This is a genomic window from Cupriavidus basilensis (genome assembly GCF_029335485.1).
GTDB lineage: Bacteria > Pseudomonadota > Gammaproteobacteria > Burkholderiales > Burkholderiaceae > Cupriavidus > Cupriavidus basilensis_E.
In genome coordinates this window covers 1-43,138 of sequence record NZ_JARJLM010000430.1, presented here as the reverse complement: position 1 = coordinate 43,138, position 43,138 = coordinate 1, and the positions used below count along the sequence as shown (strand labels likewise).

Sequence of the window (43,138 nt, the reverse complement as noted above, 5' to 3'; positions counted from 1 at the left end):
CGCCGAGGCATTCACGCCTCAACGCAGGGTGTGGCTCCGGGCAATAAAAAAGCACCTCGGAGAGGTGCTTTTCTTTCCATCTGCCGCCAGGCCGGCCAACCGGCAAACGCGGCAAGGGGTCCGAACCGGGTCGGCAAACGCACTGGGATCCGGTTCGGACTTGCATGCCATTACGGCATGCTCGATCTCACTGGCATGCTGGCCAGAGGATCTCCTGCCGGCTTACCTTCGCCTTGCTACGGCGTGTCTCGGTCGGCAGGCTTTTAGTATAGGTCGGCAGCAGGGCGGGTCAACAAGAGTTTCCATCGTTTCCGTTCGGCGCCGGCGTGCCCGGCTGTCCCCGGCACGAATATGCGCGCGGGTTCGCGGCCCGGCGCGGCGAACCCGCCGTGCTACGATTCCTAAAAGATCAGGATGAGACAAACCAGTGAGCCATGATATTGCAGCGCGCTTCGACGCGGAATTTGCCCCGCGCATCGCCGAGGCGATCGCCAGCCTGTTCAAGCACCGGATTCGCGTCGAGGTCATCGCGGACGACAAGCCTGGCCGGCCAGCCAGGCTGCGCATTTCCGGCGAACCCTTCGACGAGTCGCGGCGATTTTCGCATCCGTTGAACGTCTACCTGTCGTGGGACGGCCTGGAAGTCGAGGCGCTGTTCGCCACCGGCGGCGATGCGAAGTTCGAGCACTATCTGGCGGCGCTTGCCGGCAAGATTCACGCGTGGCAGATACCGCGCCAGATCGATTTCGGGTCGCGCTCGCAAGCGGATCCTACGGTACTGATCGGCGGGCTCGATTTCGAGCATTGAGCGGGTGAGTATGCCATCGGGCGATTCCGCGGGCGCCTTGCATCGCCAGGCGCCCGATGGCGATGGCGAGCGTTGGCAGTCCGGCCTCATCCGCAACTCGTGCTAAAGTGCCCTGATGCGATCCTCCGGAGGAGCATCATGGCAAACGATTCCACGCAGCATCTGCAGGCCATTGTCCAGACGGCGCCCCAGGCGGGGCGCTATGTGTGGGTGATCACCCTGGTCGATTTCGCCGCGCGGCAGGTCAGGCGCACGATCGTCTCCGACGATACATTCACGACATCGGATGCCGCGCGCGTGGCTGGCGACGCCCAGCTCAAGGCGATGGCGGCTGACAGGTAGCCGCCCCGTGGCGCCAGGCGCGGGAGCAACGATGAGCATGTGCGAGGCCTGCGCGCAGATCCGTCCGGGCTCGACTGGCGGTACAGGACATCCCCGGCTGCTATTGACGGATACGCAGCGCATCAAGCGGCGCGGCGAGCCCGCGATCACCTTTGCCACGTACACCTGCGCCGACTGCGGATGCCGCTGGCGGCACGAGAGCGACAAGAACGGCAAGGGCCCCGGCTGGTCCGTGCAGGCTGAAGGCTGAACGCAATTCCCGTTATTGCCCGGCAACAGGGCAAGGCGAAACCCGCGGAGGTGCGGCGCCACGAACGGCTGTACCTGCAAACCAACCATCATCTCGGGAGCGCACGTTGGACACTGGACCTTTCACCCGCTACAAGGGTTTCGATCTCTACCCGCTGATCTATCGCCACCAGGCTGAACGCACCTGGCCGGAGCGCAGGCCGGACCGCAGCTTCAATGCCTCCGTTGTGATCTGCCGCGAGGGCCATGAGCCGGGTACCGAGCGCTCGCGCGTGTTTCGCCTCACCGCGGCGCCCTGGGACAATATCGGCACCGCCCGTCGCGGCGCGGTGAAGTTCGGCGAGGACATCATCAACGGGCTGGTGCCGGGGGAATCGGTTACTGCGCTCTAGTTTTCATGCGGCCAGTGACCACCGGGCGTATCACGGCGTCATGGCGGCGTACACCGCGTTCCTGAACCAGGCGCGGTAGTGCTCGCGCTGGCCGGGGGCCTGCATCATCCAGATCGCCACGGTCTTCTCGCGCGGGCCGACCCAGAAGTAGGTGCCGCCGACTCCGCCCCAGTAGTAGTCGCCGACGGAGCCCGGCGTGGCCGATTCGCCGGCGCTGGTGCGTGTACCGAATCCCAGCCCGAAACCGTAGCCCGGTCCCGGCAGATAGGCAGGCCCGCGCTGTTGCGAATCGGCGCGGATGGGGCCGAGGTGGTCGGCGGTCATATAGGCCACGGTCTTCGGCGAGAGCAGGCGCACGAGACGGGCGATGAATTCAACATTGCTTTGCTCGGCAGCGTCCACGTCCGGGCGCTTGTACTCATCCTTGACCAGCGATCTGCCGAACACGCCGTAGGTCAGTCCCGAGGTGTGGCGCAGCAGGTCCTGCACGGTCATTTCGCGCTGCGCGGGCCAAGAAGGCGCTTCTTATCGTTTGTCTCTTCCTTTGCCTTATCGTTGTCTTGGCCATGTCTTATCGACGCGGCCGCGATCCGGCATCGATCCGGGCCGGCCGGGCTCGATTCCGGCAAGGCGTCGCGATCGTCGCATGCGCGATGTCCGCGCGTGAATCAAGGCTCACCCGGCCTGGAGGCCGCGTCATGCTACGATCGCGACAAATTATTGGAGGTGGTGATGTCAAAGCACGTATTCACTCGGAGCCAGTATCTGGCCATCCTCAATGAAAGCCTGAAGAACGATCCGAGGTGGCAGCCTGGCATGGCCTTTGTTTTCCATCCCCCTGGTGCTGACGAAGCCGGCGCGACCGGGGTGGGATGCACCGGTCCTGATGACGCGCTTTTCGTCTACGCGGAAATAGAGCGCGTGGCGGCGGACCTGATCGAGGTGCGGGACCCGGAGTAGGGCAGCGGTACCCGGCGCCGGGATGGCGTGCTCGCGTCCGCAGTGCGAGATACAGGGACAGCCCCGCCGCCGACCTGCGTACAATACCGCCCCAGACTGACTCTAGCGGAACATGCCGTGAAAAAGACCGACCTCGAAAAGAACAAAGCGCTGAAACTCGCCAACAGCCTGAAGCTGTCAGCGGCCGTCCGTGCCGGGCGCGATACCGGCCCGGCCAAGGTCGATCGCCGCGAACAGCGTCGCCTCGATCAGGAACAGGGCCTGGTGCCGTTCGCCTGCAAGCTCGACGGCGAACTGGTCAAGCGCCTGCAGGCCCTGGCGCCGGCGCATGCCGGCGGCATGAGCGGCCTGCTCAAGGAAGCGCTGGAACGCGGCCTGCCGGCGGAAGACGCGGCAGGCTGATACCGGTCGGCCTGAGCCCGGGCCGTGGACGTGGGGGTATGTGATTTTTCGATCTCATGCATCTGCGGACGGCGGGACCTGGGGAGTTGAACACAAAACGCCCGCTGGATCTCAGCGGGCGTTTTGCATGATAGCGACGGCCCGCAAGGGCGCCGCCACCGGGGGGATGCAGGGCAAACGAGGCTCGGCCAAATGCCGCTCAGTCCTCTTCGCCTTCTTCCGAGTCGAGGAAGTCCCGGCGCAGCAGCCAGTTCTCGATGGCCTCGTCGCAGACTTTCTTGAGCTTGTTCTTGTCCGGCAGGTTGTCGAACAATTCAAAGTTCACCAGCGCCAGGCCGGCGTCGGTGATGTAGAAAAGGCGGCCTGGCTCATCGTAATGCACGATGCGCCCGTCGATGCCGCTTTCCTCGCTGTCGGCCGGCATATCCTCCAGCTCCACGACCCGGCATGTGAAGCGCGGGCTGCGGGTGTGGGTCAGATATTCAAACTCGTCATGCATCACCTCCCCGCCCTTGGGCGTGAAGATGGCGAAGCCCCAGATAAAGCGGGGCATCGGCAGATCGGACAGATCATCAATCTCGTCCATGGTGTTCTCCCTGATTCGATAACCCGCATTATCGCTCGGCCGGGCGCCAGCACCCAAATTGTTCTGATGCGGGCGGTCAGGGGCGGCCTCGCGGGCCGTGGCCGGCCTACCTGGCGGCGCGGCAGTTGGCGGTAGGCCGGCGGTGCGTTCTCGCCCTGCGTCAGGTCTTCGAGCATGGCCTCGCTGCCCCTGGGGACCCACAAGTGGGCGCCGGGCGCGCAGCCTTCGTTCCCCGCGGTGACCGGCAGCGACCCGTCCCGGCCCGGGCCCCGGTGCCTCAGGCCAGCAGATAGCCGTTTGCCAGGGTCCGGAAGCTTTCCACCTCGGCGGCCTGCCAGGCCGCATCGTGGCCGTGTTCCTCGGCCAGGATTGCCGCCACCCGGGGCGCGGCGGCGCTGGCGGCGCCGGCCTCCAGGAACAGCGCTCGATTGCGCCGCGCCAGCACGTCCTCCACCCGCCGCGCCAGTTCATAGCGCGCGGCAAAGCGGACATGGGCGGCAGTCAGCCCGGAGCCCGGCACCAGCAACTCGTCGTTGCCGGGCAGGGCGCGCAGCATGCCGAGTTCGTTGCCGTAGTAGCGGTCGGGCGAGCCGCTGCCGGCTGGCGGCAGGTCGACCGGCAGCCCCTGCGCGCCATGGAGCGGCAGTTCGGCGGTCACGCACGGCGCGGCCCGCAGCATCTGGCGCTCGATGGCGGTCCCCACCACATCCTCGGCCATCTTGCGATAGGTGGTCCATTTGCCGCCGGTGACGGTGATCAGGCCGGCCTTGGAGACCAGGATGGTGTGTTCGCGCGAGAGCGAGGCGGTGGAGGCTTCGCCGGTGGCCTTGACCAGCGGGCGCAGGCCGGCCCAGACGCTGGTCACATCGGCGCGGGTGGGCGTGCGCGACAGGTAGCGGGCGGCGGTCTCCAGGATGAAATCGACGTCATCGGCACCGGCGCGCGGCTCCAGCGGCAGGTCCTGGCGCGGCGTGTCGGTGGTGCCGACGATGGTGTGGCCGTTCCAGGGCACGACGAAGAGCACGCGGCCGTCGTCGGTCTTGGGAATCAGGATGGCGCGGTCGCCGGGCAGGAAGCTGCGCGGCAGGGTCAGGTGCACGCCCTGGCTGGGCGCCACCATGCTGCGCGCGTGGCCGTCTTCCATCTGGCGGATGGCGTCGACCCACACACCGGTGGCGTTGATCACGCAGGATGCCTTCAGCTCGAAGCTGGCGTCGCCCAGCACGTCCTTCACCGTCACGCCGTCGATCACGCCGTTGCGCTGCGATAAGCCGCTCACGCGCAGGTAATTGATGGCCGTGCCGCCCACATCGAACAGCGTGCGCATCAGCGCGATGGCCAGGCGGGCGTCATCGAACTGCCCGTCGAAGTACAGGTTGCCGCCGCGCAGGGGCCGTCCGCCCACATGCTCGGCCAGGGTCGGTGCCGCCGCCAGCGTTTCGCGGTGGTTGAGCCAGCGGCTGCCGGACAGGTTGAGCCCGCCGGCCAGCATGTCGTAGAGTTTCAGGCCGATGCCGTAGAAGGGCTGGTCGAACAGCTGGTAGGCCGGCACCACGAAACCGAGCGGCCATACCAGGTGGGGCGCGTTGCGCGCCAGCAGGCCGCGCTCGTGCAGCGCCTCGCGCACCAGGCTGATATTGCCCTGGGCCAGGTAGCGCACGCCGCCGTGGACCAGCTTGGTGGCCTTGCTGGAGGTGCCCTTGGCGAAGTCCGCGGCTTCCACCAGCAGCGTGCGGTAGCCGCGCGAAGCGGCGTCCACCGCGGTGCCGAGACCGGTGGCGCCGCCGCCGATGACGATCACGTCCCACTTCGTCTCGCGCTCGAGGGTAGCGAGCAGGGCGGCGCGCTGCGGCGGCAGGGTGGGGATTGACTGTGTCTGCATGATTCCTTGTCTGATGCGAGTGCCCGGGGCGGGCGCTGATTGCGTGGCGCCGGTCGCGCGGTGACGGTCAGGCCGCGCTCAATGCGCCGGATGCGGCGGCGCGCCGTCTTCGCGCGCCCAGTCGCGGGCGCGGTCCACCGCGCGATGCCAGCGCCATAGCCGATACGCGCGCGCATCGGCCGAGAGATTGGGTTCGAAGCGATGCTCCACCTGCCACTGGCTGGCGATTTCGTCCTCGCCGCTCCAGAAGCCGGTGGCGAGCCCCGCCAGGTAGGCGGCGCCGAGCGCGGTGGTTTCGGTCACGCGCGGGCGCACCACGACGGTGCCGAGCAGGTCGGCCTGCATCTGCATCAGCAGGTCGCTGCGCGAGGCGCCGCCGTCGACGCGCAGTTCGGCCAGCGAGATGCCGGCGTCTTTCTGCATGGCGTCCAGCACGTCCACGCTCTGCAGCGCGATCGATTCCAGCGCGGCGCGGGCAATATGCGGGCGGCCGGTGCCGCGCGTGAGGCCCACCAGCGTGCCGCGCGCGAACGGGTCCCAGTGCGGGGCGCCCAGGCCGGCGAAAGCCGGCACCAGCACCACGCCGTCGGTATCGTCGCACTGGCGTGCCAGCGGCTCCACCTCGGGCGCGCTGTTGATGATCTGCAGGCCGTCGCGCAGCCACTGGATGGTGGCGCCGCCCATGAACACGCCGCCTTCCAGGCAGTACTGGGTGCGGCTGGCGGCCGGCGCCGTGCCGCCCAGCTGCCAGCCGATGGTGGTCAGCAGGCGGTTATGCGAGCTCACCGGCTGCGAGCCGGTATTCATCAGCAGGAAGCAGCCGGTGCCGTAGGTATTCTTGGCCATGCCGGGCGCAAGGCAGGCCTGGCCATAGGTGGCGGCCTGCTGGTCGCCCGCGATACCGGCAATCGGGATTTCCGCGCCGAACAGCCGCAGCGCCGTGCGCGCCACCTCGCCGCTGGAGGGCACCACCTCGGGCAGCAGGCTGCGGGGGATGTCGAGCAGGCCGAGCAGGGCGTCGTCCCACTGGAAGGTGTGGATGTTGAACAGCATGGTCCGCGAGGCGTTCGACACATCGGTGACGTGGCGCTGGCCGTCGGTGAGTTGCCAGATCAGCCAGCTGTCGACCGTGCCGAAGGCCAGCTCGCCGCGCGCGGCGCGCTCGCGCGCGCCCTCGGTGTTGTCCAGCATCCAGCGCAGCTTGGTGCCGGAGAAATAGGCGTCGATGATCAGGCCGGTCCTGTCGCGGAACAGGTCGCCGTGGCCCTCGGCCTGCAGCGCCTCGCACATCGGCGCGGTGCGGCGGTCCTGCCAGACCAGCGCGCGCCCGATCGGCTCGCCGGTCTGCCGGTCCCACAGCACGGTGGTCTCGCGCTGGTTGGTGATACCGATGGCGCGCACCTGGCTGGCCGAGACGCCGGCATCGTTCAGCACCTCGTGCGCCACCGCCAGCTGCGATTGCCAGATCTCGTAGGGATCGTGCTCGACATGGCCGGGGTGCGGGTAATATTGCCGGAATTCGCGCTGGGCGACCCGCACCACGTTGCCGGCGTGGTCGAACAGGATGGCGCGCGAGCTGCTGGTGCCCTGGTCGAGCGCGAGCACGAACTGGGGCTGGCCTTGCGATGGTCCCTGCGACTGCGACTGCGGCTGATTTTGCGTCATGCGTTTTGTCCTGGATTCACTTTACTCTTGCCACTCTCGCGGGCGTGCCTTGCCGGCCGCCGCGGTCATTCATGTCCGATACCTTGCCCGTTAGCCATGGCCACGATGCCTCTGCCCTGTCCCACATCGCCGCGTCGGTCGCGGCACGCAGCCCGTTCGATGGCGCCGCCCACCTGCGGCTGACGGTGGCGGGGCGCCAGGTGGGCTGGCTGCCGCGTGCGCATGCGCAGATCCTGCGCACGCAGGATGCCGTGCCGGCCATGCTGGGCGAGCCGCATGACGGCAGCGTGGCGCTGCTGCCGCGTTGCGCGGATTTCGCCACGCGCAGCGAAGCGCTGGCGGGGCTGGCGCGCTGGCTGGCCGGCGCCGGCCACGTGCGCGGCTGGCGCGACGAGCTGTTCGCGGTGACGCCGGCGCTGGATGCGCCGGCCTTCGCCACGATCGAGCGCGCGGCAGCGCGTTTTCTCGGGCTATTGACCTTTGCCTCGCACATGAACGGCATCATTGCCGGGGAGCGCGCATTGTGGATTTCGCGGCGCAGCGCGGCCAAGGCGGTCGATCCCGGCATGTGGGACAACCTGGTCGCGGGCGGGATGCCGCACGGGAGCGATCCGCTCGCCACGCTGGTGCGCGAATGCGACGAAGAGTCCGGCATTCCCCCGGCGCTGGCGCAGTGCGCCGAAGCGCACGGCGTGATCGAAGTGCTGCGCGAAATTCCTGAAGGCGTGCAATGGGAAGCCGTGTATGCGTACGACCTGTTGCTGCCGCCGGATTTCGTGCCGCATAACCGCGACGGCGAGGTGGCGGAGCACCGCCGTATCGAGCCGGACGCATTGCTTGCTATCATGGCGGATGGCGCCATGACGGTCGACGCGACCCTGGTGACGCTGGATGCGCTCAACCGCCGCGGCTGGAGCGCGCCCGGCGCACCCCGCGCGTGATCGCGCACTCCACACAACAACACACGATGAGCAATACCGGATTCATTCTCACCATCTCCTGCCCGGACCAGCCTGGCATCGTCCACGCCGTCTCGGGCCTGCTGTTCCAGCACGGCTGCAATATCGTCGATTCCGACCAGTACGGCGATGAGTTCACCGGCCGCTTCTTCATGCGGGTGCATTTCACGCCGGCCGCCGGCGGTCCCGACCTGGCTACGCTGAAGGCGGCATTTGCGCCGGTCGGCGAGCAGTTCGCCATGCAGTGGGACCTGTTCGACGCCAGCGTCAAGCCGCGCGTGATGATCATGGTGTCGAAGATCGGCCATTGCCTGAACGACCTGCTGTTTCGCGCCAAGGCCAGCGGCCTGCCGGTGGAGATCGCCGCGATCGTGTCGAACCACCGCGATTTCTACCAGCTGGCGGCCTCGTACGATATTCCGTTCTTCCACCTGCCGATGATGAACGCCTCTGCCGAGCAGAAGGCCGCGCAGGAGAACAAGGTGTTCGAGATCGTGCGCGAGCAGAACATCGACCTGGTGGTGCTGGCGCGCTATATGCAGGTGCTGTCCGACGACCTGTGCCGCAAGCTGGCTGGCCGCGCCATCAACATCCATCACTCCTTCCTGCCCAGCTTCAAGGGCGCCAAGCCGTACTACCAGGCGCATGACCGCGGCGTGAAGCTGATCGGCGCCACTGCGCACTACGTGACCGCGGCGCTCGACGAAGGTCCGATCATCGAGCAGGAAATCGAGCGCGTGGATCACAGCATGGATCCCGAACAGCTCACCGCGGTGGGGCGCGACGTGGAATGCGTGGCGCTGGCGCGTGCCGTCAAATGGCATGCCGAGCACCGCATCCTGCTCAACGGCCACAAGACCGTCGTCTTCAAGTAAGGCCTTCACCGGGTGCCGGGCGCCAGCCGCGCCGGCACCGCCTCGCCCGCGGGGCAGCGGGCCCGCCCGCCTGCCTTGCTCACGCCTCGGCGACCACACAGCTCACTCCGCTTTCTTCCAGCATGCGTTCGAACGGCGGCTTGGGCGGCTCGTCGGTGAACAGCCGGTCGATTTCCGAAAAGCGTGCCAGTTCCACCATGGCCTGCCGGTTGAACTTGCTGGCATCGGCCGCCAGCCAGACCTCGCGCGAATGCTCGATGATGGTCCGCGCCACCTTGACTTCGCGGAAGTCGTAGTCGCGCAGCGTGCCGTCGGCCTCGATGCCCGAGATGCCGATCAGGCCGATATCCACCTTGAACTGGCTGATGAACTCCACCGTGGCCTCGCCCACGATGCCGCGGTCGCGCGAGCGCAGCACGCCGCCGGCCACGATGACCTCGCAATCGGGGTTGTCGGCCAGGATGCTGGCCACGTTCAGGTTGTTGGTGATCACGCGCAGGCCACGGTGATGCATCAGCGCACGGGCGATTTCCTCGACCGTGGTGCCGATATTCAGGATCAGTGAACACCCCTCCGGCACGGCGCTGGCCACCGCGCGCGCAATGCGCGCCTTGCCCTCGGCATTGAGCACCTGGCGCTGGCGGTAGGCGATGTTCTCCACCGTCGAGCCCTCCACCCGCACGCCGCCGTGAAAGCGCGCCAGCATGCCGTTTTCGGCCAGCAGGTTGACGTCGCGCCGCACGGTCTGCAGGGTCACGCCGAACTTGCGCGCGAGTTCGTCGATGGAAGCGAAGCCCTGGGTGCGTACCTCTTCGAGCAGGGCGGTCTGGCGGGGATTTAGGGTCATGTCGGCATTCTAGTTCAAACAGAAACGAAAACAAATGATGCACTGCACGATTGTTTTATGTTCGTTTCTTTGCTAAAACGAGCGGAAAGCAAAGTTTTGTGCGTCTGCATCATGACTGTTGGTGTGATGTAAAAAGCATAACGAATTCGGAGACCCGATGCAGCTCAGATTGGAAGGCATCGCCCAGCATGCAGGTTCGCAGGCGTATCTGTATCCCATGTCGCTGTCGCCCGTACCGGGCGCCGTGACCATCCTGCTCGGTGCCACCCAGGCCGGCAAGACTTCGCTGATGCGGGTCATGGCGGGGCTGGACCGGCCCAGCGCCGGCCGCGTCGAGGTGGACGGCGTGAATGTGACCGGCATGCCGGTGCGAGAGCGCAACGTCTCGATGGTCTACCAGCAGTTCATCAACTATCCCTCCCTCACCGTCTTCGACAACATCGCCTCGCCGCTCAAGCTGCGCCGCGCGAAGGATATCGGTGCCCAGGTGCGTGCGCTGGCGGGCCGGTTGCATATCGAACACCTGCTCGACCGCTTTCCCGCCGAGCTGTCCGGCGGCCAGCAGCAACGCGTGGCGCTGGCCCGCGCGCTGGCCAAGGGCGCGCCCCTGATGCTGCTGGACGAGCCCCTGGTCAACCTGGACTACAAGCTGCGCGAGGAGTTGCGCGAGGAACTCACGCAGTTGTTCGCGCATGGCAACGCCACCGTGATCTACGCCACCACCGAGCCCGCGGAGGCGCTGCTGCTGGGCGGCCATACCGCAGTGCTGGATGCCGGCGAGCTGCTGCAGTACGGCCCCACGCCCGAGGTCTTTCACTATCCCGCCTCGCTGCGCGTGGCGCGCGCCTTCAGCGATCCGCCGATGAACCTGATGTCCGGCACCCTGCTGGGCGGTGCGGTCACGCTGGCGGGCGGCATTGCCATCCCGTTGCTGGACGCGGCCCGGCATGCGGGCACGGTCACGGTCGGCGTGCGGGCCGGCGCGTTGCGGCTGGAAGCGGTGCCGGGCTCGGTGCCGGTGGCGGGCCGGGTGGCGCTGGCGGAGCTGTCCGGCTCGGATACCTTCGTGCATATGGATTCGCCGGTCGGCAACCTGGTGGCGCAGTTCCCCGGCGTGGTCGACCTGGAACTCGGCGCGCCCCTCACGCTGCATCTCGATCCCGCCCAGCTTTATCTGTTCGACGCCACCGGCATGCGCATCCACGCGCCCAGGCGGCCGGGCAGGGTGGCGCCCGCCCTTGCCGAGATGGGAGTCTGAGATGGCACGCATCGACCTCGATCTCGCCCATTCCTACCGGCCCGACCCGCAGTCGGACGAAGACTATGCGCTGATGCCGTTGAAGTTCACCTTTGACGACGGCGGCGCCTATGCCTTGCTCGGCCCCTCCGGCTGCGGCAAGACGACCTTGCTCAACTGCATTTCCGGCCTGCTGCGGCCTTCGCACGGCACCATCTCCTTCGATGGCCGCGACGTGACCGCGGCCACGCCGCAGGCGCGCAATATTGCCCAGGTGTTCCAGTTCCCGGTGATCTACGACACCATGACCGTGGGCGAGAATCTCGCCTTTCCGCTGCGCAACCGCGGCGTGTCCGCCGCCCAGGTCAAGGAGCGCGTCGGCCGCGTGGCCGAGATGCTGGACCTGTCCTCCGCGCTGGATCGCCGTGCCAGCGGGCTGGCGGCCGACGCCAAGCAGAAGATCTCGCTCGGCCGCGGGCTGGTGCGCCAGGACGTGTCGGCGATCCTGTTCGACGAGCCGCTGACGGTGATCGACCCCCACCTGAAATGGCAGTTGCGCCGCAAGCTCAAGGAAATCCATCACGAATTCCGGCTGACCCTGATCTACGTCACCCATGACCAGACCGAGGCGCTCACGTTCGCCGAACAGGTGCTGGTGATGTCGCGCGGCAAGGCGGTGCAGGTAGGCTCGGCGGATGCCCTGTTCGAGCGGCCCGAGCATACCTTCGTCGGCAACTTCATCGGCTCGCCGGGCATGAATTTCCTGGCGGGACATTGGCGCGACGGTGCCATCGAGATTGCCGGGCGGCGCTACATGCCCGAACTGGCGCCGGCCACCGCGCAGGCCCTGCAGGCCGCCGGCACGTTCAAGGTGGGGGTGCGTCCCGAGTACCTGCGGCTGGCCGCCAGCACCGATCCCCAGGCCGTGCCGGTGCGCGTCGAGCGCGCGCAGGATATCGGCACCTACTGGCTGGTCACCGCCACCTTGCGGGATGGCGGGGACAGCGGCGCCGGCGAGGCCTCTATCGTGCGCGGCCGGCTCGGCGCCGAAGCGGCGGCGCTGCGGGCGGGCGAGACCGTCTGGCTGTCCGCTTTCAACCGTCATACCTGTTACTACGTCAACGAGGAGCTGGTGGCATGAGCACGCTGAAGCCCGTCAACCAGAAGGCCTGGCTGCTGGTGATCCCGGTGGTCCTGTGCGTGGCGTTCTCCGCCATCCTGCCGCTGATGACCATTGTCAATTACTCGGTGCAGGACATCATCTCGCCGGAGCGGCGCGTGTTCGTCGGCACCGAGTGGTTCCGCACCGTACTGCGCGACGGCGAACTGCACGATGCGCTGCTGCGCCAGCTCGGTTTTTCGCTGTCGGTGCTGGCGGTGGAGATTCCAATGGGCATCCTGCTGGCGCTGTCGATGCCGGCCAAGGGATGGAAGGCGTCGGCGGTGCTGGTGGTGATCGCGCTGTCGCTGCTGATCCCGTGGAACGTGGTCGGCACCATCTGGCAGATCTTTGGCCGTACCGATATCGGGCTGCTCGGCGCCGCGCTGTCCGGCATGGGCTTCGACTACAACTACACCGGCAGCGCGGTGGACGCCTGGGTCACGGTGCTGGTGATGGACGTGTGGCACTGGACGCCGCTGGTGGCGCTGCTGTGCTATGCCGGCCTGCGCGCGATTCCCGATGCCTACTACCAGGCGGCCCAGATCGATGGCGCCTCGCGCCTGGCGGTGTTCCGCTACATCCAGCTGCCCAAGCTGCGCGGCGTGCTGATGATCGCGGTGCTGCTGCGCTTCATGGACAGCTTCATGATCTATACCGAGCCCTTCGTGCTGACCGGCGGCGGGCCCGGCAATGCCACCACGTTCCTGTCGCAATACCTGACGCAGAAGGCGGTGGGGCAATTCGACCTCGGGCCGGCCGCTGCATTCTCCATCGTCTATTTCCTGATCATCCTGCTCATGTGCTTCATTCTCTATAACTGGATGCAGCGCGCGGGCACCGCCGGCAGCGAGGACATGCCCCATGCGTGAAGCCAAACAGAGCGCGACATACTGGCGCGCACTCTTCCTGGTGGCGTACCTGGTCTTTGCCATCCTGCCGATCTACTGGATGCTGAACATGTCGTTCAAGTCCAACGAGGAGATCGTCTCGACGCTGTCGCTGCTGCCCAACGATTTCACGCTGGAGCACTACAGGACCATCTTCACCGACCCATCCTGGTACTCGGGCTATATCAACTCGATGATCTATGTGGCGATGAACACCGTGATCTCGATCACGGTGGCGCTGCCCGCGGCCTATGCGTTTTCACGCTACCGGTTCATCGGCGACAAGCATGTCTTCTTCTGGCTGCTGACCAACCGCATGACGCCGCCGGCGGTGTTCCTGCTGCCGTTCTTCCAGCTCTACACCACCGTCGGGCTGATGGATACCCACCTTGGCGTGGCGCTGGCGCACCTGGTGTTCAACGTGCCGCTGGCGGTGTGGATCCTGGAGGGCTTCATGTCGGGCGTGCCGCGCGAGATCGACGAGACCGCCTATGTGGACGGCTACTCGTTCCCGCGTTTCTTCCTCACCATCTTCCTGCCGCTCATCAAGGCAGGCGTGGGGGTGGCCGCGTTCTTCTGCTTCATGTTCAGCTGGGTGGAGCTGTTGCTGGCGCGTACGCTGACGTCGGTCAACGCCAAGCCCATCGTCGCCACCATGACGCGCACCGTGTCCGCCTCCGGCATGGACTGGGGCGTGCTGGCCGCGGCCGGCGTGCTGACCATCGTCCCGGGCGGCATCGTGATCTGGTTTGTACGGCACTACATCGCGAAGGGTTTCGCGATGGGCCGCGTGTAAGGAGAGGAGAGCCATGCTCAACTGGATGGTTTGGACCACGCCGGTGGCCGTGTTCTTTATCAGCGTGGTGGCGATGCTGATCGGCATGACGGTGTGGGAGAGCCGGGCGCCGACGACGGAGCGCAAGGGCTTCCTGCCCATCGCCACCACGCGCGGCGACCGGCTGTTCATCGGCCTGATGTGCGCCGCCTGGATCAACCTGGCCTGGGTGGGCCTGGGCGAGCAGATGGTGGCGTGGTTCTCGCTGGCCGAGGAGCCTTCGATCTGGATCAGCTTCGTGGTCTCGATGCTGGCGCTGGCGCTGGTGATGCGCAAGGGCTGAAGAAAGCCGGCAAGACAGCCGGCAAGCATGAAGCGACGGATTTTTCGTCAATGGGCACAGCGGCCTGCACCTTCCCCGGACCGCGACCCAGACAAAGAGCAGGGAGGGGGATTCTCGAGGAGACGTCAATGAAGGTGCACGTGAAATTGGGCATGACGGCGCTGGCCTGCGCGGCCGCGCTCGCCTGCGGCCACGCGGCGTGGGCAGGCGAGGCGGAGGCCAAGAAGTGGGTCGACAGCGAGTTCCAGCCGTCGTCGCTCTCGAAGGACAAGCAGCTTGCCGAAATGAAGTGGTTCATGGACGCCGCCGCCAAGCTCAAGGCCAAGGGCGTGACGCAGATCAGCGTGGTCTCCGAGACCCTCACCACCCACGAATACGAGTCCAAGACGCTGGCCAAGGCGTTCGAGGAAATCACCGGCATCAAGGTCAATCACGACATCATCCAGGAAGGCGATGTGGTGGAGAAACTGCAGACCTCGATGCAGTCCGGCAAGTCCATCTACGACGGCTGGATCTCCGACTCCGACCTGATCGGTACCCACTACCGCTATGGCGCCATCCTGCCCTTGTCCGACTACATGTCCGGCACCGGCAAGGAGTGGACCAATCCCGGGCTGGACGTCAAGGACTTCATCGGCACCAAGTTCACCACCGCGCCGGACGGCAAGCTCTACCAGTTGCCCGACCAGCAGTTCGCCAACCTGTACTGGTTCCGCGCCGACTGGTTCGCGCGCAAGGACCTGCAGGACAAGTTCAAGGCCAAGTACGGCTACGACCTGGGCGTGCCCACCAACTGGTCGGCCTACGAGGACATCGCCAACTTCTTCTCCAACGATGTCAAGGAACTCGACGGCAAGAAGGTCTACGGCCATATGGACTACGGCAAGAAGGATCCCTCGCTGGGCTGGCGCTTCACCGATGCCTGGCTGTCGATGGCCGGCGCCGCCGACAAGGGCTTGCCCAACGGCATGCCGGTCGACGAGTGGGGCATTCGCGTGGCCGAGGACAAATGCACCCCGGTGGGCGCCTCGATGTCGCGCGGCGGCGCCGCCAACAGCCCGGCCGCGGTCTATGCGCTCACCAAGTACATCGACTGGATGAAGAAGTACGCGCCGCCGCAGGCCATGGGCATGACCTTCTCTGAAGCCGGCCCGGTGCCGGCGCAGGGGCAGGTGGCGCAGCAGGTGTTCTGGTACACCGCCTTCACTGCCGACATGACCAAGAAGGGCCTGCCGGTGGTCAACGCCGACGGCAGCCCCAAGTGGCGCATGGCGCCGTCGCCTTATGGCCCGTACTGGAAGCAGGGCATGCAGAATGGCTATCAGGACGTGGGTTCCTGGACCTTCTTCAAGAACACCGATCCCAACCGCCTCGCCGCGGCCTGGCTCTACGCGCAGTTCGTGACCTCGAAGACGGTGTCGCTGAAGAAGTCGCTCACCGGCCTGACCTTTATCCGCGACAGCGACATCCATCACGAGTACCTCACCAAGCACGCGGCGCAGTACGGTGGCCTGATCGAGTTCTACCGCAGCCCGGCGCGGGTGGCCTGGACGCCGACCGGGACCAATGTGCCGGACTACCCCAAGCTGGCCCAGCTGTGGTGGAAGAACGTGGCGACCGCGGTGACCGGCGAGAAGACGCCGCAGGCCGCGATGGACAACCTGGCCGAAGAAATGGACCAGGTGATGGGACGGCTGCAGCGCGCCGGCATGAGCAACTGCGCGCCCAAGCTGAACCCGAAAGGCGATTCCGCCAAGTGGCTGTCGGCGGACCACGCGCCATGGAAGAAGCTGGACAACGAGAAGCCCAAGGGCGAGACCATCGCCTACGAAAAGCTGTTGCAAGCCTGGAAGGAGGGGCGCGTGCGGTGAGTTGAAAGGGCGATCCATTGCCGCGCGCCGGACCGGGCGCGGCGTGGCACTGAAACGGACGGCAGCCTGGGCTGCCGTCCGTTTTTTGATATTGCGGGCAGGTCGGTCACAGCGCGGGCGGAGCCGGAATCCGGGTGATGCATGATGTACTTCAACGAAAGTCCTGAAAATATCTTGACTATCTATCTACTAGTAGATAATATTCGAGCCATGGACACCGCTGCTCCGCCCCGCCCGGAAACAGAAGGCCGAGGCAGGAAAGAGGGATCCAGCGCAACACTTGGGTAATTCCCGTTTTTTTTGGCCCGTTAATCTATCTACTAGTAGATAACTGGCTGTAAGGGATTCCAGAACGTAGCGACTAATTGATCCTGATCCTGCCCCAGCGCGGATCCTCACTTTCGATGGAGAGCATCATGAACACCCGTTTCCTTGCCAAGAGCCTGATCACCGCCGCCACGCTCGCCGCCGCCTTCGTGGCAGGCCAGGCTCAGGCCTCGGGCCCGAAGGACAGCAGCTTCTACGGCGACAAGTACGGCTACGTCTTCCGCACCAGCACGCCTGACGCCTTTACCGACGGCGCGCGCAGCGGCAAGTTCGACACCTTCAGCGAAGGTGCCCGCGCCGGCAAGGCCGATCCGTACACCGACGGCGCCCGTATCGTGGCCGGCCTGGACCGCACCGGCGTGTCGGCCAGCCCTGCCCGCAGCGTCGACGCCTACACGGACGGCGCCCGCGTCGGCAAGGCCGACCCGTACACGGATGGCGCCCGTATCGTCGCCGGCCTGGACCGCAGCAGTGTTTCGGCTTCCCCGGCCCGCAGCGCCGACCCCTACACGGACGGCGCCCGTACCGGCAGGTTCGATGTCTTCACCGAAGGCGCCAACGCTTGAGCTTGAGCAAGGGGCGAGCCCCTGCGTCAGTCCGTCAGGACGAAGTGCGCCGTGATGGATGCCAGGAGCCGGCCACCCCGGCTCTTTGCCATTGGGCGGAGCCGCTATCCGTCCAGCTACCGCCGTTCCGAGGGTCCGCCGATAGGCGGATAAAGGCCATATGACAACCCAGTCCGTACGAGAGCAACTGCTAGAGCACACCCTGTTGCTGGTCAGGCAGCGGGGATTCAATGGCTTCAGCTACCGGGACCTCGCCGAACGAGTCGGGGTCAAGACGTCCAGCATCCACTACCACTTCCCCTCCAAGGAGGACCTGCTGCAGGCGGCCGTGACGGAATACAGCGCGCGTATCTGCGGGCACGTGCGCGGCATCGATACCGGCCTGCCGGCCGAGGCGCAGGCGCGCGCTTACCTGGAGCCCTGGCTCGCCACGGCGGGCGGCGATGCCATCTGCCTGGTCGGCATGCTGTCAGCCGAGACCGCATTCCTGCCCGAGGGGGTACATCGCATCCTCAAGGATTTCTACCGGCTGAATGAAGCCTGGCTCACACGCTTGCTGGCGTCCGCGCAGGCCGCCAGGCGAACGCTCTTGCCGATACCGCCGCAAGCGCTGGCCCAAGCGGTGTTCGGCGCGCTGCAGAGCGGCCTGGTGGTGGCACGCCTGTTCGGCGCGCCGGAACGCATCGAGGCCACGGCGACCTTGCTGATCGCCTCGGTAACCCCCAGCCGCAGCCGTGCACCGGGCGAGCCGGCTTGAGCTCAGCCCGGGGCCGGGCCCTCGGCGCTGGCGGCAAGCTGCCGGCGCCGGTTGAGCAGGAACGGCACCACGCCCGCGGCGATGCCACCCAGACCTATCACGCGCGTGGGCAGGTCGAAGCTGGGGATGCTGTATAGCGCGATGAACCACAGGAAGGCCGCGCTGCAGGCGGGCCAGAGCACCAGCAGCAGCAGCCTGGCGGGCGCGCGGGCGGCGCCGTGCCGGGAGTGCCAGGCGCAGGCGAAGCCGGCCAGCCCATAATAAAACGCCACCTGGAAGCCGATGCTGTTGACCGAGTCCTGGATGATCTGGCCCACGCTGGCGAAACGGGCGGACAGGGCGAGCAGCAGCAGGCCGAGAGCGGCGATCACCACGGTGGCCACCCAGGGCGTGCGCCAGGTCCGGTGCAGTTCGGCATAGCGCGGGTGCAGCAGGCCATCGCGGCCCTTGGCATAGAGCGTGCGGGTGAACTGCAGGATCGAGGTCTCCAGCGTTCCCACCGTGCTGAGCATGACGGCGAGCACCGCCAGGTAGTCCCATGGCCGCGGCAGCAGCCGCGCCGCCAGCGCGAATACTACGTTGGTGCCGGCCTGGCGGATCTCCTGGTCGCTCAGTACGGCCAGGCAGGCTGCGACGAACACCATGAACAGCGCGAGCACGACGACCATGGCCAGCAGCGCGCCGCGTCCCGGCGCCCTCGTGGGATCGCGGGTTTCCTCCGTCAGGTTGGCGGTCACGTCCCAGCCCCAGAAGAAGAACAGCGCCACCAGCGCGCCGTTGGCGAACAGCTGCGGCGTAAAGCCAGCCGGCGACAGCCATCCCAGGGATAGCGGGTGGGCCAGCGGGAGCGGCGCCCGCAACACGGCCGCGAGCGCGATCGCGGCCAGCACCCCGACCTCGATCAGCGTCATCGCCACCTGTGTGTAGCTGGTCAGCTTGATGCCCTTGATCACCACGGCGCTTACCGCAATCAGCCAGCCGGCGGCCACCAGCGTTACCACGGGCGGGCGCCCGGCCAGCGCGGGATCGATCAGCAGCAGGGTTGCCGTCGCTGCGGGAATGGTGCCGGACACCATGAAGACCGCGGAAGCCACCAGCAGCGCCCAGCCGGCGAAAAAGCCAAGCGCGGGATGGAAGATCCCGGTCACCCAGGCGTAGCAGGCGCCGGCGCTGGGTTGCAGCCGGTTCAGCCGCTGGTAGGCCAGTGCCACGCCGAACATGATCAGTCCGCAATACAGCAGGCTGGCTGGCGCCAGCGTGCCTACCGCGGCGACCAGGGTGGCCGTGGTGGCTGCCAGGCTGAAGGCGGGTGCCGTGCCCGCCACGCCCATCACCACGGACTCGCCCAGCCCGAGCGCGCCTGCCTCCAGCCGTTCCGGCGTGTTCCGGTCCATGGCGGTTCTCCCAGCGGGGAATCTAGGGCAACTATACTGCGTGCCCGCGCGCTTTCCAGCGGATTCTCGCGATGAGATGGCTGGCCTACATCGCCTGCCGTCCCGCCGGCTCGCCATATCGCAGTCTGCGCGACGCGGCGCGCGGCGTGCGGCCGCTTCAGGCCGAACGCCTGCAGTCCTGCACGGACAGGTGGCGGCACTCGGCGCGAAACGCCGAGGGCGTAGTGCCGCATATTTTCTTGAACTGCTTGGAGAACTGGATCGGGTCGCCAAAGCCGCAGGCCATGGCCACGTCCTCGATCGATAGCTGGTCCTGCCTGAGGCACATGCGCGCGAACTCGATACGCTTGTGCAGCACGTACTGGTAGGGCGGCAGCCCTGTCGCTTCCTTGAAGATGCGCGTGAAGTAGTAGGGACTCAGGCCCGCCTGGCGGGCCAGGTCGTCCAGCGAGATGGGGTGGGTGAGCTGGGACTCGATATAGTCGTCCAGCCACTTGATCCTGCTGACGGACAAGGCCGGCATCCTCGATTTGCGGCGCCCGGCGCTGCCGTAGCGCGTGACGATATGCGCTGCGACCAGGCGCGCATAGGCCTGGCCGAACAGCGCGCCGTGCGGATTGCCGTCGCGCAGTTCACGGTCCAGCGCCTCGAACGCGTTCAGTACGAAGCTGTCGGTCTCATGCGCGAAGGCGGGCGTGCCGGCAAAGCCGGGCAGGCCGAGCTCATCGGCGATATCGCGCAAGGTGGCATCGTGCAGGGTCATCAGGCACAAGCTGCCCAGGGGCCGTATGTAGCGCACGCTGTGGCCGCAGCCGCTGGGCACATAGGCGGTGGCGCCGCGCCGCTGCACCTCGGTGCGGGCACGGCCGTCGATGCGGCGTTCGGCGACAGAGAGCGGGTTGAGCTTGACCATCAGGTAATGCCCGTCGATGGCATGTTCGCGCGTCTCGAACATGTCGTCGTCGCGCCGCTCGAAATACAGGTCCTTCCAGCCAAACACCGCGCTGCTGCGCACCGGCGCGACGGAAAACAGCGATGCACGGTCGTCCGGATTACGGAAATCGAGTTTGAGGGCTGTCATGGCGACCGTCCTTGAGGGTCGGGAAATTCTACCCAAACCGCGCTGCCGCTCAATACGCACTAAGTGGGGCTTCTTCTCCAGATTTCATGTTTTGTTGTCCGTACTTCAATCGTTGGCTGAAGTTGGCGGAAGTTGGCCGGACAGGCCCGGCGGGTTTGACGCGGGGCGCCGCCGCGCGGCGGGTTCAGCGCGCGATGGCCTCCGGATACGCCGTGCGCAGCGCACTGGCCAGGCGCATGGCGCCGGTCTCGGCCGACTCGGTGTCGATGGTCGAGTAGGACAGCCGCAGCGTGTTGTGCTCGGGATGGTCGGCAAAAAACGCAGCGCCGGGAACAAAGATCACGCCGGCCTCGATCGCGGCGCGCAGCACGCGGGCAGCATCCACCTGCGGTGCGAACCTGGCCCACAGGAACATGCCGCCTTCGGGTTCGTTGAAGCAGATCGCGTCGCCCAGGTGCCGCTGCAATGCCTGCATCAGTGCGTCGCGCCGTTCCCGATAGGCGGCGGTCAGCACCGCGAGGCGGGGCCACAGGCGGCCGTCGGCGAGATAGCTGGCGATCAGCCGCTGCGAGAGGCTGCAGGTATGCAGGTCGATGGCCTGCTTGGCGAGGGCGGCCTGTTGCAGGACGGCTTCCGGCATCACCATCCATCCGGCCCGCAACCCGGGAGAGAGGATCTTCGAGAACGAGGACAGGTAGATGACGCGGTCCCGTGCCGGCGAACGTTCCGCGATCTCGCGGATGCTTGCCACCGGCGCACCCGACAGGCGCAGTTCGCCGTAGGGGTCGTCCTCGATGAGGTAGGTGCCGAAACGCGCGGCAAGCTCGGCGAGCCGTTTCCTGCGTTCCAGCGAGAGGGTCCGGCCGCTGGGGTTGCCGAAGTTTGGCACGACGTAGATGGCCTTGACCTCGCAGCTCGACAGGTAGGCTTCGATCCATGCCACATCGATGCCTTCCTCATCCGAAGGCACCGAGACGATACTGGCTTCTGCGAGTTCGAAGGTCTGCAGCGCGGCGAGATAGGAAGGGCGCTCGACCAGTATCGTGTCGCCGGGGTTCAGCAATACCCGCGCGGCCAGGTCCAGCCCCTGCTGGGAGCCGGATGTCACCAGGATGTCCGCGGGGGTGGCGGAGATGCCGCGATGCTTCAGCAGCGCCGCGATCTGCGCGCGCAGGCTGGCTTCGCCTTCGGTCATGCCGTACTGGAACGCTTCCGGGTCACCGCCCTCGGTGACCGCGGCCAGCGCCGCCAGCAGGCCTGGGATGTCGAACAGGTCCGGCGCGGGAATGCCGCCGGCAAGGGAGATGATGCCTGGGATCTTGCTGTACTTGAGCAGGTCGCGCACGGCCGAACTCTGCACGCGGCGCATGCGTTCGGCAAATGCGGTGGGGCGGTTTGCGGTCATGGTGTCGAAAGGGGGAGGGGTTTCATGGCTGTACGGCAGGCGATGCCATCTGGTAGCGAGGGATAGGCGAATGGGAGCGCACGGGCCGGACGCACCCGCAAGACGGGCGGCAATACCTTGCGGGCTGCGTCTTCAGGCCGCGGCGGAGGCTGGCTCCGCCGCGCGGTGCAGTGCGCTCCAGTTGTCGTGGTGCCCGGCACCGGCGTGCCGGCCGGCCAGGCGGGCCAGCGAGACGATGCCGCTGGCCTGCGCGTGAATGCCGCCGTCCGGCCCAAGCAGCCGTGCCTCGACGAAGGCGAGCGAATCGGTGCGCCGCACCACGCGGCACTCGAGAGTGGGGTGCGCGGCCCGTACCGGCTTCATCAGGTCGATCGAAAGATGGACGGTGCCGCAAGTGCGGCCGCGGAACTGCAGGATGCCCGCGGTGGAAATGCCGCAGTCGATCATGCCTGCGATCACCGCGCCGTTGAGCGCCTTGGTGCCCAGCCCGCCCATATGCGCGTCCATCTGGCGTACCAGCTTGAGCCGCACGATGGCGGGATGGGAGAGATCGAGTTCGGCGCCCATATGCGTGAGCACCGGCAGGGCATTGAGCCGCGCCTGCCATTGCGCGCGTTCCTCGGCGGGCAGCGGCAGCCTGAGGGCGCGCTCGTGCCGGTCGTGGGTGCTGTCGCCCGGGCTCATGCCAGCATCTCCAGCGGTTGCGGGTCGGCCGCGCGCCCGGACTGCGCCACGCGCTCCCGTGGCCCGCTCCGGTAGGGCGACCAGATGAACTGCCGCCAGTACGACTCCGCCACCTCGACCCAGGTCCGCAGCGTCTCGCGCGATGCCAGCGACCCGGCCAGGCTCACGATCAGCCAGCTATAGACCGCCTGGCTGTCGCGGCAGCCTTCGCAATGGCCCGAGGTGCAGCAGCGTTCCAGCGTTTGCAGATCGGCTTTCCAGGTGTTGAAGAAGGTCAGTCCGGGGTTGCCGTTGGCGAGGCGTGCCTGGTTGTCCGGGTGATCCTGGCTGATGCTGGGGCAGGTGTCGTAGCCAAAGCTGCCGCACCAGGCCTGTCCCGTCACCATGGCTTCGATGTGGGCGGGGTGGTTCAGCACCGTATCCGGATAGCGCTCGCGCACGCGCAGCATCTCGCGCAACAGGCGCTGCTCGTTCTGCATCCGTAGCGGATGGCCGGTGTTGTACTGGCTGTAGAAATTGAAGGTGACCGTATTGCCGTTGTCGCAGATACGGCGCACCGTCGGTTCGATATACGACAGCCCACCCTCCGTCACCGCGTAGACGAAGCAGGCGCGCGGGTCGTCGGCGTAGTTGGCCAGCGCCGTGTCGAACAGGCCCGTGAAACGCGTGCCGCCCGGCTTGATCGCGCGCAGTTCGTCATCGAGGGGGCCGCCGCCGAACAGGGTGATGAAGACAGTGACGTTCTCAAAAGGCGCGACATTGGGAAACGCCTTGAGCCCATTGGTGGAGATCGACACATAGCGCATGCGTTCGACGAAGGCGGCGATGCGGTCGATGAACAGGGTCGGCTCGCCGCCGATCAGCAGCGCGGCATTGACCTTCTTCTTGCGCTGGGCCTCGATGAAAGCCGTCCAGTCGTCCAGCGCCTTCGCTTCCGGCGCGCTCTTGTCATGACCGAACTCGAAGAACCAGCAACCCTTGCAGCGGATGTTGCAGGCATTGGTCAGGTGGTATTCGGCAGCGCGGACCCGGGCCGAGAAGCCCCTCACGGCCTGGAAGCGCGCGGCCAGTTCAGGGTCGCCGTCGAGCAACTGGGGAAGCCGCTCGGTGATTGCCAGTTTGCGCTGCTGGTGCAGGCTGGAGACATCGCTCATGGCCGCTCCCTCAGACGAAGGCGCGATTGGCGGCGCCGTCCGGCACGTGCAGTCCCATGGCCGCCAGGCGAGGGACCGTCTTCCTGACGAACTGGGCGCGCAAGGCTTCGTTGCCGGTCTTGCGCAGGCCCCACTTCAGGTAGAGCCGCGAACGCTGGGAATCGGAGCGCCCGAACAGGTCGAGCAGATGCGGCCAGAGACGGTCGAGCGCCTGCTGCGCGCCGGCGCGGCCTTCCTCGGTCTCGCATGCCTCCTTGATGATGCGGTAGCCGTGGGCCACATGGGTGTGTTCGTCGCTGATGATCTGCTTGACGAAGATGTCGGCGAACGGCTTGTAGCTGCTCTCGGCGAACTCGAGCAGATGCTCGAGCACCACGGCTTCGCCGATGAAGGAGAAAATACCGCGCTCCATCCAGTTCTTCACGCCGCGCACCAGCTCGTTCGGGTAGTACGGGCGCTCCAGGAAATGCTGGCCCAGCATGCTGGAGGTGTCCACGCCGATCTCGCCCAGCACTTCGGCGCTGAGGCGGTAGTGCAGGACCTCCTCGGCCGCGCGCTCGCAGCAGACCTGCTTCTCGAACGCATTGGGTGCGATGTTATAGAAGATCTGGGTGTAATCGTCGGCGCCGGTAAGTTCGCCTTCCGTGTGCACGAGCATGAGCCGGGTGGCCAGTTGCTGGTATTCCTCCGGCATGTTCCGGAAATCGGACGCATCCCTGACGGAGCCCGGGCCGGCGATCGGCCCGGCTTGCGGCGTGCTTTCTATTAGCGTGGTATCCATGGTGTCTCCCTCTTGTCTTTGATATGCGGGAGAAAGTGTATGGAGAGGCGCCGGCGGCACAGCTGTGCAAAACTGCCATATCTGTGCTTTCTTGCCGTGAAATTAATTTACTGCAGAATTCACCGGATATTGAGGGCCGCTGCCGGGGCTCGCCGCTTGCGCTCCCATGTGGCGCCGCCCGGTGCGATCGCGGCGGCATGCGTGCGCCACGGTCCGGGTCACGGGCAGGTATGAAGGGTCCGCGCCAGCCAGTCGATCACCGGGCGGAAGCGCGAGGCGCCGCGAAACTCGCGCGGATAGGCCAGCCAGATTTCCCGCACCACCTCGGGTACTTCCCGTATCAGCGCCAGCCGCTCGTCCTGCCGGGCCAGGTAGTGCGGCAGCAGGCCGATGCCCAGCCCGTTGCGGATCGCCTCATGCACCGCCAGCAGGTTGTTCGACTGGAAGCCCGTGCGCGCGGCCAGCGTGCGGGTCCACTCCGACTCCGGCAGAGCCAGCCCTTCGTCCAGCAGGCCGCACAGCGGCGCGGCGCCAAGATCCTGTTCGCGCCAGGGCCCGGCGCCCGCAGGCCGTGCGGGCGCATACAGGCCGAAGCCCATGCTGCCCGCGCGCTGCGCGATCACATCGCTTTCCTGCGGCCTGGCCAGCCGCACGGCGATATGGGCGCGGCGCCGGGCCAGGCTGGCGATGCGGTTGTCCGTTTCCAGCCGGACCTCCAGTTGCGGGTGGGCCTGGCAGAGCCCGAACAGCCGCGGCGTGAGGAAGTGGCTGCCGAATGCCGCGGTGCACGCGATGCCGACCACGCCCGACATGCCGCTGTCGGCCTCTTCGACCTCGCGCAACAGGCGCCCGGCCGAACTCTCCATCTGCTGCGCCGCGGCCAGCGCGCAGCGGCCGGCCGCCGACAGCGCGAAGGCGCCTTCGGTGCGCGTCGCCACCGGCTGGCCGAGCGCACTTTCCAGCCGCCGGATGCGGCGGATCGCGGTGGCATGCGTCACGCCCAGCTCGCGCGCGCAGGCGGAGTAATTGCCGGCGCGGATCAGGGTGGACAGGGTCAGCAGGTCGTCCCAGTGGAGTGAACGTTTTTGCACGGTTGGTGTGAGTGAGTTGAGAATTGGCGTACAGCATAACGCGGCCTATCATGCGTTTGCACGGTGGCCGCCGCGGCGGTGTCTGCCGGAGGCTTCCGATGCACGCCGGCGCCCTTGCCCCTGGTTGCGCCGGCGTGCCAGACTCTCACTCACTTGGAAAGGAAACGTCATGGCCGCACCCTTCACCTTGCTCGACCTTGCCGGCGCCAGCCGCATGCCTTCGGCCTGGGAGGCCGCCGCGTTGGTGCTGATCGATCACCAGCGCGAGTACGTGGACGGCAAACTGCCGCTGACCGGCATCGCGGCCGCCACCGCAGCCTGCGGCGAGTTGCTGGCGCTGGCGCGCCGCCACGGCAGTCCGGTGGTGCACGTGGTGCATCACGGCAGGGCTGGCGGTGGCGGCGCCTTTGATCCCGAAAGCCACGGCGCGGCCATGATCGGAGGGCTGGAGCCACTGGCGGGCGAACATACCGTGGTCAAGGGCCTGCCCAATAGCTTCGCCGGCACCACGCTGGCGGCGCTGCTGGAGCGGCTCGGCCGCAAGGAGCTGATCGTGGCCGGCTTCCAGACCCATATGTGCGTCAGCGCCACGGTGCGTTCCGCGCTGGATCACGGCTACCGCAGCACGGTGGTGGCATCGGCCTGCGCCACGCGCGACCTGCCCGACCCGCTGGGCGGGGCGCCGGTCACGGCGGCCGAGCTCCACCGCATTTCGCTGGCGGCGCTGCACGACCGCTTTGCCACGGTGGTGGCCAGTCCCGCCGCCTGGGGCTGAGCGGCGAGCAGGGAGGCTGGCGCGCCGGCGCAAAAGATGCGCAGGCCAGGGGGCTGGTGCATACTACGGCCTCGCCGGACCCCGGCGCTTTCCCTGCAATCCGATTCGCCATCCAAATGAAACGCATTCTCCTCATCAAGATCACCTCGCTGGGCGACATGGTGCACACGCTGCCGCTGGTGTCCGACCTGCGCCGCGCCTATCCCGAGGCCAAGATCGACTGGGTGGCGGATGCATCCTGCGCCGATATTCCGCGCTGGGCGATCGGTGTGGACCGCGTGATCGCCCCGCCGCTGCGCGGCTTCAAGAAATCGCGCAGCTGGTCCGACCTGCGCGCCATCTTCGGTGCGCTGTGGCAATTGCGCCGCGAGAAATATGACGTGGTGGTGGATGTGCATGGCGTGTACAAAAGCGCCATCGTGGCCTGGCTGGCACGCTCGGGCCGCCGTCTTGGCTATGCCGCCGAGTATCTCGGCGAGGCGCGTGCCGTGTTCGCCTACACGCAGATCTTCGGCCCGCACGGCGACGCCACCGCGCGCCACAAGATGCGCATGGTGGTCGCCAATGCGCTCGGATACCCGCTCGATCCCGTCGAGCATTACGCACTGCGCGTTCCTGCGCCCGCCGTGCCGCTCAACGCCGACGGCGTGCCGCGCGCGATGCTGTTCCATGCGACCTCGGTAGAGGCCAAGAAATGGCCGGCGCAGCGCTGGATCGCGGTTGGCAGGACCCTGGCCGAACGGGGCTACAAGATCCAGCTGCCCTGGGGTTCGCCCGCCGAACGCGAGCAATCGGAGGCGCTGGCAGCCGAGATTCCCGGCGCCGAGGTGCTGCCGCGCATGACCATCACCGAATGCGCGCAGCGGGTGGACGCCGCCGCGCTGGTGGTGGGGACCGACACCGGTTTCGTGCATCTTTCCGATGCCCTGGGCAAGCCGTCGGTGATGCTGTTCACGGTGACCGACAGCCAGCACTTCGGCATCGACACCCCGGGACAGTCGGTCTCGCTGGGCGCCCGCGGCGTGGTGCCGGAAGTCGACGAGGTGCTGGCCGCCATCGACCGGGTCACGGGCGGGCAGGCCGGATCGCGGGAAACGGCGGTGCGGCAGGCCTGAGCCAGTCGCCGAGCGCGGCCAGCAGGTCCACGGTTTCCGCGAAGGCCGCGGTTTCCGGCAGGTTCGTCATGTTATCCACATGGGAATGATCGAGGCGGCCAGCAGCAGTCCAAGCAAGGCATTCAGGCAGCGCCACTGGCGCTCCGTGCGCAGCAGCCGGGAAAGCATCAGCCCGGCCAGGCACCAGAGCGACATCGATGCGGCGGCGGCGAAACCGAGGGCCGAGCCAAGCAGGATGGCAAGCTGCAGCGGCCCGCTCGCCAGCGCCGCGAAGGACGCGGCTGCCCCCAGCGCCATGGCCCAGCCCTTCGGGTTCAGCCATAGCAGGCACATGCCGCTCCAGAAGCGCGTCGGCGCCGCCAGCTCAGCCTGCAGGTTTGGCGATCCGCTTCGGGCGATCCGCCACGCCAGCCACAACAGGTAGGCGGAGCCGGCCAGATTCATCGCCGTGCGCAGCGAAGGTACCGCAAGTAGCAGACCGGCCAGTCCGATCGCCGCAGCGGCAGCGAGCGAGGCCAGGCCCACGGCGATGCCGGCCATCAGCGGCACCGAGCGGCGGAAGCCGAAACGCGCCCCGGAAGCGGTCGCCAGCGTGGTGGCGCCGCCAGGGGTGATGGTGGACACGATGGCGAACAAGGCAAGCGGGGCAACCGGGTCAGGCATGGCGGGCGTGGGCGGGCGAGTGCAGGGAGAGCCCAACTGTAGGGGGCCGTCTTGCATTAGGAAAGGCAATTCTCATAATGCCTGGCATTAGTAAATATAATGCCAGGCATGACCCGTCATCTCGATACCCGCATCGTGCGTACCTTCGTGGCTGTCGCGGAACATGCCAGCATGACCGCGGCGGCGAATGCCCTACATCTGACCCAGGGTGCCGTCAGCCAGCAGATCAAGCGGCTGGAGGACGATTTTGGCGCGGCCTTGTTCGAGCGCGGGCGAGGCGGCCTGCGCCTGACTCCCGCCGGTGAGCGCCTGCTGGGCAAAGCCAGGCAACTGCTGCACCTGAATGACGAAATCTGGGCCGGGATGATTGCCGGCACGGCGCCGGGCCAGGTGCGCCTGGGGGTGCCCTATGACCTGGTCGGAACCAGTCTCGCCCCCGTGCTTAAGGCCTACTCGGAAGCCCATCCCCAGGTGGAGATATCGTTGTGTTGCGCCGCTTCGCCGGATCTTGCCCGCGCGCTCGCCGATGGCCAGGTCGACCTGGCGGTGATCGAGGAGCCGGTGGGCCCTTCCGACGGCGAATGCCTGCGCGTGGAACGGCTGGTCTGGGTTGGCGCCAAGGGGGGCAAGGCCCGCCTGAAACGCCCGCTGCCCATCTCCATGGTTGCCGACACCTGCGCTTTCCGCCCGGCGGTGCTGTCCGCCCTGAGCGAGCACGGCACGCCGTGGCGCACCGTGTTCGAGAACGGCAACATCGATGCAACCACGGCCACGGTGCGCATGGACCTGGCGGTCACGGCATGGCTGGCGTCCACCGTGCCGGCCGACCTCGATATATTCGGCGCGGATTCCGGCCTGCCGGAACTGCCCAGCTTCGCCATCAACCTGCACCTGCCCCGGCATGGCGCACAGCCGGCGGCACGGGAATTCGGGGACTTCATTCGCGAGGGCCTGCTGCGAGGGCGATAGCGGGCCTGCCGCTTCGCCTCGCTGCCGAGCATTCGATGCAGCGCCCGCGGCACCCCTGTGTCATCCGGTTCTTTGTCCTTGCCAGCGTGCGCAGGCCGCGGACGGTTGCCACGTATTGAAGGCCTGCCTTCTAGAATGAACGGGATCCGGGGGTCGGCGCAAGTGCCCCGCACCGCATTCTTCCCGCATGGCATCGCATGCCATGCACAGCACGGAGCCGCTCCATGAGTCAAAGCCAATTGTTCCAACCGTTTTCGATCGGCCGGCTGCGGCTGGAGAACCGCATCGTCATCGCGCCGATGTGCCAGTATTCGGCCGTAGAGGGCTGCGCCGGCGACTGGCACATGATCCACCTCGGCCAGCTTGCGATTTCCGGCGCAGGGCTGCTGATCATCGAGGCGTCGGCGGTCTCGCCGGAAGGGCGCATCACGCCGGGAGACCTCGGCCTTTATTCGGATGCGAGCGAGGCCGCGCTGGCGAAGGTGATTGCCGCCGCCAGGGCGCATTCGCCGATTGCGCTGGCGATACAGGTCTCGCATGCCGGGCGCAAGGCTTCAAGCCACGTGCCATGGGAAGGCGGCCGCCAGATCCGTCCCGGCGAGCCGGACGGCTGGAAGACGGTGGCGCCATCCGCGCTGCCGCACGCGCAGGGCGAGGATGTACCGGTGGCGCTGGATCGCGCGGGCATGGAGCGGATCAGGGAAGACTTCGTCGCCACCGCCAGGCGCGCCGCGGGTCTCGGGCTCGACGGCATCGAGATCCATGCCGCCCATGGCTACCTGCTGCATCAGTTCCTGTCGCCGCTGGCAAACCAGCGCGATGACGCCTATGGCGGCAGCCTGGCGAACCGGATGCGCTTTCCGCTCGAAGTGTTCGACGCGGTGCGCTCGGCATTTCCCGCCGACAAGCCTGTGTGGGTGCGGATCTCCGCCACCGACTGGGTGCCCGGCGGATGGGATATCGAGGGCACGGTGGCGCTGTCGAAGGCGCTGGAGGCACGCGGCTGCGCGGCGATCCATGTCACCACCGGCGGCGTCTCGCCGGCCCAGGCCATCAAGCTGGGGCCGGGCTACCAGGTGCCTTATGCGCAGCGGGTCAAGGCCGAGGTCGGCTTGCCGACCCTCGCGGTGGGGCTGATCACCGAGCCGGAGCAGGCGGAGGCCATCATTGCCAACGGCGAAGCCGATGCGGTCTCGCTGGCGCGCGCGATGCTCTACGATCCGCGCTGGCCCTGGCATGCCGCGGCCAGGCTCGGCGCGCAGGTGCATGCGCCGAAGCAATACTGGCGCTCGCAGCCGCGCGAGTACAAGGATCTGTTTATCGACGCGAGCTTCGGGCAGCGATAGGCGGCTTCGGCTGCTGATCACGGCGCTCTTTCCGCCCGCCGCACCAGGCGGCGGGCGGGGGCGCCCAGAACGTGGCAAGGCGGCCGGCTCCCGCCCAATGCACGTGCCAGCTCGCTTAGTCCGCCTGGATGCCAAACTCCTTGACGATTTTCGCGTATCGCGTCGAATCCGATGCGATCAGCCTGCCCAGCGCAGCAGGCTCGCCGCCCACCGGCGTGACCGCGATGGTGGCCATGCGCGCGACCACGTCAGGCATCTTCAGGATGTCGTTGACGTGGCCGTTGAGCGTCTTCACCAGTTCGGGCGAAAGGCCCTTCGGCGCCAGCAGCGCCTGCCAGGCACCCACTTCCACATCCTTGTAGCCGAGTTCGGCAAGCGTTGGTACGTTCGGCGCGAACGGCGAACGCTTGCCGTCCGCCACGGCCAACGGCACGATGCCGCCGGTCGCGATGTACTGCGCCACCGCTCCGAGCGTGGAGTAGGTCATCGGCACCTGGCCGCCAAGCACGTCGACCACCGCCGGCGCGGTGCCGCGATAGGGCACCTGCGCGATCTTCACGCCCGCGGCCCGGTTGAACAGCTCGCCAAGGATATGCATGGGCGAGCCATTGCCCGGGCTGGCATAGGCCTGCACGCCGCCGGCCTTGGCGCGCGCGACCAGCTCGGGCAGCTTCGTGATGCCGGTGCCCTTGTTGACCACCACGAAGAGCGACTGGGTGCCCAGCTGGGCAACCGGTGTGAAGTCGTTGCGCACGTCGTAGCTCGCGCCGGTGCCGCTCCTTAGCACCAGCGGCGCGATGGCGACGGTGTTGGGCGCAACCAGCAGGGTATAGCCATCGGGCGCCGCCTTGGCGACGTAGGCGCTGCCGATCGTTCCTGCCGCGCCAGTACGGTTTTCGACCAGCACGGACTGGCGCAGCCGGGCGGCAAGTTTTTCGGCAAGCAGGCGGGCGAGCACGTCGGTGTCGCCGCCGGCCGGATAGGCAACCACCAGCGTCACGGGTTTGTTGGGATAGGCCTGCGCGCAGGCGGCGCCTGCCGCCGCCATGGCGGCGAGGGCCGCGCAGGCGGCAAACAGTTTGCGGGTTGCGAGCTTCATGAAGAAATGCCTCCAGATTGACTTCGTGCCGGGAGGCGGCGCACGGCGCGCCTGGCATCCCGGCTTGTGCCGCGCGGTGACGCGCCGGTGCGCCGGTGCTCAGAACGTGTGCTTGATGCCGAGCATCGCGCCCAGCTGCGACCCGCCCGGCCGCGGGTTGGAGCCCGGCGAGCCGCCGCTCACCGACATGGCGAGCTGGCCGCCGTTGTCGATGAAGCCTGCCGTGGCATACACGGACGTGCGCTTGGAGAAGGCGTAGGTGCCGCGCAGCGCGTACAGCAATGCCTTGTTGTCGCTGTTGTGGTACTTGAGGTAGTAGACCTGGCCGGCCAGCGTGAACGCCGGCGTGATGTCGTACGCCAGGCCGGTGTACCAGAGTTCGCTGCGCGGCGTGGTGCTGCCCTGGTTGTCGCGGCGGATCACGCCCGCGCCGATCTTGGTCCGGGACAGCAGCATGTAGCCGTTGAGCGAAAGCCGGTTGTCGGACAGGCTGCTGCTGGTCAGGCCGCCGAACGCACCGGGGCCGCCGCGCAGCGAGTCGTAGGCCGCGCCCACGCCCCACCATTTGTTGTCGTACTGGAGCAGTGCGGACCATTCGCGGCATTGCGTGCTGTTGGCGGCATTCTCGCCGGCGCAGTTGGTGCCGGACGGGCTCGGGCCTGCATTCACGGTGTCGCGGCCGAAACTATAGGTGGCGCCCACCGTCACGCCGCCAAAGGTGCCCTTGTACGAAATCGCGTTGTCGGCGCGGGTGTTCGGCAGGTAGCTGTCGAGCGAGCCTGAGCCGTACACATTGGGCCCGAGGATGTCCGGGTCCAGCGTTGCCCAGAACAGCATGGTGTACTGGCGGCCCAGGGCGATCTGGCCCCAAGGCCCGGACAGGCCCACCAGCGCCTGCCTGCCGAACAGCCGGCCGCCCTGGTTGGCCGCGCCGGTATCCGGCCCGAACCCGGATTCGAGCACGAACAGGCTCTTGAGCCCGCCACCAAGGTCCTCGGTCCCGCGAATGCCCCAGCGCGACGGCACCGTGCCCGTCAGGTTCGGCATGCGGACCAGGTTGTCCTTGGCCGCGCCGACGTTGTTCACATATTCGATGCCGGTATCGACGACGCCATACAGCGTCACCGACTGGGCCGAGGCAAGCATGGGCATCGCTGCCAGCGCGGCCAGTGCGGCCAGTGCGATCCGTCCAGGTTTCATTTATCGATTCCTCTCTTTTCCGCCATTCGTGTAGTGGGCGCCGCATGGCTTCGCGGGGCCGTTTCGGGCCGGGAGGGCGCATGTTCATGCACTTGCCGGCCTCTTGTGTTTTATATATAAAACAACAGATTACATAAGAAACAACGAGCAAAATATAGCTGTTCGTTTCGTGAAAAACAGGGGCGGGAAATCCCTAGTGATGTGGGTACGCGACGGCAGGCTGGGGGCCAGCGGTGATCCTGGGTGCCCAGACCTGCACCGCGCGTGGAGCCAGCGAGGCGGCGCCGGTTCCCCGAGAGCCGCCCGTGCGCTGGCTGCCAGGGAAGGGCGGCTGAAAAGCCAGGGCCGCGCGCGGCCGGCGGCCCGTCGCGCACGGGTTGCCGGCGAATTTTTTCGCAAGGGGTTAACCCGGATCAATTTCCGCGAGCAGCCGGTCTATATTTCCTAGGTTTTATTTGCAAACCATAGTTTCATATATGAAACAAAACAATCAGACGATGCCGCCCCAGCCGACCGCCGAACTGCTCCGTGCCCTGGATAGCGGCTTTACCGAGCGGCGCGTGGCCGTCGGTGCCGACGGCGCGCAGATGGCCTACCGGTGCGGCGGCGGCCGTGGCCCCTTGGTGGTGCTGCTGCACGGCATCAGTTCGGGGGCGGCCTCCTGGCTGCCATGCGCGAGCCTGCTGGCGGCCGATGCCCGCGTGATCGCCTGGGACGCGCCCGGCTATGGCAATTCGCAAGCCTTGCCCGGCGCGGCGCCCACCGCGGCCGATTACGCGCAGCGTCTGCAGGCACTGCTGCACGCGCTGGACCTGCGGCCCGATGTGATCGTCGGGCATTCGCTGGGCGCGCTGATGGCCGCGGCCTACATTGCGCAGGCCGGGCCGGCGCAGCTCCCCGCGCGCTTGCTGCTGCTCAGCCCGGCCCAGGGCTACGGCGGCCCCGGCAAGGAAGGCAAGGCGCAGGAAGTGGCGCGCCAGCGGCTCGATGCGCTGGCGGCGCTGGGCGTGGAAGGCCTGGCGGAGCGGGGTCCGGGCCGCCTGTTGAGTGCGGCGGCCAGCGCCGACGCGCAGGCGTGGGTGCGCTGGAATATGCGGCGGCTGGATCCCGACGGTTACCGGCAAGCGGTGGCCATGCTGTGCGGCGATGCCATTGACGATTACCTCGGGCGCCGGGCGCCGGGCGTCAGCGTCTGGGCCGGCTGCGGTGCGCTGGACGTCGTAACGCCGCCGCCTGGCTGCGCAGCGCTGGCCGAGCGCTTTGGCTTGCCCTTCGAACTGATCCCGGACGCGGGCCATGCCTGCTACGTCGAGCAGGCCCGATCGGTGGCGCGCTGGATTCGCAGCGGGCTCGCCGGGTACGCTATCTGAAGGCTGGCTGCGGCGGGTCCGCAGCCCTGCAGCGCCTTGATCGGCGCCTTGAGCGGCACCTTGAGCGGCGAATCGGCCGGCCGGCTTTCCTCCGCCGCCCCGGCCCCGAGTCGACTTCGCATCGCATCGGCATATCTCCGGGGTAAACCCCAATCTATTTTTGAAGTTTCGTTGCCTATAGTGGTGTTTGTGTTCAATATTTAAATCAGCGTTTTATAGGTAAAACAAAACGCTCGATAGGCAGACTGGCAACAAGGTCAAAGGAGCAGCGCAATGGAGAACCTCGCATACAACCCGAATCTGGCGCCCTGGGAGCGCCCGGCTCCGAACAATGTCGCCGGCAAGGGCCATATCGAGCAGCCGGGCAAGGTGCGCAACATCGTGTGGCAGACCCGCGCCGCCGCCCCCACCGCTTACGAAGACGCGCTCGGCGATGCCCTGGAAGCCGCCTTCGAAGCCGGCGCCAGGAATCCGGAAGAGATCGTGCGTGCGTTCAACCAGGCCGGCCTGCTGGGCGCCGATGGCCAGGCCTGGACCGAAGCACGTTTCCTCGCCGAAATGCGCCGCCTGGGCGCCTGAGAGGCAGTTCAAGAACATCAACGCGATGGGTCACGGCGGGCGGCGCAACAAGGCGCGCCCAGCGGAAACAGCGACCCGATCCGGTACCCGCAAGAGAGCAAACAATGGAATCGAACAAGCAAGCGCGTGCTGAGGCGCGCCTGAACACCGGTCTGCATAACTACTGGTATCCGGTATCGGCGGCGTGGGCAGTCACGCATGCGCCGATCGGCATTACGCGCCTGGGCCAGAACATCGTGCTATGGCGCGATGGCGACGGCCAGGTGCACGCGCTTGAAGACCGCTGCCCGCACCGCGGCGCGCGCCTGTCGATGGGTTGGAACCTCGGCGACCGCGTGGCCTGCTGGTACCACGGCGTGGAGGTCGGCGGCGACGGCCAGGTCAAGAGCGTGCCGGCCGTGGACAGCTGCCCGCTCGAAGGCAAGACCTGCGTGCGCAGCTATCCCGTGCAGGAAAAAGCCGGCGCCATCTTCCTGTGGTTCGGCGAGCGCCCCCCGGTGCAAGGCGAGGGCGGTGCCGATGCGCTGCGCCTGCCGGAAGAACTGGAGAGCGACGAGCACAGCAACTTCCTGTGCGTGGCGCATTGGGACTGCAACTACCGCTACGCCATCGACAACGTGATGGACCCGATGCACGGCGCTTACCTGCATGCGGTCTCGCACTCGATGGCCGCTGGCGAGAAGCAGGCCGTGATGGCCGTGCGCGAGACCGACACCGGGCTGGTGTTCGAGAAGACCGGCCAGCGCGGCGTGAACTTCGACTGGGTGGAATTCGGCGAGACCGGCACCCCGTGGCTGCGCCTGGCGATTCCCTACCGCGCCAAGGTCGGTCCCGGCGGCCCCTTCGGCATCGTCGGCATTGCCACGCCGGTGGATGAGGCGCACTGCATGGTGTTCTTCTGGCGCACCCGCCACGTGCAGGGCTGGGAGCGCGATGTGTGGCGTTTCCTGTACCGCAACCGCCTGGAAGGCCTGCACTGGGACGTGCTGGAGCAGGACCGCGTGGTGCTGGAAATGATGGCGCCGAACGCACGCGATCATGAAACGCTGTACCAGCACGATGTGGGCATCACGCGTGTGCGTCGCCTGCTGCGCCGCCGCGCCGACCAGGAAGTCGCCGACGAACCGGTCGCCATGCTCAAGCCGGTGGGTGGGGTGGCAAGCCATGCCTGAGATCGATCGCAACAAGCTGCTGGCCGGCCGCCGCGTGCTGGTGACCGGCGCGGCGCGCGGGCTCGGCCTGGCCTTTGCCACGGCGATCGCCGAAGCCGGCGCGGCCGTAGCGATGGCAGACATCCTCGCCGACCGCTTGCAGGAGGAAGCCGCCGCCATGCAGGCCCGTGGCCTGAAGGTGCTGCCGCTCGCGCTCGACCTTGGCAACCCGGAATCGGTGACGGCCTGCGCGGCCGCCGCAGCGGCCGGTCTCGGCGGCCTGGACGGCCTCGTCAACAATGCCGCCGTCACCGACTCCGGCGGACGCGACGCCAGCGCCATCGACATCGCCACCTGGGACCGCGTGATGAACATCAACGTGCGCGGCACCTGGCTGATGACCACCGCCTGCCTGCCGGCGCTGCGCGCTTGCGGCCGCGGCGCCATCGTCAACCTCGCGTCGGACACGCCGCTGTGGGGCGCGCCCAACCTGCTGGCCTACGTGGCCAGCAAGAGCGCCATCATCGGCATGACCCGGTCGCTGGCGCGCGAGCTGGGCGACGACCAGGTCACGGTCAACGCCATCGCGCCGGGACTGACCCTGGTGGAAGCCACCGAATACGTGCCCCAGAAGCGGCGCGACCTGTATCGCGAGCAGCGCGCGATTTCCCGCGAACAGCTACCCGAGGACGTATCCGGGGCCGTGCTGTTTGCTCTCTCCGACCTGTCCCGCTTCGTGACAGGCCAGACGCTGGCCGTCAACGGCGGCTTCGTCATGCACTGAGCCTAGAAGGAATCCAAATGAGCGATCTTTCCCAACAAGACAACATCAAGCGTTCCTGGGAGCAGCCGTCCGGCGCTTCCTTCGACCAGTGGATGGAGAGCCGCGTGGCGCGTTTCTCCACCCGCCGCTACGACTGGGACGCGCTGAAGTTCCAGGCTGACTACGATCCCAAGTACCGCCGCGCGCAGATGCGCTATCTCGGTACCGGCGGCACCGGCGTGGCAGCGGATACCAATACCGTGCCGTCCGAGAACTTCACCTTCTCGACCATGATCATCCCGGCCGGGCATGAAGGCCCGTCGCACCTGCACACGGACGTGGAAGAAGTCTTCTTCGTCCTGCGCGGCAAGATCAAGCTGATCCTGGAAAAGGACGGCGAGCGTTTCGAAACCATCCTGACCGACCGCGACCTGGTCTCGGTGCCGCCGGGCGTGTACCGCGAGGAAATCAATATCGGCGAGGAAGATGCGCTGATGTGCGTGATGCTCGGCGCCAGGAAGCCGATCACGCCGACCTACCCGCCCGAGCATCCGCTCACCAAGGTCAAGCGCTAAGCGGCGCATGGCCGGTACCCCGTCCCGGGGCGCCGGCCCAATTGAAACAGAAGCCATCCCATGACTCAAGAACGCCTTCCGGAAGACAGCCAGGACAAGTACATCGTGCCGGGACTGGAGCGCGGCCTGCGCCTGCTGGCCGAGTTCAGCCGCCGCGACCGCAGCCTGTCGGCGGCCGACCTGGCGCGCCGGCTCAAGGTGCCGCGCTCCACGGTGTTCCGCCTGCTGGCCACGCTGGAAATGATGGGCTTTGTCGAGCGCACCGACGGCGGCCGCGACTACCGTCTCGGCATGGCGGTGCTGCGCCTGGGCTTCGAGTACCTGGCTTCGCTGGAACTCACCGAGCTGGGACGCCCGCTGCTGGACCGCCTGCGCGACGACATCCGCTACCCGTGCAACCTGGTGGTGCGCGACGGCCGCTCGATCGTCTATGTGGCCAAGTCGGTGGCGCCCACGCCGTTCAGCAGCTCGGTCACGGTGGGGACGCGCCTGCCGGCGCATGCCACCGTGCTCGGGCGCGTGCTGCTCGAGGATCTGACGCTGGCCGAGTTGCGCCAGCTCTATCCCGAGCCGCGGCTGGAAGCGTTCTCGCCCAGCACGCCGGGTACGGTCGAAGAATTGTTCGAGATGGTGCAGCGCGACCGCGAGCGCGGGGTGGTCCTGCAGGAAGCCTTCTTCGAAGCCAGTATCTCGACCATCGCGGCGCCGGTGCGGGACCGCAGCTGCAAGGTGGTCGCGGCGCTCGGCGTCACCATCCCGGCCTCGCGCATCGATCCGGAGCAGCTGGACATGATGGAAGAGAAAGTCAGAGACACCGCGGGCGAGTTGTCTCGCCTGCTGGACTACCGGCCGCGCGAGCACGGCAAGGTGGTCAACCTGTATCGGGAGTGAGGACGATGTCCATGATTGAACTCGACGGCAAGGTCGCCGTCGTCACGGGTGGGTCCTCGGGCATCGGCCTGGCCACCGTCGAACTGCTGCTGGAGGCCGGCGCCGCGGTGGCGCTGTGCGGCCGCAACGAAACGCGGCTGCGCGAAGCGCAAGCCGGCCTGCGCGCACGCTTCCCGGATGCCCGCCTGTATGCCGCCGCCTGCGACGTGCTGGAGCCTGCGCAGGTGGCAGCCTTCGCCGCTGCGAGCGAAGCTGCGCTCGGCCCGGCCGACATGCTGGTCAACAATGCCGGACAGGGCCGTGTCTCCACCTTCGCCAGCACCGAGGACGCGGCATGGCTCGAAGAGTTGCAGCTCAAGTTCTTCTCGGTGATTCATGCCACGCGCGCCTTCCTTGCGCAGCTGGAGCGTTCCGGCTGCGGTGCCATCGTCTGCGTGAACTCGCTGCTGGCCGTGCAACCCGAGCCGCATATGGTGGCAACGTCGGCAGCGCGTGCCGGCGTGCATAACCTGGTGCGCTCGCTGGCCACCGAATTCGCCCCCAAGGGCATCCGCGTCAACGGCATCCTGCTCGGCCTGGTCGAGTCGGGCCAGTGGCGCCGGCGTTTCGAAGCACGCCCGGAGGCCGAGCGCGAGCTCGACTGGGCCGCGTGGACCGCGCGCCTGGCGCAGCAAAAACATATTCAACTTGGCCGTCTTGGCCTGCCGCAGGAAGCCGCGCGCGCGATCCTGTTCCTTGCCTCGCCGTTGTCTTCGTACACCACGGGCAGCCATATCGATATTTCCGGAGGACTTTCCCGTCATGCGTAACGAACAGCAACAAGTCACGGTGGGCTACGCCATCGCCGCCTTCCTCGAACAATGCGGCGTCAAGGCAGCGTTCGGCGTGATCTCGATCCACAACATGCCCATCCTCGACGCGATGGGCGAGCGCGGCAAGATCCGCTTCGTCCCCGCGCGCGGCGAAGCGGGCGGCACCAACATGGCCGACGCCTGCGCCCGCACCACCGGCGGCCTCGGCGTCTGCCTGACCAGCACCGGCACCGCCGCCGGCAATGCCGCCGGCGCCATGGTGGAAGCCCTCACCGCCGGCACGCCGCTGCTGCACCTGACCGGCCAGATCGAAACGCCTTACCTGGACCGGAGCCTCGCCTACATCCACGAAGCCCCCGACCAGTTGACCATGCTGAAGGCCATCTCCAAGGCCGCCTTCCGCATCCGCAGCGCGGACACCGCGCTGAGCACGATCAAGCTGGCCGTGCAGACCGCGCTGACCGCGCCGAGCGGCCCCGTCAGCGTGGAGATTCCCATCGACATCCAGGCCGCGCTGATCCCGATGCCGACCGACCTGCGTCCGCTGGCGATTCCTACCCACGTGCCTGCGGCACATGCGCTGGACGAACTGGCCGAGCGCCTGGCCAAGGCAAAACGCCCGCTGCTGTGGCTGGGCGGCGGCGCGCGCCACGCCGGCGCGCAGGTCAAGCGCCTGCTGGCGCTGGGCTTCGGCGTGGTCACCAGCACGCAAGGCCGGGGCATCGTGGCGGAAGACGATCCCCGTTCGCTGGGCGCATTCAACCTGCACAAGCCGGTGGAACAGTTCTATCAGACCTGCGACGCCATGCTGGTGGTGGGCTCGCGCCTGCGCGGCAATGAAACGCTCAAGTACGAACTGAAGCTGCCGCGCCCGCTGTTCCGCGTGGATGCCGATGCCTCCGCCGAAGGCCGCTGCTACCAGAGCGACTACTTCGCCAGCGGCGATGCGGCGCTGGCGCTCGAGGGCCTGGCCGACCGCCTGGAGGGCAAGCTCAAGGTGGACCCGGCATTCGCCGCCGACCTGCGCCGCGCGCATGAGACCGCCATGGGCGGCCTGATCGATGGCCTGGGTCCGTATTCGGCGCTGGTGGACGCGCTGCAGGGCGCGGTAGGCCGCAATTTCAACTGGGTGCGCGACGTCACCGTTTCCAACAGCACCTGGGGCAATCGCCAGCTGCGTATCTTCGATTCCCGTGCCGGCGTGCATGCGCTAGGCGGTGGCATCGGCCAGGGCCTGGCGATGGGCATCGGTGCGGCAGTCGGCGCGGCGGTCACGTCTTCCGGCAAGAAGACCTTCTGCCTGGCCGGCGACGGCGGCTTCATCCTGAACCTGGGCGAACTCGCCACCGCGGTCCAGGAACGCGCCGACGTGGTCTTCGTGCTGATGAACGACAAGGGCTACGGCGTGATCAAGAACATCCAGGACGCGCAGTACGGCGGACGGCGCCACTACGTGGACCTGCACACGCCGGACTATGCACAGCTGTCGCAAGCGCTGGCCTTGCGCCATCGCCGCGTCAGCAACCTGGCGGAGGTCGGCGCCGCGCTGGAAGAAGCCACCGTCGAACCCGGCCCGTTCCTGCTGGAGATCGACATGCTGTCCATCGGCACCTTCAAGACCGCTTTCGCCGGCCCGCCGGTCAACAAGGAAGCCGATGCTGAAAACACCGCTCGCGCGGCCGAACGCAGCACCGTGACCGCCTGAGGGGGACGCAACATGCTGCACGTGTCGATGGTGGGATGCGGGGCGATCGGGCTCGGTGTGCTCGAGCTGCTCAAGAACGATCCCGACGTGGTGTTCGACGTGGTGGTGGTGCCCGAAGCCCAGATGGATCAGGCTCGCCACGCCGTCTCCGCGCTGGCGCCGCACGCTCGCGTCGCCACCTGCCTGAGCCAGGCCGACGGACGGCCCGACCTGCTGGTGGAGTGCGCCGGCCACCAGGCGCTGGAGGAGCACATCGTGCCGGCGCTGGAGCGCGGCATCGCCTGCATGGTGGTGTCGGTGGGCGCGCTCTCCGAGCCGGGTCTGGCCGAGCGGCTGGAAGCGGCGGCGCGGCGTGGCGGCACCCAGGTGCAGCTGCTCTCCGGCGCGATCGGCGCCATCGACGCGCTGGCCGCGGCGCGCGTTGGCGGTCTGGACTCGGTGGTCTACACCGGGCGCAAGCCGCCCGGCGCATGGAAGGATACGCCGGCCGAGGCGCTGTTCGACCTCGACGCGCTGACCGAGGCCACGGTGATCTTCGAAGGGACCGCCCGCGAAGCGGCGCGGCTCTACCCGAAGAACGCCAATGTGGCGGCCACGCTGTCGGTGGCCGGGCTCGGGCTGGATCAAACGCAGGTCAAGCTGCTGGCCGATCCGGGCGTGATTGAAAACGTGCACCACGTCGACGCGCGCGGCGCCTTCGGCGGTTTCGAGCTGACCATGCGCGGCAAGCCGCTGGCGGCGAACCCAAAGACTTCAGCGCTGACGGTGTTCAGCGTGGTGCGTGCGCTGGGCAACCGTGCCCACGCCATGTCGATCTAAGCAGGGCCCAGCAAGGCAATCATCATGAAGCAAGAGATTCTACCCATCTGCATCGCAGGCCAGTGGCGCCTGGGCGGCGGCGAACGCTACGCCACACGCTATCCGGCCACCGGCGAGGTCGTCGCTGAACTGAACGCGGCCAGCCTGGACGACGTGGAAGAGGCGGTGCAGGGCGCGCATCGCGCCTTCCTCACCAGCGGCTGGGCCCAGCGCAAGCCGCACGAGCGCGCAGCCGTGCTGCATCGCGTGGCCGACCTGATCCGCGCGCGCGCCGAGCCTCTCGCGCAGCGCCAGCGCCTGGACAACGGCAAGCCCATCAGCGAGACGCGCGCGCTGGTGGCCAGCGCCGCCGGCACCTTCCAGTTCTTCGCCGCCGCCTGCGAGACGCTGGAGGAGACGCTCACGCCCGCCCGCGGTGATTTCCTCACCATGAGCGTGCATGAAGCCATGGGCGTGGTGGCGGCGATCACGCCGTGGAACTCGCCCATCGCCAGCGAGGCGCAGAAGCTGGCGCCCGCGCTGGCCGCCGGCAACGCGGTGGTGATCAAGCCCGCCGAGATCACGCCGCTGATGGCGCTGGAGCTCGCTTCGATCTGCGAGGAAGCCGGTGTGCCCAAGGGCCTCATCAGCGTGCTGCCCGGCAAGGGCTCGGTGATCGGCGACGCCATCACCAAGCATCCGCTGGTGCGCCGCGTGTCCTTTACCGGCGGCACCGCCACGGGACGCCATATCGCCCACATCGCCGCCGACAAGATGATGCCGGTGTCGCTGGAGCTCGGCGGCAAGTCGCCCACCATGGTGTTCGAGGACGCGGACCTGGACCACGCCGTCAACGGCGTGCTCTACGGCATCTTCAGCTCCTCGGGCGAATCCTGCATCGCCGGCTCGCGGCTGTTCGTGGCACGTTCCTTGTATGAGCCGTTCATGGACCGCCTGGCCGAGAGCGCTGCGCGCCTGCGCGTGGGCGACCCGGCCGACGAACGCACCCAGATGGGGCCGCTGATCAGCGACCGCCATCGCGACTCGATCGAATCGTATGTGGCGCTCGGCGTGTCCGAAGGCGGCCAGCTGCGCACCGGCGGCTTGCGTCCCACGGTGGCGGGATGCGAGAACGGCTACTTCTACACGCCGACCATCATCGAAGGACTGGATAACAGCGCCCGCGTGTGCCAGGAGGAAATTTTCGGGCCGGTGCTGGTGGCGATGGCCTTCGACGACGAGGACGACCTGATCGCGCAGGCCAACGACAGCGTGTACGCGCTGGCGGCCGGCGTGTGGACGCGCGACTACAAGCGCGCCTGGCGCTTCGCGCGCGCGGTGCAGGCCGGCAATGTGTGGATCAATACGTACAAGCAGTTCTCGATCTCGACGCCGTTCGGCGGCTGGCGCGACAGCGGCCTGGGCCGCGAGAAAGGACGACTGGGCATCCTGCAGTACATGGAGCAGAAGAGCGTGTACTGGGGCATGCATGAGCAACCGCTGCCGTGGGCTAACTAAGCGAGCATGCCGACGTTGGACACGACACAGCAGGAGATGGGAACAATGAACACGATTCTGGGCATCGACGAGATCGTCTACGGTGCCGACGACCTGGACGCCTGCCGGCGCTTCTTCGCCGACTGGGGCCTCACGCTGGTGCGCGAGGACGCGGCCGGGCTGGACTTCGAAACGCTCAACGGCTGCCGCGTGCTGGTGCGCCGCACCGATGACCCGGCATTGCCGGCGGCGATGGAAGACGGCCCGACGCTGCGCGAAGTGGTGTGGGGCGTGGACACGCAGGCCGCGCTGGACATGATCGCTGATGCGATTCGCGCCGAGGCTGGC

At 67.3% G+C, this 43,138-nt stretch carries 45 protein-coding genes and 1 pseudogene; 31 read left to right on the top strand and 15 right to left on the bottom strand.

What is annotated here, in order from left to right:
- Nucleotides 1–427: 427 nt before the first annotated feature.
- The 4 genes from P3W85_RS25815 (at nucleotide 428) to P3W85_RS25800 (ending at nucleotide 1,791) form a co-directional block, all read left to right on the top strand.
- Complete coding sequence (locus tag P3W85_RS25815; RefSeq protein WP_276266841.1) at nucleotides 428–808, top strand: DUF5594 family protein; 381 nt, start codon at nucleotides 428–430, stop codon at nucleotides 806–808.
- A 138-nt stretch (nucleotides 809–946) separates the two neighbouring features.
- A complete protein-coding gene (locus tag P3W85_RS25810) occupies nucleotides 947–1,150 on the top strand; it encodes a hypothetical protein (RefSeq protein WP_017226223.1) in 204 nt (67 codons plus the stop codon).
- Nucleotides 1,151–1,181: 31 nt separating this feature from the next.
- Entirely contained in the window at nucleotides 1,182–1,400 is a 219-nt protein-coding gene (locus P3W85_RS25805) for a hypothetical protein (protein WP_035810373.1), read from the top strand.
- A gap of 106 nt (nucleotides 1,401–1,506) precedes the next feature.
- Nucleotides 1,507–1,791, top strand: a complete 285-nt coding sequence (locus P3W85_RS25800) for a hypothetical protein (RefSeq protein ID WP_017226225.1) — start codon at nucleotides 1,507–1,509, stop codon at nucleotides 1,789–1,791.
- A 30-nt stretch (nucleotides 1,792–1,821) separates the two neighbouring features.
- Here the strand turns inward: P3W85_RS25800 and P3W85_RS25795 are convergent, their stop codons facing one another.
- A complete protein-coding gene (locus tag P3W85_RS25795) occupies nucleotides 1,822–2,286 on the bottom strand; it encodes a hypothetical protein (RefSeq protein WP_346430291.1) in 465 nt (154 codons plus the stop codon).
- Between the two features lie 237 nt (nucleotides 2,287–2,523).
- On the opposite strand from P3W85_RS25795, the gene P3W85_RS25790 reads away from it, so the two are divergent.
- Together P3W85_RS25790 and P3W85_RS25785 are read left to right on the top strand one after the other, a co-directional pair.
- Nucleotides 2,524–2,751, top strand: a complete 228-nt coding sequence (locus tag P3W85_RS25790; RefSeq protein WP_017226227.1) for a hypothetical protein — start codon at nucleotides 2,524–2,526, stop codon at nucleotides 2,749–2,751.
- A gap of 117 nt (nucleotides 2,752–2,868) precedes the next feature.
- Nucleotides 2,869–3,153, top strand: coding sequence for a hypothetical protein (locus P3W85_RS25785; RefSeq protein ID WP_017226228.1), 285 nt, complete (start codon nucleotides 2,869–2,871; stop codon nucleotides 3,151–3,153).
- 199 nt (nucleotides 3,154–3,352) lie between these two features.
- Here P3W85_RS25785 and P3W85_RS25780 read toward each other — a convergent pair whose 3' ends face one another.
- The 3 genes from P3W85_RS25780 to glpK form a co-directional block, all read right to left on the bottom strand.
- On the bottom strand, nucleotides 3,353–3,739 hold the full coding sequence (locus tag P3W85_RS25780) for a hypothetical protein (protein WP_017226229.1): 387 nt from the start codon (nucleotides 3,737–3,739) through the stop codon (nucleotides 3,353–3,355).
- 277 nt (nucleotides 3,740–4,016) lie between these two features.
- Nucleotides 4,017–5,621 (bottom strand): glycerol-3-phosphate dehydrogenase/oxidase, encoded by a 1,605-nt coding sequence (locus P3W85_RS25775; RefSeq protein WP_276266840.1) that lies wholly within the window; start codon nucleotides 5,619–5,621, stop codon nucleotides 4,017–4,019.
- A 78-nt stretch (nucleotides 5,622–5,699) separates the two neighbouring features.
- Nucleotides 5,700–7,286, bottom strand: coding sequence for a glycerol kinase GlpK (gene glpK / locus P3W85_RS25770; RefSeq protein WP_276266839.1), 1,587 nt, complete (start codon nucleotides 7,284–7,286; stop codon nucleotides 5,700–5,702).
- Nucleotides 7,287–7,357: 71 nt separating this feature from the next.
- Between glpK and P3W85_RS25765 the strand changes: the two genes are divergently transcribed.
- Together P3W85_RS25765 and purU are read left to right on the top strand one after the other, a co-directional pair.
- Nucleotides 7,358–8,227 (top strand): NUDIX hydrolase, encoded by an 870-nt coding sequence (locus P3W85_RS25765; RefSeq protein ID WP_276266838.1) that lies wholly within the window; start codon nucleotides 7,358–7,360, stop codon nucleotides 8,225–8,227.
- A gap of 26 nt (nucleotides 8,228–8,253) precedes the next feature.
- On the top strand, nucleotides 8,254–9,120 hold the full coding sequence (gene purU, locus P3W85_RS25760) for a formyltetrahydrofolate deformylase (RefSeq protein WP_017231122.1): 867 nt from the start codon (nucleotides 8,254–8,256) through the stop codon (nucleotides 9,118–9,120).
- 79 nt (nucleotides 9,121–9,199) lie between these two features.
- Here the strand turns inward: purU and P3W85_RS25755 are convergent, their stop codons facing one another.
- Complete coding sequence (locus P3W85_RS25755; protein ID WP_276266837.1) at nucleotides 9,200–9,967, bottom strand: DeoR/GlpR family DNA-binding transcription regulator; 768 nt, start codon at nucleotides 9,965–9,967, stop codon at nucleotides 9,200–9,202.
- A gap of 157 nt (nucleotides 9,968–10,124) precedes the next feature.
- Between P3W85_RS25755 and P3W85_RS25750 the strand changes: the two genes are divergently transcribed.
- The 8 genes from P3W85_RS25750 to P3W85_RS25715 all read left to right on the top strand — a co-directional run bounded on the left by P3W85_RS25750 (nucleotide 10,125) and on the right by P3W85_RS25715 (nucleotide 17,892).
- Nucleotides 10,125–11,225 carry an ABC transporter ATP-binding protein gene (locus P3W85_RS25750; protein WP_276266836.1) on the top strand — a complete coding sequence of 367 codons (1,101 nt, stop codon included), beginning with the start codon at nucleotides 10,125–10,127 and terminating at the stop codon, nucleotides 11,223–11,225.
- A gap of 1 nt (nucleotide 11,226) precedes the next feature.
- Nucleotides 11,227–12,345, top strand: a complete 1,119-nt coding sequence (locus tag P3W85_RS25745) for an ABC transporter ATP-binding protein (protein ID WP_017231120.1) — start codon at nucleotides 11,227–11,229, stop codon at nucleotides 12,343–12,345.
- Nucleotides 12,346–12,350: 5 nt separating this feature from the next.
- On the top strand, nucleotides 12,351–13,235 hold the full coding sequence (locus tag P3W85_RS25740) for a carbohydrate ABC transporter permease (RefSeq protein WP_276266843.1): 885 nt from the start codon (nucleotides 12,351–12,353) through the stop codon (nucleotides 13,233–13,235).
- Entirely contained in the window at nucleotides 13,228–14,049 is an 822-nt protein-coding gene (locus P3W85_RS25735; RefSeq protein WP_017231118.1) for a carbohydrate ABC transporter permease, read from the top strand. Before P3W85_RS25740 ends, P3W85_RS25735 begins: the two co-directional genes overlap by 8 nt.
- Nucleotides 14,050–14,062: 13 nt before the next feature.
- Nucleotides 14,063–14,371, top strand: coding sequence for a DUF2160 domain-containing protein (locus P3W85_RS25730; protein WP_017231117.1), 309 nt, complete (start codon nucleotides 14,063–14,065; stop codon nucleotides 14,369–14,371).
- 140 nt (nucleotides 14,372–14,511) lie between these two features.
- The gene (locus P3W85_RS25725; RefSeq protein ID WP_035818778.1) at nucleotides 14,512–16,242 is read left to right on the top strand and encodes an ABC transporter substrate-binding protein; all 1,731 of its coding nucleotides are present in this window, start codon (nucleotides 14,512–14,514) and stop codon (nucleotides 16,240–16,242) included.
- Between the two features lie 416 nt (nucleotides 16,243–16,658).
- A complete protein-coding gene (locus P3W85_RS25720) occupies nucleotides 16,659–17,135 on the top strand; it encodes a copper resistance protein CopQ (RefSeq protein ID WP_276266835.1) in 477 nt (158 codons plus the stop codon).
- 160 nt (nucleotides 17,136–17,295) lie between these two features.
- Complete coding sequence (locus P3W85_RS25715; protein ID WP_276266834.1) at nucleotides 17,296–17,892, top strand: TetR/AcrR family transcriptional regulator; 597 nt, start codon at nucleotides 17,296–17,298, stop codon at nucleotides 17,890–17,892.
- A gap of 2 nt (nucleotides 17,893–17,894) precedes the next feature.
- Here the strand turns inward: P3W85_RS25715 and P3W85_RS25710 are convergent, their stop codons facing one another.
- From P3W85_RS25710 to P3W85_RS25680, 7 genes are all read right to left on the bottom strand, one after another.
- On the bottom strand, nucleotides 17,895–19,286 hold the full coding sequence (locus tag P3W85_RS25710; RefSeq protein WP_276266833.1) for an APC family permease: 1,392 nt from the start codon (nucleotides 19,284–19,286) through the stop codon (nucleotides 17,895–17,897).
- A 157-nt stretch (nucleotides 19,287–19,443) separates the two neighbouring features.
- Nucleotides 19,444–20,367: an AraC family transcriptional regulator gene (locus tag P3W85_RS25705; RefSeq protein ID WP_276266832.1), complete on the bottom strand. Its 924-nt coding sequence runs from the start codon at nucleotides 20,365–20,367 to the stop codon at nucleotides 19,444–19,446.
- A gap of 184 nt (nucleotides 20,368–20,551) precedes the next feature.
- Complete coding sequence (locus P3W85_RS25700) at nucleotides 20,552–21,772, bottom strand: PLP-dependent aminotransferase family protein (protein ID WP_276266831.1); 1,221 nt, start codon at nucleotides 21,770–21,772, stop codon at nucleotides 20,552–20,554.
- A gap of 132 nt (nucleotides 21,773–21,904) precedes the next feature.
- Nucleotides 21,905–22,456: a PaaI family thioesterase gene (locus tag P3W85_RS25695; RefSeq protein ID WP_276266830.1), complete on the bottom strand. Its 552-nt coding sequence runs from the start codon at nucleotides 22,454–22,456 to the stop codon at nucleotides 21,905–21,907.
- Nucleotides 22,453–23,610 carry a radical SAM protein gene (locus P3W85_RS25690; protein WP_276266829.1) on the bottom strand — a complete coding sequence of 386 codons (1,158 nt, stop codon included), beginning with the start codon at nucleotides 23,608–23,610 and terminating at the stop codon, nucleotides 22,453–22,455. The genes P3W85_RS25695 and P3W85_RS25690 overlap by 4 nt, the downstream gene beginning before the upstream one ends.
- Before the next feature lie 10 nt (nucleotides 23,611–23,620).
- Complete coding sequence (locus P3W85_RS25685) at nucleotides 23,621–24,391, bottom strand: Phenylacetic acid catabolic protein (protein ID WP_017226820.1); 771 nt, start codon at nucleotides 24,389–24,391, stop codon at nucleotides 23,621–23,623.
- 218 nt (nucleotides 24,392–24,609) lie between these two features.
- Complete coding sequence (locus P3W85_RS25680; protein WP_276266828.1) at nucleotides 24,610–25,482, bottom strand: LysR family transcriptional regulator; 873 nt, start codon at nucleotides 25,480–25,482, stop codon at nucleotides 24,610–24,612.
- Nucleotides 25,483–25,651: 169 nt separating this feature from the next.
- Here P3W85_RS25680 and P3W85_RS25675 point away from each other — a divergent pair, with 169 nt between their 5' ends.
- Nucleotides 25,652–26,257, top strand: a complete 606-nt coding sequence (locus P3W85_RS25675; protein ID WP_276266827.1) for a cysteine hydrolase family protein — start codon at nucleotides 25,652–25,654, stop codon at nucleotides 26,255–26,257.
- A gap of 116 nt (nucleotides 26,258–26,373) precedes the next feature.
- A complete protein-coding gene (gene waaC, locus P3W85_RS25670; RefSeq protein ID WP_276266826.1) occupies nucleotides 26,374–27,372 on the top strand; it encodes a lipopolysaccharide heptosyltransferase I in 999 nt (332 codons plus the stop codon).
- 66 nt (nucleotides 27,373–27,438) lie between these two features.
- On the opposite strand, the gene P3W85_RS25665 is transcribed toward waaC, so the two are convergent.
- Nucleotides 27,439–28,035 carry a LysE family translocator gene (locus P3W85_RS25665; protein ID WP_276266825.1) on the bottom strand — a complete coding sequence of 199 codons (597 nt, stop codon included), beginning with the start codon at nucleotides 28,033–28,035 and terminating at the stop codon, nucleotides 27,439–27,441.
- Between the two features lie 108 nt (nucleotides 28,036–28,143).
- Between P3W85_RS25665 and P3W85_RS25660 the strand changes: the two genes are divergently transcribed.
- Together P3W85_RS25660 and P3W85_RS25655 are read left to right on the top strand one after the other, a co-directional pair.
- Nucleotides 28,144–29,004, top strand: a complete 861-nt coding sequence (locus tag P3W85_RS25660; RefSeq protein ID WP_276266824.1) for a LysR family transcriptional regulator — start codon at nucleotides 28,144–28,146, stop codon at nucleotides 29,002–29,004.
- Nucleotides 29,005–29,228: 224 nt separating this feature from the next.
- Entirely contained in the window at nucleotides 29,229–30,350 is a 1,122-nt protein-coding gene (locus tag P3W85_RS25655; RefSeq protein WP_276266823.1) for an NADH:flavin oxidoreductase/NADH oxidase, read from the top strand.
- A gap of 115 nt (nucleotides 30,351–30,465) precedes the next feature.
- Here the strand turns inward: P3W85_RS25655 and P3W85_RS25650 are convergent, their stop codons facing one another.
- Nucleotides 30,466–31,449 (bottom strand): Bug family tripartite tricarboxylate transporter substrate binding protein, encoded by a 984-nt coding sequence (locus P3W85_RS25650; RefSeq protein WP_276266822.1) that lies wholly within the window; start codon nucleotides 31,447–31,449, stop codon nucleotides 30,466–30,468.
- A 99-nt stretch (nucleotides 31,450–31,548) separates the two neighbouring features.
- The gene (locus P3W85_RS25645) at nucleotides 31,549–32,649 is read right to left on the bottom strand and encodes a porin (RefSeq protein WP_017225082.1); all 1,101 of its coding nucleotides are present in this window, start codon (nucleotides 32,647–32,649) and stop codon (nucleotides 31,549–31,551) included.
- 476 nt (nucleotides 32,650–33,125) lie between these two features.
- Between P3W85_RS25645 and P3W85_RS25640 the strand changes: the two genes are divergently transcribed.
- The 11 genes and pseudogenes from P3W85_RS25640 to P3W85_RS25590 all read left to right on the top strand — a co-directional run.
- Nucleotides 33,126–34,019, top strand: coding sequence for an alpha/beta fold hydrolase (locus P3W85_RS25640; RefSeq protein ID WP_276266821.1), 894 nt, complete (start codon nucleotides 33,126–33,128; stop codon nucleotides 34,017–34,019).
- 273 nt (nucleotides 34,020–34,292) lie between these two features.
- Nucleotides 34,293–34,598: a recombinase-like helix-turn-helix domain-containing protein gene (locus P3W85_RS25635; RefSeq protein WP_276266820.1), complete on the top strand. Its 306-nt coding sequence runs from the start codon at nucleotides 34,293–34,295 to the stop codon at nucleotides 34,596–34,598.
- A 104-nt stretch (nucleotides 34,599–34,702) separates the two neighbouring features.
- On the top strand, nucleotides 34,703–35,770 hold the full coding sequence (locus P3W85_RS25630; protein ID WP_276266819.1) for an aromatic ring-hydroxylating oxygenase subunit alpha: 1,068 nt from the start codon (nucleotides 34,703–34,705) through the stop codon (nucleotides 35,768–35,770).
- Nucleotides 35,763–36,533: an SDR family oxidoreductase gene (locus P3W85_RS25625; RefSeq protein WP_276266818.1), complete on the top strand. Its 771-nt coding sequence runs from the start codon at nucleotides 35,763–35,765 to the stop codon at nucleotides 36,531–36,533. The genes P3W85_RS25630 and P3W85_RS25625 overlap by 8 nt, the downstream gene beginning before the upstream one ends.
- A gap of 17 nt (nucleotides 36,534–36,550) precedes the next feature.
- Nucleotides 36,551–37,087: a cupin domain-containing protein gene (locus P3W85_RS25620; protein WP_017229226.1), complete on the top strand. Its 537-nt coding sequence runs from the start codon at nucleotides 36,551–36,553 to the stop codon at nucleotides 37,085–37,087.
- A 60-nt stretch (nucleotides 37,088–37,147) separates the two neighbouring features.
- Nucleotides 37,148–37,978 carry an IclR family transcriptional regulator gene (locus tag P3W85_RS25615; protein ID WP_276266817.1) on the top strand — a complete coding sequence of 277 codons (831 nt, stop codon included), beginning with the start codon at nucleotides 37,148–37,150 and terminating at the stop codon, nucleotides 37,976–37,978.
- A gap of 5 nt (nucleotides 37,979–37,983) precedes the next feature.
- Complete coding sequence (locus P3W85_RS25610; protein ID WP_276266816.1) at nucleotides 37,984–38,787, top strand: SDR family oxidoreductase; 804 nt, start codon at nucleotides 37,984–37,986, stop codon at nucleotides 38,785–38,787.
- Nucleotides 38,780–40,495 (top strand): thiamine pyrophosphate-binding protein, encoded by a 1,716-nt coding sequence (locus P3W85_RS25605; protein WP_276266815.1) that lies wholly within the window; start codon nucleotides 38,780–38,782, stop codon nucleotides 40,493–40,495. Before P3W85_RS25610 ends, P3W85_RS25605 begins: the two co-directional genes overlap by 8 nt.
- A gap of 12 nt (nucleotides 40,496–40,507) precedes the next feature.
- Nucleotides 40,508–41,314 (top strand): aspartate dehydrogenase, encoded by an 807-nt coding sequence (locus tag P3W85_RS25600; RefSeq protein WP_276266814.1) that lies wholly within the window; start codon nucleotides 40,508–40,510, stop codon nucleotides 41,312–41,314.
- Between the two features lie 24 nt (nucleotides 41,315–41,338).
- Nucleotides 41,339–42,811: an aldehyde dehydrogenase gene (locus tag P3W85_RS25595; RefSeq protein ID WP_430869618.1), complete on the top strand. Its 1,473-nt coding sequence runs from the start codon at nucleotides 41,339–41,341 to the stop codon at nucleotides 42,809–42,811.
- Between the two features lie 45 nt (nucleotides 42,812–42,856).
- A pseudogene (locus P3W85_RS25590) lies at nucleotides 42,857–43,138 on the top strand (VOC family protein); the annotation flags it as partial.

Coding starts and splice junctions, on each gene's coding strand:
- P3W85_RS25665 (WP_276266825.1), bottom strand. CDS start 28,035: ATGCCTGACCCGGTTGCCCCGCTTGCCTTGTTCGCCATCGTGTCCACC.
- P3W85_RS25715 (WP_276266834.1), top strand. CDS start 17,296: ATGACAACCCAGTCCGTACGAGAGCAACTGCTAGAGCACACCCTGTTG.
- P3W85_RS25705 (WP_276266832.1), bottom strand. CDS start 20,367: ATGACAGCCCTCAAACTCGATTTCCGTAATCCGGACGACCGTGCATCG.
- P3W85_RS25620 (WP_017229226.1), top strand. CDS start 36,551: ATGAGCGATCTTTCCCAACAAGACAACATCAAGCGTTCCTGGGAGCAG.
- P3W85_RS25795 (WP_346430291.1), bottom strand. CDS start 2,286: ATGACCGTGCAGGACCTGCTGCGCCACACCTCGGGACTGACCTACGGC.
- P3W85_RS25790 (WP_017226227.1), top strand. CDS start 2,524: ATGTCAAAGCACGTATTCACTCGGAGCCAGTATCTGGCCATCCTCAAT.
- P3W85_RS25605 (WP_276266815.1), top strand. CDS start 38,780: ATGCGTAACGAACAGCAACAAGTCACGGTGGGCTACGCCATCGCCGCC.
- P3W85_RS25645 (WP_017225082.1), bottom strand. CDS start 32,649: ATGAAACCTGGACGGATCGCACTGGCCGCACTGGCCGCGCTGGCAGCG.
- P3W85_RS25745 (WP_017231120.1), top strand. CDS start 11,227: ATGGCACGCATCGACCTCGATCTCGCCCATTCCTACCGGCCCGACCCG.
- P3W85_RS25810 (WP_017226223.1), top strand. CDS start 947: ATGGCAAACGATTCCACGCAGCATCTGCAGGCCATTGTCCAGACGGCG.
- P3W85_RS25635 (WP_276266820.1), top strand. CDS start 34,293: ATGGAGAACCTCGCATACAACCCGAATCTGGCGCCCTGGGAGCGCCCG.
- P3W85_RS25655 (WP_276266823.1), top strand. CDS start 29,229: ATGAGTCAAAGCCAATTGTTCCAACCGTTTTCGATCGGCCGGCTGCGG.
- P3W85_RS25805 (WP_035810373.1), top strand. CDS start 1,182: ATGAGCATGTGCGAGGCCTGCGCGCAGATCCGTCCGGGCTCGACTGGC.
- P3W85_RS25660 (WP_276266824.1), top strand. CDS start 28,144: ATGACCCGTCATCTCGATACCCGCATCGTGCGTACCTTCGTGGCTGTC.
- waaC (WP_276266826.1), top strand. CDS start 26,374: ATGAAACGCATTCTCCTCATCAAGATCACCTCGCTGGGCGACATGGTG.
- P3W85_RS25615 (WP_276266817.1), top strand. CDS start 37,148: ATGACTCAAGAACGCCTTCCGGAAGACAGCCAGGACAAGTACATCGTG.
- P3W85_RS25630 (WP_276266819.1), top strand. CDS start 34,703: ATGGAATCGAACAAGCAAGCGCGTGCTGAGGCGCGCCTGAACACCGGT.
- P3W85_RS25640 (WP_276266821.1), top strand. CDS start 33,126: ATGAAACAAAACAATCAGACGATGCCGCCCCAGCCGACCGCCGAACTG.
- P3W85_RS25685 (WP_017226820.1), bottom strand. CDS start 24,391: ATGGATACCACGCTAATAGAAAGCACGCCGCAAGCCGGGCCGATCGCC.
- purU (WP_017231122.1), top strand. CDS start 8,254: ATGAGCAATACCGGATTCATTCTCACCATCTCCTGCCCGGACCAGCCT.
- P3W85_RS25735 (WP_017231118.1), top strand. CDS start 13,228: ATGCGTGAAGCCAAACAGAGCGCGACATACTGGCGCGCACTCTTCCTG.
- P3W85_RS25775 (WP_276266840.1), bottom strand. CDS start 5,621: ATGCAGACACAGTCAATCCCCACCCTGCCGCCGCAGCGCGCCGCCCTG.
- P3W85_RS25675 (WP_276266827.1), top strand. CDS start 25,652: ATGGCCGCACCCTTCACCTTGCTCGACCTTGCCGGCGCCAGCCGCATG.
- P3W85_RS25755 (WP_276266837.1), bottom strand. CDS start 9,967: ATGACCCTAAATCCCCGCCAGACCGCCCTGCTCGAAGAGGTACGCACC.
- P3W85_RS25690 (WP_276266829.1), bottom strand. CDS start 23,610: ATGAGCGATGTCTCCAGCCTGCACCAGCAGCGCAAACTGGCAATCACC.
- P3W85_RS25700 (WP_276266831.1), bottom strand. CDS start 21,772: ATGACCGCAAACCGCCCCACCGCATTTGCCGAACGCATGCGCCGCGTG.
- P3W85_RS25765 (WP_276266838.1), top strand. CDS start 7,358: ATGTCCGATACCTTGCCCGTTAGCCATGGCCACGATGCCTCTGCCCTG.
- P3W85_RS25650 (WP_276266822.1), bottom strand. CDS start 31,449: ATGAAGCTCGCAACCCGCAAACTGTTTGCCGCCTGCGCGGCCCTCGCC.
- P3W85_RS25695 (WP_276266830.1), bottom strand. CDS start 22,456: ATGAGCCCGGGCGACAGCACCCACGACCGGCACGAGCGCGCCCTCAGG.
- P3W85_RS25720 (WP_276266835.1), top strand. CDS start 16,659: ATGAACACCCGTTTCCTTGCCAAGAGCCTGATCACCGCCGCCACGCTC.
- glpK (WP_276266839.1), bottom strand. CDS start 7,286: ATGACGCAAAATCAGCCGCAGTCGCAGTCGCAGGGACCATCGCAAGGC.
- P3W85_RS25780 (WP_017226229.1), bottom strand. CDS start 3,739: ATGGACGAGATTGATGATCTGTCCGATCTGCCGATGCCCCGCTTTATC.
- P3W85_RS25750 (WP_276266836.1), top strand. CDS start 10,125: ATGCAGCTCAGATTGGAAGGCATCGCCCAGCATGCAGGTTCGCAGGCG.
- P3W85_RS25730 (WP_017231117.1), top strand. CDS start 14,063: ATGCTCAACTGGATGGTTTGGACCACGCCGGTGGCCGTGTTCTTTATC.
- P3W85_RS25595 (WP_430869618.1), top strand. CDS start 41,339: ATGAAGCAAGAGATTCTACCCATCTGCATCGCAGGCCAGTGGCGCCTG.
- P3W85_RS25625 (WP_276266818.1), top strand. CDS start 35,763: ATGCCTGAGATCGATCGCAACAAGCTGCTGGCCGGCCGCCGCGTGCTG.
- P3W85_RS25610 (WP_276266816.1), top strand. CDS start 37,984: ATGTCCATGATTGAACTCGACGGCAAGGTCGCCGTCGTCACGGGTGGG.
- P3W85_RS25600 (WP_276266814.1), top strand. CDS start 40,508: ATGCTGCACGTGTCGATGGTGGGATGCGGGGCGATCGGGCTCGGTGTG.
- P3W85_RS25710 (WP_276266833.1), bottom strand. CDS start 19,286: ATGGACCGGAACACGCCGGAACGGCTGGAGGCAGGCGCGCTCGGGCTG.